Annotated in this window: 59 protein-coding genes (2 of these 59 only partly in view); 18 read left to right on the plus strand and 41 right to left on the minus strand. The window is 62.5% G+C overall.

Going from position 1 to position 54339, the window contains the following annotated elements:
- Positions 1-194 carry the final stretch of a 3-oxoadipate:acetyl-CoA acetyltransferase gene (locus AC0L14_RS12105; protein ID WP_473749595.1) on the plus strand. The gene continues 643 nt to the left of window position 1, outside the view, so only the last 194 of its 837 coding nucleotides appear in the window; the start codon falls outside the window, past its left edge; it ends in the stop codon at positions 192-194.
- A gap of 378 nt (positions 195-572) precedes the next feature.
- Here the strand turns inward: AC0L14_RS12105 and soxR are convergent, their stop codons facing one another.
- Entirely contained in the window at positions 573-1007 is a 435-nt protein-coding gene (soxR, locus tag AC0L14_RS12110; RefSeq protein ID WP_473749596.1) for a redox-sensitive transcriptional activator SoxR, read from the minus strand.
- An 85-nt stretch (positions 1008-1092) separates the two neighbouring features.
- On the opposite strand from soxR, the gene AC0L14_RS12115 reads away from it, so the two are divergent.
- Together AC0L14_RS12115 and AC0L14_RS12120 are read left to right on the plus strand one after the other, a co-directional pair.
- Positions 1093-1815, plus strand: a complete 723-nt coding sequence (locus AC0L14_RS12115; protein WP_473749597.1) for an SDR family NAD(P)-dependent oxidoreductase — start codon at positions 1093-1095, stop codon at positions 1813-1815.
- Positions 1812-2846 carry an S-adenosylmethionine:tRNA ribosyltransferase-isomerase gene (locus tag AC0L14_RS12120; protein WP_473749598.1) on the plus strand — a complete coding sequence of 345 codons (1035 nt, stop codon included), beginning with the start codon at positions 1812-1814 and terminating at the stop codon, positions 2844-2846. Before AC0L14_RS12115 ends, AC0L14_RS12120 begins: the two co-directional genes overlap by 4 nt.
- Before the next feature lie 209 nt (positions 2847-3055).
- On the opposite strand, the gene AC0L14_RS12125 is transcribed toward AC0L14_RS12120, so the two are convergent.
- A complete protein-coding gene (locus AC0L14_RS12125) occupies positions 3056-3619 on the minus strand; it encodes a hypothetical protein (RefSeq protein ID WP_473749599.1) in 564 nt (187 codons plus the stop codon).
- A 193-nt stretch (positions 3620-3812) separates the two neighbouring features.
- Positions 3813-4397: a GNAT family N-acetyltransferase gene (locus AC0L14_RS12130; RefSeq protein ID WP_473749601.1), complete on the minus strand. Its 585-nt coding sequence runs from the start codon at positions 4395-4397 to the stop codon at positions 3813-3815.
- 227 nt (positions 4398-4624) lie between these two features.
- On the opposite strand from AC0L14_RS12130, the gene AC0L14_RS12135 reads away from it, so the two are divergent.
- Positions 4625-5344 carry a DUF899 domain-containing protein gene (locus tag AC0L14_RS12135; RefSeq protein ID WP_473749603.1) on the plus strand — a complete coding sequence of 240 codons (720 nt, stop codon included), beginning with the start codon at positions 4625-4627 and terminating at the stop codon, positions 5342-5344.
- Between the two features lie 224 nt (positions 5345-5568).
- On the opposite strand, the gene AC0L14_RS12140 is transcribed toward AC0L14_RS12135, so the two are convergent.
- Positions 5569-5985, minus strand: coding sequence for a GFA family protein (locus AC0L14_RS12140; protein ID WP_473749604.1), 417 nt, complete (start codon positions 5983-5985; stop codon positions 5569-5571).
- Between the two features lie 23 nt (positions 5986-6008).
- The gene (locus AC0L14_RS12145) at positions 6009-6479 is read right to left on the minus strand and encodes an SRPBCC family protein (RefSeq protein ID WP_473749605.1); all 471 of its coding nucleotides are present in this window, start codon (positions 6477-6479) and stop codon (positions 6009-6011) included.
- Positions 6480-6584: 105 nt separating this feature from the next.
- On the opposite strand from AC0L14_RS12145, the gene folP reads away from it, so the two are divergent.
- Complete coding sequence (gene folP / locus AC0L14_RS12150) at positions 6585-7418, plus strand: dihydropteroate synthase (RefSeq protein ID WP_473749606.1); 834 nt, start codon at positions 6585-6587, stop codon at positions 7416-7418.
- A 127-nt stretch (positions 7419-7545) separates the two neighbouring features.
- Here the strand turns inward: folP and pqqE are convergent, their stop codons facing one another.
- From pqqE to pqqB, 4 genes are read right to left on the minus strand one after another with little or no spacing between them, the layout of a single operon-like run.
- Positions 7546-8667, minus strand: a complete 1122-nt coding sequence (gene pqqE, locus AC0L14_RS12155) for a pyrroloquinoline quinone biosynthesis protein PqqE (protein ID WP_473749608.1) — start codon at positions 8665-8667, stop codon at positions 7546-7548.
- Positions 8664-8960 carry a pyrroloquinoline quinone biosynthesis peptide chaperone PqqD gene (gene pqqD, locus AC0L14_RS12160; protein WP_473749610.1) on the minus strand — a complete coding sequence of 99 codons (297 nt, stop codon included), beginning with the start codon at positions 8958-8960 and terminating at the stop codon, positions 8664-8666. The genes pqqE and pqqD overlap by 4 nt, the downstream gene beginning before the upstream one ends.
- Positions 8957-9715 carry a pyrroloquinoline-quinone synthase PqqC gene (gene pqqC / locus AC0L14_RS12165; RefSeq protein WP_473749611.1) on the minus strand — a complete coding sequence of 253 codons (759 nt, stop codon included), beginning with the start codon at positions 9713-9715 and terminating at the stop codon, positions 8957-8959. Before pqqC ends, pqqD begins: the two co-directional genes overlap by 4 nt.
- Complete coding sequence (gene pqqB, locus AC0L14_RS12170) at positions 9712-10650, minus strand: pyrroloquinoline quinone biosynthesis protein PqqB (RefSeq protein ID WP_473749723.1); 939 nt, start codon at positions 10648-10650, stop codon at positions 9712-9714. The genes pqqC and pqqB overlap by 4 nt, the downstream gene beginning before the upstream one ends.
- A 201-nt stretch (positions 10651-10851) precedes the next feature.
- On the opposite strand from pqqB, the gene AC0L14_RS12175 reads away from it, so the two are divergent.
- Positions 10852-10989, plus strand: a complete 138-nt coding sequence (locus AC0L14_RS12175; RefSeq protein ID WP_165848570.1) for a hypothetical protein — start codon at positions 10852-10854, stop codon at positions 10987-10989.
- 57 nt (positions 10990-11046) lie between these two features.
- On the opposite strand, the gene AC0L14_RS12180 is transcribed toward AC0L14_RS12175, so the two are convergent.
- From AC0L14_RS12180 to AC0L14_RS12195, 4 genes are all read right to left on the minus strand, one after another.
- Complete coding sequence (locus AC0L14_RS12180; protein ID WP_473749612.1) at positions 11047-11604, minus strand: PQQ-dependent catabolism-associated CXXCW motif protein; 558 nt, start codon at positions 11602-11604, stop codon at positions 11047-11049.
- A 10-nt stretch (positions 11605-11614) separates the two neighbouring features.
- Positions 11615-12478, minus strand: coding sequence for a quinoprotein dehydrogenase-associated putative ABC transporter substrate-binding protein (locus tag AC0L14_RS12185; RefSeq protein ID WP_473749613.1), 864 nt, complete (start codon positions 12476-12478; stop codon positions 11615-11617).
- Position 12479: 1 nt separating this feature from the next.
- Positions 12480-13004, minus strand: coding sequence for a c-type cytochrome, methanol metabolism-related (locus tag AC0L14_RS12190; RefSeq protein ID WP_473485471.1), 525 nt, complete (start codon positions 13002-13004; stop codon positions 12480-12482).
- A 180-nt stretch (positions 13005-13184) separates the two neighbouring features.
- On the minus strand, positions 13185-15086 hold the full coding sequence (locus AC0L14_RS12195) for a methanol/ethanol family PQQ-dependent dehydrogenase (protein WP_473485472.1): 1902 nt from the start codon (positions 15084-15086) through the stop codon (positions 13185-13187).
- Positions 15087-15760: 674 nt separating this feature from the next.
- Between AC0L14_RS12195 and AC0L14_RS12200 the strand changes: the two genes are divergently transcribed.
- Positions 15761-16114 carry a hypothetical protein gene (locus AC0L14_RS12200; RefSeq protein ID WP_473749615.1) on the plus strand — a complete coding sequence of 118 codons (354 nt, stop codon included), beginning with the start codon at positions 15761-15763 and terminating at the stop codon, positions 16112-16114.
- Between the two features lie 189 nt (positions 16115-16303).
- Here AC0L14_RS12200 and AC0L14_RS12205 read toward each other — a convergent pair whose 3' ends face one another.
- The 6 genes from AC0L14_RS12205 to AC0L14_RS12230 form a co-directional block, all read right to left on the minus strand.
- Entirely contained in the window at positions 16304-17167 is an 864-nt protein-coding gene (locus AC0L14_RS12205; RefSeq protein WP_473749616.1) for a quinoprotein dehydrogenase-associated SoxYZ-like carrier, read from the minus strand.
- A 115-nt stretch (positions 17168-17282) separates the two neighbouring features.
- Positions 17283-18254, minus strand: coding sequence for a quinoprotein relay system zinc metallohydrolase 2 (locus tag AC0L14_RS12210; RefSeq protein ID WP_473749617.1), 972 nt, complete (start codon positions 18252-18254; stop codon positions 17283-17285).
- 34 nt (positions 18255-18288) lie between these two features.
- The gene (locus tag AC0L14_RS12215) at positions 18289-19029 is read right to left on the minus strand and encodes an ABC transporter ATP-binding protein (RefSeq protein WP_473749724.1); all 741 of its coding nucleotides are present in this window, start codon (positions 19027-19029) and stop codon (positions 18289-18291) included.
- A complete protein-coding gene (locus AC0L14_RS12220; RefSeq protein WP_473749618.1) occupies positions 18998-19825 on the minus strand; it encodes an ABC transporter permease in 828 nt (275 codons plus the stop codon). Before AC0L14_RS12220 ends, AC0L14_RS12215 begins: the two co-directional genes overlap by 32 nt.
- Positions 19822-20805 (minus strand): ABC transporter substrate-binding protein, encoded by a 984-nt coding sequence (locus tag AC0L14_RS12225; protein WP_473749619.1) that lies wholly within the window; start codon positions 20803-20805, stop codon positions 19822-19824. Before AC0L14_RS12225 ends, AC0L14_RS12220 begins: the two co-directional genes overlap by 4 nt.
- A 41-nt stretch (positions 20806-20846) precedes the next feature.
- A complete protein-coding gene (locus AC0L14_RS12230; protein ID WP_473637918.1) occupies positions 20847-21056 on the minus strand; it encodes a hypothetical protein in 210 nt (69 codons plus the stop codon).
- Between the two features lie 661 nt (positions 21057-21717).
- On the opposite strand from AC0L14_RS12230, the gene AC0L14_RS12235 reads away from it, so the two are divergent.
- Positions 21718-22098, plus strand: a complete 381-nt coding sequence (locus AC0L14_RS12235) for a c-type cytochrome (protein WP_473749620.1) — start codon at positions 21718-21720, stop codon at positions 22096-22098.
- Positions 22099-22208: 110 nt separating this feature from the next.
- Here AC0L14_RS12235 and gph read toward each other — a convergent pair whose 3' ends face one another.
- The 10 genes from gph to AC0L14_RS12285 all read right to left on the minus strand — a co-directional run bounded on the left by gph (position 22209) and on the right by AC0L14_RS12285 (position 32202).
- Entirely contained in the window at positions 22209-22910 is a 702-nt protein-coding gene (gene gph / locus AC0L14_RS12240) for a phosphoglycolate phosphatase (RefSeq protein WP_473749621.1), read from the minus strand.
- Complete coding sequence (locus tag AC0L14_RS12245; protein ID WP_123148281.1) at positions 22907-23464, minus strand: thioredoxin family protein; 558 nt, start codon at positions 23462-23464, stop codon at positions 22907-22909. Before AC0L14_RS12245 ends, gph begins: the two co-directional genes overlap by 4 nt.
- Before the next feature lie 40 nt (positions 23465-23504).
- Positions 23505-24191 carry a ribulose-phosphate 3-epimerase gene (rpe, locus tag AC0L14_RS12250; protein ID WP_473749623.1) on the minus strand — a complete coding sequence of 229 codons (687 nt, stop codon included), beginning with the start codon at positions 24189-24191 and terminating at the stop codon, positions 23505-23507.
- Between the two features lie 62 nt (positions 24192-24253).
- Positions 24254-25192 carry a CbbX protein gene (gene cbbX / locus AC0L14_RS12255; protein ID WP_473749624.1) on the minus strand — a complete coding sequence of 313 codons (939 nt, stop codon included), beginning with the start codon at positions 25190-25192 and terminating at the stop codon, positions 24254-24256.
- A gap of 8 nt (positions 25193-25200) precedes the next feature.
- Positions 25201-25635 (minus strand): ribulose bisphosphate carboxylase small subunit, encoded by a 435-nt coding sequence (locus tag AC0L14_RS12260; RefSeq protein WP_473749625.1) that lies wholly within the window; start codon positions 25633-25635, stop codon positions 25201-25203.
- 18 nt (positions 25636-25653) lie between these two features.
- Positions 25654-27147 (minus strand): ribulose-bisphosphate carboxylase large subunit, encoded by a 1494-nt coding sequence (locus AC0L14_RS12265; protein ID WP_095496323.1) that lies wholly within the window; start codon positions 27145-27147, stop codon positions 25654-25656.
- 21 nt (positions 27148-27168) lie between these two features.
- Positions 27169-28248: a class II fructose-bisphosphate aldolase gene (gene fba / locus AC0L14_RS12270; protein WP_473749626.1), complete on the minus strand. Its 1080-nt coding sequence runs from the start codon at positions 28246-28248 to the stop codon at positions 27169-27171.
- Positions 28249-28260: 12 nt separating this feature from the next.
- A complete protein-coding gene (tkt, locus tag AC0L14_RS12275) occupies positions 28261-30267 on the minus strand; it encodes a transketolase (protein ID WP_473749627.1) in 2007 nt (668 codons plus the stop codon).
- Between the two features lie 10 nt (positions 30268-30277).
- Positions 30278-31150: a phosphoribulokinase gene (locus tag AC0L14_RS12280; RefSeq protein ID WP_473485486.1), complete on the minus strand. Its 873-nt coding sequence runs from the start codon at positions 31148-31150 to the stop codon at positions 30278-30280.
- Between the two features lie 5 nt (positions 31151-31155).
- A complete protein-coding gene (locus tag AC0L14_RS12285) occupies positions 31156-32202 on the minus strand; it encodes a class 1 fructose-bisphosphatase (protein WP_258122936.1) in 1047 nt (348 codons plus the stop codon).
- A 123-nt stretch (positions 32203-32325) separates the two neighbouring features.
- On the opposite strand from AC0L14_RS12285, the gene AC0L14_RS12290 reads away from it, so the two are divergent.
- On the plus strand, positions 32326-33282 hold the full coding sequence (locus AC0L14_RS12290) for a LysR family transcriptional regulator (protein WP_473526825.1): 957 nt from the start codon (positions 32326-32328) through the stop codon (positions 33280-33282).
- Positions 33283-33323: 41 nt separating this feature from the next.
- Here AC0L14_RS12290 and AC0L14_RS12295 read toward each other — a convergent pair whose 3' ends face one another.
- The 5 genes from AC0L14_RS12295 to AC0L14_RS12315 form a co-directional block, all read right to left on the minus strand.
- The gene (locus AC0L14_RS12295) at positions 33324-33938 is read right to left on the minus strand and encodes a TetR/AcrR family transcriptional regulator (protein WP_473485488.1); all 615 of its coding nucleotides are present in this window, start codon (positions 33936-33938) and stop codon (positions 33324-33326) included.
- Between the two features lie 142 nt (positions 33939-34080).
- Positions 34081-37191 (minus strand): efflux RND transporter permease subunit, encoded by a 3111-nt coding sequence (locus AC0L14_RS12300; protein ID WP_473485615.1) that lies wholly within the window; start codon positions 37189-37191, stop codon positions 34081-34083.
- Positions 37192-37193: 2 nt separating this feature from the next.
- Entirely contained in the window at positions 37194-38258 is a 1065-nt protein-coding gene (locus AC0L14_RS12305) for an efflux RND transporter periplasmic adaptor subunit (RefSeq protein ID WP_473749725.1), read from the minus strand.
- A 79-nt stretch (positions 38259-38337) separates the two neighbouring features.
- On the minus strand, positions 38338-38757 hold the full coding sequence (locus AC0L14_RS12310) for a hypothetical protein (RefSeq protein ID WP_473749629.1): 420 nt from the start codon (positions 38755-38757) through the stop codon (positions 38338-38340).
- A 445-nt stretch (positions 38758-39202) separates the two neighbouring features.
- Positions 39203-39661: a nuclear transport factor 2 family protein gene (locus tag AC0L14_RS12315; protein WP_473485490.1), complete on the minus strand. Its 459-nt coding sequence runs from the start codon at positions 39659-39661 to the stop codon at positions 39203-39205.
- Positions 39662-39785: 124 nt separating this feature from the next.
- Here AC0L14_RS12315 and AC0L14_RS12320 point away from each other — a divergent pair, with 124 nt between their 5' ends.
- From AC0L14_RS12320 to AC0L14_RS12335, 4 genes are all read left to right on the plus strand, one after another.
- Positions 39786-40364: a TetR/AcrR family transcriptional regulator gene (locus tag AC0L14_RS12320; RefSeq protein WP_473749630.1), complete on the plus strand. Its 579-nt coding sequence runs from the start codon at positions 39786-39788 to the stop codon at positions 40362-40364.
- A 47-nt stretch (positions 40365-40411) separates the two neighbouring features.
- The gene (gene fabF, locus AC0L14_RS12325; RefSeq protein WP_473485492.1) at positions 40412-41716 is read left to right on the plus strand and encodes a beta-ketoacyl-ACP synthase II; all 1305 of its coding nucleotides are present in this window, start codon (positions 40412-40414) and stop codon (positions 41714-41716) included.
- Between the two features lie 69 nt (positions 41717-41785).
- Positions 41786-42598 carry an oxidoreductase gene (locus AC0L14_RS12330; RefSeq protein ID WP_473485493.1) on the plus strand — a complete coding sequence of 271 codons (813 nt, stop codon included), beginning with the start codon at positions 41786-41788 and terminating at the stop codon, positions 42596-42598.
- A gap of 269 nt (positions 42599-42867) precedes the next feature.
- Entirely contained in the window at positions 42868-43068 is a 201-nt protein-coding gene (locus AC0L14_RS12335) for a hypothetical protein (protein WP_095518885.1), read from the plus strand.
- Between the two features lie 27 nt (positions 43069-43095).
- On the opposite strand, the gene AC0L14_RS12340 is transcribed toward AC0L14_RS12335, so the two are convergent.
- From AC0L14_RS12340 to AC0L14_RS12365, 6 genes are all read right to left on the minus strand, one after another.
- Positions 43096-43725, minus strand: coding sequence for a hypothetical protein (locus AC0L14_RS12340; RefSeq protein ID WP_473485494.1), 630 nt, complete (start codon positions 43723-43725; stop codon positions 43096-43098).
- Entirely contained in the window at positions 43725-44555 is an 831-nt protein-coding gene (locus tag AC0L14_RS12345) for an ABC transporter permease (protein ID WP_292185303.1), read from the minus strand. The genes AC0L14_RS12340 and AC0L14_RS12345 overlap by 1 nt, the downstream gene beginning before the upstream one ends.
- 41 nt (positions 44556-44596) lie before the next feature.
- Positions 44597-45385 carry an ATP-binding cassette domain-containing protein gene (locus tag AC0L14_RS12350; RefSeq protein WP_473485495.1) on the minus strand — a complete coding sequence of 263 codons (789 nt, stop codon included), beginning with the start codon at positions 45383-45385 and terminating at the stop codon, positions 44597-44599.
- A 100-nt stretch (positions 45386-45485) separates the two neighbouring features.
- Positions 45486-45941, minus strand: coding sequence for a cupredoxin domain-containing protein (locus tag AC0L14_RS12355; protein ID WP_473526829.1), 456 nt, complete (start codon positions 45939-45941; stop codon positions 45486-45488).
- Between the two features lie 95 nt (positions 45942-46036).
- Positions 46037-46963: a YVTN family beta-propeller repeat protein gene (locus tag AC0L14_RS12360; protein WP_473526999.1), complete on the minus strand. Its 927-nt coding sequence runs from the start codon at positions 46961-46963 to the stop codon at positions 46037-46039.
- A 66-nt stretch (positions 46964-47029) separates the two neighbouring features.
- Positions 47030-48280, minus strand: a complete 1251-nt coding sequence (locus AC0L14_RS12365; RefSeq protein ID WP_473526830.1) for an ABC transporter substrate-binding protein — start codon at positions 48278-48280, stop codon at positions 47030-47032.
- A 222-nt stretch (positions 48281-48502) separates the two neighbouring features.
- Between AC0L14_RS12365 and AC0L14_RS12370 the strand changes: the two genes are divergently transcribed.
- The 4 genes from AC0L14_RS12370 to AC0L14_RS12385 are packed head-to-tail and all read left to right on the plus strand — an operon-like array spanning position 48503 to position 52880.
- The gene (locus tag AC0L14_RS12370; RefSeq protein WP_473749632.1) at positions 48503-50344 is read left to right on the plus strand and encodes a (5-formylfuran-3-yl)methyl phosphate synthase; all 1842 of its coding nucleotides are present in this window, start codon (positions 48503-48505) and stop codon (positions 50342-50344) included.
- Between the two features lie 3 nt (positions 50345-50347).
- Positions 50348-50899 (plus strand): flavoprotein, encoded by a 552-nt coding sequence (locus tag AC0L14_RS12375; RefSeq protein WP_473485499.1) that lies wholly within the window; start codon positions 50348-50350, stop codon positions 50897-50899.
- Positions 50892-52286: a DUF6513 domain-containing protein gene (locus AC0L14_RS12380; protein WP_473526832.1), complete on the plus strand. Its 1395-nt coding sequence runs from the start codon at positions 50892-50894 to the stop codon at positions 52284-52286. The genes AC0L14_RS12375 and AC0L14_RS12380 overlap by 8 nt, the downstream gene beginning before the upstream one ends.
- Positions 52287-52289: 3 nt before the next feature.
- Positions 52290-52880: a DUF447 domain-containing protein gene (locus AC0L14_RS12385; protein WP_473485501.1), complete on the plus strand. Its 591-nt coding sequence runs from the start codon at positions 52290-52292 to the stop codon at positions 52878-52880.
- A 14-nt stretch (positions 52881-52894) separates the two neighbouring features.
- On the opposite strand, the gene AC0L14_RS12390 is transcribed toward AC0L14_RS12385, so the two are convergent.
- Positions 52895-53944: a hydantoinase/oxoprolinase family protein gene (locus AC0L14_RS12390; protein WP_473526833.1), complete on the minus strand. Its 1050-nt coding sequence runs from the start codon at positions 53942-53944 to the stop codon at positions 52895-52897.
- Positions 53945-54000: 56 nt separating this feature from the next.
- Between AC0L14_RS12390 and AC0L14_RS12395 the strand changes: the two genes are divergently transcribed.
- Positions 54001-54339 carry the start of a HisA/HisF-related TIM barrel protein gene (locus AC0L14_RS12395; RefSeq protein WP_473526834.1) on the plus strand. The gene runs 360 nt beyond the window's last position, so the window shows 339 of its 699 coding nt (coding positions 1-339); the start codon lies at positions 54001-54003; its stop codon lies beyond the right edge, outside the window.

Below are 54339 nucleotides of genomic sequence, written 5' to 3' on the forward strand. Positions count from 1 at the left end.
AATGGGCGTTGGCGCGCGGAGCAGACGCAGTGCGTACCGGACTTGAGGATAATATCAGGATCACTAGGGAACGCCTGGCGCGCAGCAACGCGGAACTCGTCGAAATCGCGGCGGCCTCAGTCGAGAGGCTTGGCCGGCGTGTGGCCACCGTCAACGAGGCGCGCCAAATGCTTGGTCTGGCGTCAGGATCGTAAGGCCGCAACTGCGCCGCGCTGTCGGACCTGTTGCGCCTTGGCAACGTCCTCGTCGATCCTTCAGACGTCGCTATCCGCGACAAGGAGGGAGCTCGACATCCTGGCGCACCCTGACATCAATAAGGTCGGCTTTTGCCACCGAGCATGACAAAGTGCACTGTCAAACGCATCCGCGAACTGCCCATCACACCGGACAAGCGGCTCTGAACCCGCGCGTCAGTAACAAACCTGCCCGAGCGTGATCATCAGGCGCCGAGATGTGCTCGCCGCGACGAGTGCGTTCGCCGCTCGCGGGAGCCGTTACCGGGCCACAGCGTCTCGCACTCGGCGAAGTCTTGCGGTGCCGAGCCTGGCAATGGTGACAGGCACGCCGCCAACTTATCCCAGCCAATACCTCGGTCCCGGCCCCTTGCGACCTGCCATATCGGCAGGGTTCGCAAGGCTACAGCGGTCGATCGACAGGCAGCCGCAACCGATGCACTCGGTAAGCCCGGACCTCAGACGCTGCAACTCGGCGATCCGCTGGTCGATGCGCTTGGTCCACCGGCCCGACAAACGCGACCAATCCCGACGTGACGGCACGCGATCGGCTGGCAACTTGGCGAGTTCGGTGCCAATCTCCTCAAGCGTCAGCCCAATTCGCTGCGCGAAGACGATGAAGGCGATCCGGCGCAGCACCGAGCGCGGATAGCGCCTATGCCCCGAGCCGGCCCGCTCGGAAGCGATCAGCCCACGCTCCTCGTAGAAACGCAATGCCGATGAGGCGACGCCGCTGCGCCGCGACACGTCGGTGATGGTCAGCATGGAATCCATGCATGAACGAAAGCACAATTCCCGCTTGACTTCAAGTTAACTTGAACTTGTAGCAACAGGCGTGTAGATTGAAGGAGCACCGGCAATGCAGACGAATATCGATCTTCAGGGACTTCGCGTGGCGGTCACGGGCGGCACGTCGGGCCTCGGACTGGCGCTTGTGCGGCAGCTTGCCGAGCAGGGTTCGTCCGTCGCCTTCGTCGCCCGCACCACCGCGGACGTCGAACGCATCGCCGACGAGACCGGCGCGCACGGCATTGTCGGCGACGTCGGCAAGAAGGAAGACATCTACCCGATCGCGTTACAAGTCACCGCCAGCCTCGGCGGGCTCGACGTCCTGATCAACAATGCGTCGAGCCTCGGCCCTGTCCCACTGGCGCTCCTTGCCGATACCGAGTGCGAGGAGCTGGAAAAAGCGCTCGCGGTCAATCTCGTCGGCGCGTTCCGGCTAACGAAAGCCCTGTTCGGTGCGCTTGCCGCGTCCGCAGGCGAGGGCCGTGGCGCGCTGGTGATCAACATCTCCAGCGACGCGGCGGTGAACGCCTATCCCGGCTGGGGCGCGTATGGCGCGAGCAAGGCCGCTCTTGCCCATCTCACGGCGATCTGGGACGAGGAGGCGAAAGCCGACGGCATCCGGCTCCTCGCGCTCGATCCCGGCGATATGGACACCCCGCTGCACGCGCTGGCACTTCCTGACGCCGACCCGTCGACATTGAAGCGCCCCGAACTGGCTGCCGCCGAGATCATCGAAAAGATGCTGGACGCGTTGCCGGGCCGCGCAACTGCTCTCGCCGAGACACGCGGATGATTGCCGCCGACCGTCCCGATCGGCGCTCCGCCAGGCTGTTCGTCGTCGAGGCAGACGGCACGATGCGCGACCTGCCGCGCGCTGGACTCGCGACGCTATTCGATCCCGGCGATCTGGTCGTCGGCAATGACGCCGCGACCTTGCCTGCCAGCTTGCACGGAACGCATGTCCCCAGCGACGAGGCGATCGAGATTCGCCTGGCGGGTTGGCTGTCACTTCCCGATCCAACCCGCTTCGTGGCTATTGCCTTCGGCGCGGGCGATCACCGCACGCGCACGGAAGACCGGCTGCCTCCGCCGCCGCTGTCACCAGGTGACCGCCTCCGGCTCGGACCGCTGGAAGCCGTCGTAGAGCGCCTTCTCGACCATCCTCGCCTTCTCGAGCTGCGCTTCCCAGGCAACCGCACACCGGTGCTTGCAGGCCTGGCGCGGCACGGCCGGCCGATCCAATACGCGCATGTTCCCGAACCGCTGCCCCTTTGGGATGTTTGGACGAAGATTGCCGCCGGTCCGGTCGCGTTCGAGGCGCCATCGGCAGGCTTTGCACTCGACTGGCGCACGCTCCAAGCCTGGCGTCGGCGCGGCGTCGGCTTCGCAACAGTCACGCATGCCGCGGGCGTTTCCTCCACCGGCGATCCCGCGCTCGACCTGCGCCTCCCTTTCGACGAGCCGTACCGCATCCCTGAGCGCACCGCGGCGCAGGTTGCGCGGGCGAAGCTCCGCGGCGGCCGCATCATCGCGATCGGCACGAGTGTAGTGCGCGCGCTTGAGGCGGCCGCCAATCCCGCCGGGAATGTGCGTGCCGGAAATGCCATTGCGACAGGGCGCATCGCGCGGGACACGCGGCTTCACGTGGTCGATGCTATTCTCACAGGCGTCCACCAGCCCGGCGAAAGCCATTTTGAGCTCCTGCGTGCCTTTGCCGACGATGCTCTGCTCGCCAAGGCCTCCGCAGCCTTCGCCGCGCACCGATACCGCACGCATGAATTCGGCGATTCCATGCTGCTCAATCGGCAACCGCTGCATCTATAGCGCGAACAGGACCGGGCCGCCTCCTCCCTCACATGCGTCCATCACGGTCATGGAAGATTGGGCCCATCGCCTCCACGGTGGCACGCCTGGACGCTGCATTCGGCGAGGCGCACTTCGATCTGGAGATGAGCGGTTGCCTGCTGGCTAGGTTCGGACACACAACGACGGCTTGCAACTTTCACCCGTATCAGCCTGACGACTGCTGGGTTTCAGCGACGAATGATGTTTGCTTTGCGCCGAGCGAGTATGTCCAATGCGGATTGCACATCCCGGTCGATCTGCTCCCGCCGCGCCATGAACCAATTCTTAGCGCCTGGATAGTCAGCCGCCGATTCCCTGGAGTATGAAAAACCTAGCGTATTTTGGGACAGGGCAAGGATACCTTGCTGCCCCAATACAACGAAAAGAGTGACACGTGTTTCGGCGGAATTGTTCTCAAGCCATTTGGCGACCCCGATACCGACCATATTGTTCTGTAGGTCCTTCATGATTTCCAAAGTCGTGTCAGGCTTTCCGCGTTTCACATAGAGTTCAGCAAATTCATTGACCATTCCACACCGGACGACCATCGCTTCGGCTATTGCCTCCGAAAGCCCGAGAAGCCTCAGTCCGGAATAGAGATAGGAAGACGCCGAAGCATGCTTGAGGGCGTTGCGATAGCTCCCGTCAAGGCCTTGCTCAGTCACGATCCGGCGGACGCTCACTTCGAACCAGCCGTAAAAAGCGAGCGGCGGCAAAACGATCAGGAGAGCTAGCGCTAAGAGCTTCCTCATCTTACGATGCCGTCAAAACTCATCTTTCGTCTTTCTGGTAAGGGATCATCAGCGCCATCCGCGCTTCCACCGCATTACGGTGACAGTGCACCATTTCTTTTTCCCCGCCTGGCCGCGTTTTCCCGATTCACCGGTACACACAGCGACGGCCGAGCAAACATTGCAAAAAGTGCCTGTCACGGTAATGACAGGCTCAACGCGGTCGCCGCAGCATCGGGACGAGCGTCGGCGATGAACCGACCTGGATCGCGCCGAGCGGGTCGAAGCCGTGGCGCCGGTAGAACGGAATGTTGCGCGGGTTGGAGGATTCCAGATAGGCGGGCGCGTGATCGCGATCGCACTGCGCGAGCGCGTACGACATCAAGGCGTCGCCGAGACCTTCGCCCTGATGCGCCGGGTCGACGCCGATCACGGGCAAGTACCAATGCGGTTCGGCCGGATGGTACTTCGCCATCTGCTCGAATATAGCGGCGACTTCAGCGGCAAGAGAGGGCGCAACCGTGCTCTCTACAAGCGCACCAAGCGCTTCCTCGTCGGGATGCACACCGGGCGACAGCCACAGCGCCGTCCCGACATAGCCATCGGTGCAAAAGCCGCTTCCGTTTGAGAATGCCTTGGCCCCGAAGGCGCGGACCAGTCGCGGCATGGCCGCAAGGTACTGGTGTGCATGCGGCCAGGTCCATCGCGCCATGGGATCCGCTGCAAACGCAAGAACGATTGTTCCGATCGCCGGATCTTCATCGGCCGCGGCCATTACTCTCACTGTCGGCGATTTCATGCTGCCCTCCAAGCGACGCAGGTGGTTCGACGAGGCGCCCGCGCCCTCAACGGGCGCCGCAACAAGCGGGCTGGAGTCCGTGATCAGGCAGTCCGTGATCAGGCAGTCCATCGGAAACCGGCCCACATCTGGCTAGCATGTTTCGCCTCCGGCGTTAAGTTTATCTGCTGACGCAACAAGTTGTTTCAAGAAACGGAAAGGAAACCCGGAGGAAGGAGACAGGAGCGATGACGAAACACAAGACCGGAACACGCGAGGAATGGCTCGGAGCGCGGCTCGCACTGCTCGAGGCGGAGAAACGGCTCATGCGGCAGAGCGACGAGCTGGCGCGACAGCGACAGGAGCTGCCGTGGGTTCGGATCGATAAGGAGTATCTATTGGAGACCGAGGAGGGAAGCGCCTCGCTCGCCGACCTTTTCCAAGGGCGCTCGCAACTCTTCGTCTATCATTTCATGTTCGGCTACGGATACCGGCTCACCGATGAGCGCCAAGGATGCACCGGATGCTCCTTGATCGCCGATCACTTCGACTGCGTCATCCCCCACTTGAACGGCCGCGACATTACCCTCGTTTGCGAGTCGATCGCCCCGTTGCAGGAGATCCAGTATTACAAGCAGCAAATGGGCTGGCGCTTCCCGTGGGTTTCGTCGCTCGGGAGCGATTTCAAATACGACTTCGGCGCCGCCTTCACCGAAGATCAGCAGAGAGACGGCGCCGACTACAACTATCAGCATGTCGACAGGGCCGAGCCGCAGAAGGAGGGAATGAGCGTGTTCGCGCTCCAGGACGGTGCCGTCTACCACACCTACTCGACCTACGCCCGTGGCACCGAGGTGTTTATGGGGGTCTACCGCTTCCTCGACCTGGCTCCGTGGGGAAGGAACGAGAACGGGCTCGAGTTCCCCCAGGCGTGGTGGCGCCGCCATGACGAGTACGCCAATCGCTGAACGGTGAGTGTCCTGGGCACAACCGCGAATTATGGTGGCAGCGCACTATTTTCCTTTCTGCGCCGTGCCTTCCCGATTTCCCACATAGCGACAGCCAAGCACGGCAAAAAGTGCACTGTCACCATAATGCACGCGAAACCACGTCAGCCGACCCACGCCCGCGGTGGGCGCAGGTGATCCGCTTCCTGAAGATAGGGAGCGCGTCGGCTATGCCGCCGGGCCGGTTAGCCTGATGGCATCTTCTCGAACGTGGTCAGCCCGGTTTCCATCTTGTCCCAGGGGAGGGCTCGGGTACCGTAGGTCACCACGGTCGGATTGAACCGGCCTGGATCGTCAAGGCTTGCGGCATGGACCGTGATCACGTCCGGCATGGCGGCGTATGTCAGGTAGACCGGCGTTCCGCAGACCGGGCAGAAGGAATGGATTTTGACATTTCCGTTGTCCGCCGTGACAGGCCAGTCCGTCGTCGTGCCGGTGATGGCCACGTCCGCTCGCGACGGAAACGTCAGATAGGATCCATGACCGGTGCCGCTTCTTTTCTGGCAATCGCGGCATTGGCAGTGGTTTTCGAAGATCGGGGCTGCCTTTGCCTCGTAGCGGACCGCGCCGCACGCGCATCCGCCGGTGTAGAGAGTGGTCATCTGCTCGGTCCTTTTGTCCTGGGTCAGGCCGCCCGTTCGGACGCGCGCGGCTTGGCGAAGACATCGATCGCCTGACCGGTTTCGAGGAAGGATTTCAGGCTGGAGAGGACGATCGGCCAACCCTTTTTGATGCCGTTCGCCATGCCGCTGCCGGCTTCGAGTTCGTCATGAGTGACAGTCAGCCGGACCATGGCCTCGTATTCCTCGACCTCGAAGGTCACCCGGCTGTAGCTCGCCGGATCGGACGCCTGCGAAGCGTTTGCCCAGGTGATGACAAGACGGGTCGGCAGGGAGACCTCGACGACCTTGCCGACGAGCTCGACGCTCCGTTCATCATTGGCGCGGATATGCTGCCAGCTCGAACCGGGCTTCCAGTCGGAGACGTTCTCGTGGCCCCAGTAGCGCCGCGCGAGGTCCGGTTTGGTGATCGCCTCGAACACCTTTCCCGGTGTCGAGACAATGTAGGTCGTGTAGATAAAGCTTTCCTTGGTCATTGCTACGCTCCTTTTGTTTCGCGAGCATAGGTAGATGGGGAAACCGGGTTCGTGTGAGTGACAATCTTGTCGCGAATTGCATCTGATATGAAAAAAGGTTGACGCATGAGGCGCTGGCAGCTTGCTCATGGACGGCATCTCGATCTTGGCGCGAAATCGTTGCTGATGGGGATTTTGAACGTCACGCCTGACAGTTTTTCCGACGGCGGAGAATTCAACCGGCCGGAGCGGGCGCTGCAGCAGGCGCGGAGAATGATCGGCGAGGGCGCGGCGATCATCGATGTCGGCGGCGAATCCACCCGGCCCGGCGCCGGCGCCGTTTCGGCGCGCGAGGAACAATCGCGCATCCTGCCGGTCATCGAGGCGCTGTCGTCCGAAGGCGGCAGCCTGGTTTCGGTCGACACCTACAGGGCCGAGACGGCGCGGCTGGCGGTCGCGGCGGGCGCGCATATCGTCAACGACGTGCATGGCCTGCAGCGCGAACCCGACATCGCGAAGGTTGCGGCGGAAACCGGCGCCGGCCTCGTCATCATGCACACTGGGCGCGGCCGCGAAAAACTGGCGGATGTGATCGCCGACCAGTTCCTGTTCCTGAACAGATCGCTGGAGATCGCGCGCAGCGCCGGCATCCCGGACGATCGGATCGTGCTCGACCCCGGCTTCGCTTTCGCCAAGGACGGAGAGGAAAACCTTGAGCTTATGGCTCGCTTCGGTGAATTGCACGCGCTCGGTTTTCCATTGCTGGTCGGCACGTCACGCAAGCGTCTTGCCCGTCACCTGGTCGGCGGAACTGACGATGGGCGGGACGTCGGCACAGCAGCGACCAGCGTCATCCTGCGGTTGAAGGGCGCTTCGATCTTCCGCGTGCACAACGTCGCAGTCAATCGCGATGCACTGGCTTTCGCCGACGCGGTGCGCGAGCGCGAGACGGTGGAATAATGCATGTCGCCCAAAAGTGCGCAGCGGTTTTGGGATAACGACATGCATAAAAACAAGAACTTAAAGCGTGTCGCATGAATCCTTGAATCCGTTCAAGCGATTCGTGCGACGCGCTTTAGAAGGCGCGTCAGGCGGGCTCGGTGACGACGCCGATCCGCCGGTAGACGAATGGTTCGTCGTGCGAGGGAACTGCCGCAGCACGCTGGGCTTCATCGATCAGCATGGCCATGCGCGCATGGATCGGCGATTTCGCGCAAGCCGGGTCCGTGGCGGCGGCATCGCCGGCAATCGCCATCGCCTGGCAGCGGCAGCCGCCCCAGTCGATCTCACGCCGTTCGCAACTGCGACAGGGCTGCTGCATCCAGTCGGAGCCGCGAAAGGCGTTGAATGCCGGCGAATCCGTCCAGATCTCGGCCAGGCTGCGCGATCCGAAACGCTCAAAGCTGAGCGACGGGATGGTCTGTGCGGCATGGCATGGCAGGACGGTGCCGTCCGGCGTCACCATGAACGCGTCGCGCGCCCAGCCGCCCATGCACGGCTTGGGATAGATAGCGAAATAATCCGGCGGGACGAAATCGATGTTCATGATGCCGGTGAGCCGTTCGCGCGCCGCCGCGACGATCTCCGCCTGCCGGTCGACCGCAGCACGCTCGGGCATCAGTTGATCGCGATTGGTCAGCGCCCAGCCGGCGTACTGCACGTTGGCGATCTCGAGCCGCTCCGCGCCCAGCGAGAGGGCCAGATCGATGAATTCCGGCACCTCCTCGATGTTGTGGCGATGGATCGGCGCGTTGATGGTGAGCGGCAGGCCGGCCGCGCGGGCGCGGCGTGCCGTCTCCAGCTTCTTTTCGTGGCCGCCTTTGTGGTTGCCGATGCGGTCGGTGGTCGCCGGCCGTGCGCCTTGGAAGCTCAGCTGCAGATGGTCGAGCCCGGCTTCGGCAAACGCCTCGATGCGGCCTTCGGCAATGCCGACGCCGGCGGTGATCAGGTTGGTGTAGACGCCGCGCGCCGAAAGCCCGGCGATCAATTGCTCGAGGTCGCGGCGCAGCGTCGGTTCACCGCCCGACAGATGCACCTGGAGAACGCCGAGATCGGCCGCCTGCGAGAACAGATCAAGCCAGGTCTGTGTATCGAGTTCGCGATTGGCCTTCAGCAATTCGAGCGGATTGGAGCAATAAGGGCATTGCAGCGGGCAGCGATGCGTCAGTTCCGCCAGCATGCCGATCGGAGGGAGAAGGGGCTCGCTCATAGTTTTACCAGCAGCTTGTCCGACCATTCCTGCAGGAAGGCGACGACGTCGGCCGCCACGGCCTCCTGTTCCGCGTCATAATCCGCTGCAAGGTCGGCAACGATGTGGCCGACCGTGGACCGTCCATCGCAGCGGCGCAATATATCGAGGCTGATATCGTTCGGCCAAAATACCTTTTCGGGCGAAAGCACGGCGAACGCCTGCCGCACGGGGTCGTATTGTATGCGCACGTGCTTCGGCAGCGATGGCACCGACTGCGGCGACACCAAGGCTCTTTCGCGCAGCGCCATCATCGGGCTGGCTCCGGACGGAAGGCGCCAGGCGGTATATTTCCCGGCTCGGCATAAGCGTGTTGAAGCGCGTCGAGCATGGCCCACAGTATATCGCATTTGAACACCAGCGCATCGATCGCCTGCTGCTGGCGTTCCGCCGTGTCGGCATGGCCGAGCACGTAGGCGAGGGCGAAGTCGGCGTCGCGCGAGGCCTGCTCTGGCCGTCGGCTGAAATAGGCCAGCGTATCTTCGGTGATATATTCGTATCTGGCCAGCATCGCCGGCACCCGCTCGCCGATGATGAGCGGCGAGAACATCTCGGTCAGCGACGACGCGACCGCCTCGAACAGCGTCCGGTTCGTGCAAAAGGAGAGGTAAGCGCCGACCGCGAAACGTGTCGCCGGCAGCGCCAGCCTTTCGCTCTTCACCGCATCGGCATCGAGGCCGAGCGAGGTCGCCAGATGCAGCCAGCGCGCGATACCGCCGCTCCAGCCGTCCTCGCCGTCATGATCCTCGATGCGTTTGCGCCAGGCGGCGCGAAACGCCGGGTCCTCGGCATGTGCGAGGATCATGGCATCCTTGCGCGGGATGACAGCCTGGTAGCAATAGCGGTTCAGCGCCCAGGCCTGCATCTCGGTCCGCGACAGCGCACCGCTGGTCATCCTGTGATGGAAAGGATGGCGGTTGTGATAGCGCTCGGCACCGACCTGACGCAGCACGGCTTCGAGCTCGCTGGAGGACAGTCCGTTCCTGGCCGCGTCGTGGAAATCACTCAAAATTCCATCTCCATCCCGTCGCGGGCGACTTCCCAGCCGGCGGCCTTCACCGCTGCGTGTTCGGCGGAATTCTCGTCCAGAACAGGGTTGGTGTTGTTGATGTGGACGAAGACACGGCGGCCGATCCTCACATCGGCCAGGCCGGCGATCGAACCTGTGTCTCCCGACATTGCCAGATGCCCCATGCGCGCCCCGGTTTTTTGGCCGACGCCGGCAGCAATCATCTCGTCGTCGGCATAGACCGTGCCGTCGAACAGAAGGCAGGCGGCATCGGCCAGGCGCGTGCGCAGGGTCGCATCGATGCGCGCGCAGCCCGGGATGTAGAAGACGGAGCCGCGACTGCCGGCACCAGTGATACGGACGCCGACCGTGTCGCCGGACTCGGAGCTGAAATTGGCATCCGGCTGGCCTCTTTCCTCGAGATAGAGCGCTATCTTGCCGGGCACGGGAAAGCTCTCGACAGTCACGCCGGTGTCGTGGCCGTCTGCATCGCAGATCGCCAGTTCTTCAGCCGGCGGCAAGATGCGCCGCGGCACGAGCGCCGGATCGAGAACATTGAAAATCGAATTCGCCTCCAGCGTCGCCAGAACCTGTGTCGTTGCATAGATGGCGAAGGGTTGCCGCTCACGCAGGCTGAGCAGGCCGGCGACATGATCGACATCGGCATTGGTCAGCACCACCGCACGGATAGGCGTCGAACGCAGCGGCGCATCACGCGCGGGCTGCAATTCAGGCGTTTGCGCAATCTGCTGGCGAATATCGGGCGAGGCGTTGAAGAGCACCCAGCCGGCCCCATCCACCGACGCGGCGACGCTTGATTGGGTTCGCGAATACACGCCAGCCATCCCGATGCGAGCCGCGCGGCTCAGGCGATAGTTGCAATTCCATTGCGGAAAGCCGCCGCCTGCCGCCGAGCCGATGATTTTCAAGCGCATTGCCATGCCCGCTCTGCGGCTCATTCAACCAACAGCAAGTTTTGGACCGCGAATGGCTTCCCAAAGCCTTCCCGAAAACCTCGCGCGGCAAGGCAGTGCGTGCCCCCGTTGCCAGGGACACGCACCTCTGCGGCCTACTTCTTGGGAGGAATTTCAGCAGGCAGATACCGCGAAATTTCGAAGCCCGCAGCAACCTGGCACATGGTCGGTTTCGTCCAGCTCTTCTTCATGGCATTTCTCCTCTTCTACCAGCCCGAAGGGGCCGATCTTTTTCTCAGTCAACCATTGCTGGGCACCATTGCAATGGCTCGTCCATCAGCTCTCAAAATGGACAAATGAAACGGTAGGTTCTGAAAACTCGAAAACAAGACGATCGAAAATAACAATGCTCATGCTTCAATTGCTGATCACGTAAGGCTTCTTCTCCTCCAGGGGAAGGTTTTCACGCTCCCATCCATCGGCGCCGGGCGGATACCAGATCACCGCGCTGTAGCCCCATTCGACGGCCCGTTTCGCGGCATTCCAGGACATCCAGCAATTCGTCATGCAATAGAACAGAATAGCGCGCGATTTGTCGGGACCGGCTTCCGCCGCGAGGCCTTGGCGAAAATAGCTGGCGGTCTCCTCGGAGATAGCGCCGTAACCGACATTGGCGAGCCAGGTGCTGCCTGGGATATCCTTTCTGATCGTGTCTCTCCAAATCGTTCCTGCCGGCAAATTGGCCGGCTTCGGCGTGTTCGGCATGACGTCGAAGAACACCGCCTTCTTCTCCCGCCACAGCGCCTCCGCCTCTGCCGTCGTCACCACGCTTGCGCCCCGCAGCGTCTGCGGCACCGGCGCCCGATATTCGTCCATCCGGTAGCCGCCGGGCTCGGCGACATAGCCAGCCCACATCGGTTGGGTCAGACCCAGAAGGCCCGCAGCGACCAGCAAAATCGTCTCCTTTCCCGTCATAACGGTTTCGTCATTGCGTGATCGGATTATCGTGTTCGTCGATCAGCGGCACATTGTAGTCCAGCAGGATTCTGTTGATCTCCGCCTGGTTTTCCCTGATCACCCGGTTGAGTGTCCGCTTCCATTCCTGGTCGGATGGACGCACGCCCATGGTGATGCGGTAGGACATGCGCGAGCCGGTTTTTTCCTTCACCAGCGGAACGATCGTGAGATCGGCGCCGAGTTCCTTGGCATAGTAGCCTGCCATCGGTCCCCACATGACAGCCGCATCGATCTTGCCGGCGAGCATGTCCTTGATCATGACCTCCCCCATGGAAGCGGTGAGGCGCGTATCCACCGCCAGCGGATAGATCTTTGCCGTTCGCAAGAGCTTGTTGGCGGCCATGTTGGCAGTCGGCGGCGTGCTTTCGACGACACCGATCCTCTTGCCGGTGAGTTTCGGATCCTCGATCGTCTCGACGCCTTCCATGCCTTTGCCCTTCGGGTGCACCAGCACATAGGAGGAGCGATAGTAGGCGTTGGTGTTCTGCACCAGTTTATCGCCCTGAGCGTAACCCATGATGATGTCGCATCGGTTGGCCGCCAGCGTGTTGCGCACGAAGCCAGCGACAACAGGAAACCATGTATAGGCGACGGACTTCCGGCCGGTTTTCGCGGCAACCAGTTCGGCCAGCCTGTTTTCGAAGCCTTCGCCGCTCTCGTCGGTGAAGGGCATGTTCGAAGGATCGGCGCAGACGCGCAGAATGTCGGGGTCGACCAGTTCTCCCGCGGCACCAAGGCCGGCGTCCTGCGCCTGAACGTTCGAAGGCAGCAAGGCGAGTGCGCCGAGCATCGGCAGGACAAAACGCAGCTTCAACGCATCACGGCCAAACATATCATCCACCCATACAGGATGCTTCGGCATCCTTCGCTGCCTGTGGCTTGTTTGATTTCTTCGGCGGCCTGCCGCGGGGCGCCGCACCGTCGGCGCGGGCACGCAGATAGACGTAGAGATCATCCATGTAGCAATAGACGTTCTTGTTGTCGCCAAAAGCGGGCATGACATTCTCCTTGCCGCCGCCGACATTCTTGCGGCCTTCGGCGACGATCGAGAGGAACGTGGCGTAATCCATGGTTTTCAGGCTGTTGACCAAGGCCGGCGCATAGCTCGAACCTGTGCCGTCCGGTCCGTGACAGACATGGCAATCGGAGTGGTACCGGCGGTAACCGCTGAACGTATACCAATCGACGGTCCCTTTTTCGATCTTGTAGGTCGGATTACCCTCCGCATCCAAATGCTTGCCGTCCTCTTCCGTCACCGCCTTGGCTTTTTCCGCGCTGTCCGAGGCCTGCGCGAGACTTGAGCTTGCCAGAGGCAGCAGAGCCAGAGCGAGAGCGGCAATTACAATGCGAACGGACATTCAGACTCTTCCTTCATTTGCCACGGACACGGGTTTGCAGTCGTGAAGCGGCATTGATCGATGTTTTGGGTGCGCGGCGAAATCGAGAGCCCGGTCCTGGCTTCCCGGTGATCCGGGCTCTCGCTTTTCAAGCCTTGGTCTTTTTCACAAGACCCGAGGCGTGCCTAAGGTTCCCGAGTATCAGTCCGGGAGACCGAAGACGGTGAGCTGGCCGCCCAGCGTCGTGTAGTCGGCAAGTGCTGCGTAGCCACCGACCGCTCCCAGACCAGCAGTCCCAACGACCGCGGTCTCGTCGCCTTGCTCACGACCCTGATCGACGGCGCCATGCCAGGCAGCGGCGTTATCGGGCGAAAGCAGTCCACCTGCCAGACCGATACCGGCCCATCCGCCGACGCCGGACAGAACGGCGATGTACTGCTTGCCGCCATGCTCGTAGGCCGTGATGTTGCCGATGATGCCGGACGGGGTCTTGAACTTGTAGAGTTCATTCCCGTCATGATCGACCGCCTTGATGTAGCCCTCGAGCGTGCCGTAGAAGACGACGTCGCCGTCGGTTGCCAGCGCGCCCGACCACACCGAGAACTTCTCGGGCTTCGACCAGACGATCTCGCCCTTGGCAGCATCCCAGGCAATGAAGTTGCCCATGTTGCCGTCACCACCAGGGGGAGGATACATCGACACGGTGGCGCCCACATAAGGCTGGCCGGCAGTGTAGCTCACCTTGTAAGGCTCATAGTCCATGCAGACATGGTTTGTCGGCACGTAGAACAGCCCGGTCTTCGGCGAATAGGCCGCCGGTTGCTGGTCCTTGGTTCCAAGCGCTGCCGGGCAGATGCCCGTCGAGTTGGTGTCTTCGCCGTTCGCCTGGGTCGAATATTTGGCCACGACCTGCGGGCGGCCATACTGGTCGCTGTTGGGGTCCATGTTGACTTCCGTCGCCCAGTTCACTGCCGGATCGTATTTCTTGGCGACGAGAAGTTCGCCACTGGCGCGATCCATGGTGTAGGCAAAGCCATTGCGGTCGAAATGCACCAGCACGTCGTGCTTGGCGCCGTTGACCTCCATGCCGTCGACGAGAATCATCTCGTTGACGCCGTCAAAGTCCCACTCGTCATGCGGGGTCATCTGGTAGAGCCATTTGGCAACACCGGTATCCGCATCGCGAGCCATGATCGTCATCGACCAGCGATTGTCGCCTGGGCGCTGGACCGGGTTCCATGTCGAGGGATTGCCGGTACCATAATAAACCAGGTTCAGCTTGGGATCATAGGAATACCATCCCCATGTCGTGCCGCCGCCTGTCTTCCACTGCTCGCCTTCCCAGGTGTTCGTGCCGGAATCCTTTCCGACAGGCTTGCCGAGATGGGTGGTCTTCTCGGGATCGATCAGGGTTTCTGCGTCCGGACCTTCCGAATAGGCTTTCCAGGCGAGCTTGCCATCTGCCAGATTGTAGGCGGCCAGCCAGCCGCGAACGCCGAATTCAGCGCCGGAGACGCCGACGAGCACCTTGTCCTTGACGACTACGGGTGCTGACGTACCGGATTCGCCCTTTCCGCCGTCGGTCTGGTCGCCGTTCTTGACTGACCAAACGACCTTGCCGGTCTTGGCGTCGAGTGCGACGACGGTGGTGTCGGCCTGGTTGAGAATGATCTTGCCATCACCATAGGCGACGCCACGATTGACCGTGTCGCAGCACATGATTCCAATGACATTCGGGTCTTGCTTGGGCTCGTATTTCCAGAGGATCTTTCCGTCATTGTTGAGATCGAGAGCATAGACGGTGTTCGGGAACGGCGCGTGGACGTACATCACATCGCCGATGATCAGCGGCCCGCCTTCATGGCCGCGCAGCACGCCAGTGGAGAAGCTCCACTTGGCCTGCAGGTTCTTCACATTGTCCTTGGTGATCTGGTTTAGCTTGGAAAAGCGGGTGTTGGCGTAGTCACCCGTCTGCATCACCCAGTCCTTGGGGTTTTCGGCCATTTTCATCAGTTCTTCATTGGCCGACGTCATGTGGACCGCGCCGAACGACATGAGCGCCGCGGTCGTTAGTAGGTAGGCAGTTTTCGCAAGTACACGCATCAAAGTCCTCCCAGGGTTCACAATGACGAATCGTCCGTCGAGCCCACGAGGGCTTGCCCAAGCGATTCATGTGGGGGAAGTATTTCCGGCAGCGTGTCACGACCTAAGCCGAATGAGCAGAGGGCACCGTTACTGCCCATCCCACTTGGCCTACGAAAGACTGTCGCCGCTCCCTAATGACGGTGACGCCCTTGAAGCCGGAAACAGGATGAAGCTATGTCATCCCCAGGCGGAAGGCAAGAAAAATCACTTCCGTCTATGTTGCACTGCAATATAGAGAAATAGATATGAAAAAACCCATACAGAAAGCTATTGATCGACTGTGAACCAGGCCGGATTTATATAAGTTCCCCAATTTTGCGTATTTTTTGGGCGGAATGTATTGATTTTTATTTAATAATATTCATTGGATCGAGTGACATTAAGTATGCGCGCGTCGCTCCGGGTGCCGATAGTGAAGGAGACATGAAATGAAGGTCAGCACCGGGATTCGGAAGGGATAATCGTGCTGTCTGGGAGGCTTTTTGCCGGCCGGTGCGGCCCTGCTCCTTTGGTACTATACGGTGAGCATGAGAACTTGACGGGCGTGGTGGCACGAGGCCAACTGGTGCGGTGATCCTGTCTCGATCCATCGGGCTCGATCTATCGCGTCCAGGCCAATCGGAGGGTTCCCCATGATCAGATATGTCGGGTTTTCGGCCTTGCCGCTGTTGCTCACATCGGCCCTGGCATTCGCAAATCCGGCCGGCGCCGCCGGAGATTATCCGACGGCGACGGTTGTCGACTATGTGCTCGGCTGCATGCAGACGAACGGCCGGACACGTCAGGCGCTGGAGAGCTGTTCCTGCTCGATCGACGTCATCGCCTCGATCATTCCATTCGAGGATTATGAAAGGGCCGAGACCTTCAAGAGCATGTCCCTGACGACAGGGGAGCGTTCGGGACTGTTTCGCGAAAGCGCGCCGGCAAAAGCCGCAAGCACGGAACTGAAGCGCGCGCAGGCGGAAGCCGACGTGCGCTGCTTTTAATGCATTTCGCGCAAAAGCATGCCCTCGGGCTTGAACCGAGGGTGTGCAGCGGTTTTGCGATAACGACATGCATAAAACAACAACCTAAAGCGCGTCGCATGAGGCCGGTCAAACGCGACGCGCTTTAGAGCGTGCCCTGGTAAGAGCGCAGACGGCGGCGGGACAACCGCTGCATGTGGTTTCGAGGCTTCAGAGTCCCGTAGCCTCCAGTGGCCATTGATTGTGAAATATCTTGCCATCCGTATCGATCGCTTCGACCTGGATATCGCCAGTGCCGTGCGCGGTGAAATCGAACCGGAAATTGGGGTCTTCCGAAATCGATATTCCACCTTCCATCGAGAGGATCGGCCGGTCTGCCTGCGAGATCGACAGTTTCTGAACAAAATGCGCGGGGATGAAATACTGGGTCAGCGGATTGCGCTGCAGGCCCGAATTGTTCGGGTGCCGGATCATCAGCTGCAATTCCTGCGCCTTTGTCATCGTCTCTTGAGGCGGGAACTGGCGCAGCTTCATCTGCCCCATCGTCGCCATCGCCTCGTCCTGGTTCTTGACTGCCGGGGCGGAGCATCCGCCTGACGCCTTGACGAAGGTCTGAGCCATGTGAAGTTCGCCGCTCTGCGTTTCTGCTATGGCACGCAAATAGGAATAGTCGTTGACGCGCACGCGCGTCGACAGATGTGTCACGCCGGCGTCCTCGCCGATCTGGAACGTCGCCGCCACCGGTGCCGGATTGACGTCGATGATCAATGTGACGGATTTGATGCCGTCGGGCGCCTTGGCGGGGTCGATATAGATGTCGACGGGCACGATGGCGGCATCCTGCGCCCGCTTCGGCGCCTCGACCCTGACGACGCCGCTATCGATCAGAATTGCCCGATCGCCGAACACGTCGCCTTTCAAATCCTGCCAGATCCTGTCCGAAGATGCGGTTGTCTGCTGCGCGTTGGCGGCTCCGGACGAGCCAAAGAGCGTGCCGACGGCCAGGATGATCGCGACAAGGATGGCTGCGAGCGGCAAGACGAGCTGCCGGCTCCGGTAAGCGTGATCTTGCATTCGATGCCTCCACCAATATCAGAGAGGTGGTGCCCAGGCGATGTCCAGGATACGCCTTTGACGATGCGTTTGGCAAATCGATCCACCTGATAGCGTCCAACGCTGTCGGTTTGATCTATTCCCATTCGAGTTCGGCAAAGGCGGCCGTGGCATTGCGCTCATTGTAGTCGTCGAACAGATGCCAATTGCCCCGTTCGCTTCCGCCGGCGGTTTTGACTGCCTCGCTGAGCGGCACCCCGTCGGCGATCGCCTTGCGAATATCGCGCGCCAGAACTTCGAAATAGCGCCGCTCCGCCGTCAGCGCCTCAGGCCAGCCGGCCGGCACCGGGCCATGACCCGGCACGGCGCGCGCGGCGCCGATCGCGGCCAGCGCATTCATCTGGCGGAGCCAGCCGAGCAGCGACCCGTCGAGCGTCGGCAAGGAACCTATGAAAACGAGATCGCCGGCAAACAGCGTGCGGGTCGCGCTGTCGAAGACGGTCAGGTCGTTGTCGGTGTGAGCCGCCTTCCATGCCTGCAATTCGAGCACGCGCCCGCCGAGGTCGAGCTGCAGGCGGTCGTCGACCAGCATCGTCGGCGGTATGATCTCGATCCCTTCCATCAGCGCGTCGCCGATCTGTTCGCGAAAGCTTTGCAGGTAGAACGCGCCGCGTGCCTCGAGCGCGCGCGGCAGATTGCGATGGCCGACAATGGTGGCGCCGATCTCCCGGAACGCCGCGTTGCCGAAGATGTGGTCGGGGTGCATGTGGGTGTTGATCAGGTAGCGAACCGGCTTGGCGCTCATCTTGCCGATCGCGGCGATGAGGGCGTTCGCCTCGACCAGGCTGCCGCCGCTGTCGATGACGGCAACGGCGTCGCTGCCGACGACGACGCCCAGGTTCGAGATCGCGCCCTGGTTGGCGGGGCTCATCAATTCATCGACGCCCTGGAAGGCGAAGACGCCGTCGGCGACGTTCCTGAGCTTGAATTCAAGCCCGCCGGCAGCGGCGAGAGCGGCCCGCCCGAGGCAACAGGGCAGCATCGCGGCACTGACCGCGGTGCAGGCGAAGCCATTCACAAGCTTGCGTCTTGTCCGATCGATCGGCATGGCTTCCCCGATATGAATTCGAGCCGTAAGGCGATCAGGCCACGCCCGGAAATTTTTGGTGGAACGACCGTAAAAGGTCGCTCATCACCTGTGGATTGCGATAGTGCCGCGGCAGCCTTACGTCGAACATGCCGAGCACATGGGCCGGCCGCTGTGCGAGAACGATGATGCGATCCGACAGCATCAGCGCCTCGCGCAGATTGTGCGTTACCATCAGGGCGGTGGTAGGCCGCGCCGACCACACGGTCAAAAGCAGGTGCCGAAGCCGCTCGGCGGTTCGTTCGTCGAGCGAGGCAAAGGGTTCGTCCAGGAAAAGCACCGCCGGTTCGGTGGCGAAGGCCCTGGCAAGTGCTGCCCTGCGCGCAAGGCCGAGCGAAAGCTCCGCCGGGTAGAGCGAGCGCATGCCAGCGAGGCCGAGTGTGTCGAACAGCCCGTCGAGGTTCTTCGTTCTCAGGCTTTTCGGCAGCGCCAGCCTGACATTCTGCTCCACCGTCCGCCACGGCAGCAAGATCGGCTCCTGGAACACGGCGGCGATCCGGTTGGAGCCGCCTTCAGGCAGTTGAAACGAGCCGGAAAAGTCTTTGTCCAATCCAAGCAGGATGCGCAGCGTCGTGGTCTTGCCGCAGCCCGACGGGCCCAGCAAGCAGGCGAATTCGCCTTGCCGGACCTCGAAGGAAAGGTCCTGGAGCGCCGTGATCGAGACGCCCTGCGCGGACCTGAAGGTCTTTTCGGCGATGTCGACCCTAAGCGGGACGACGGCGCCAACGGGTTGCATGTCGTTCAACGGGCTGCACCAGAAGGAGTTCGATGACAAGCATCACCGTCACGAAAGCCAGCGTGTAGGCAAGAATGGCGGCGACGTCGAAGAGCTGGAAATAAAGATAGATCTGAAAGCCGACGCCGTTGGAGCGGCCGAGCAGTTCGACCACAAGGACGATCTTCCAGATGAGGGCGATGCCGGATCGTGAGGCGGCGGCAAGATAGGGCTGCAATTGCGGCAGCAGGACGTGGCGGATGCGTTCGAGGGGACCGAAGCGGTAGACGGCGGCCATTTCGGCGTAATTCGGATCAAGCGCCCTGGCGCCTTCGCGCATCGTCACCACGACATTCGGGATCTTGTTGACGGCAACTGCGCCAATCGCCGCCGCTTCGTTGAGGCCGAACCAGATGTAGGCGAGCACGATGACGACCAGCGCGGGAATGTTGAGAAACAGGACCAGCCAGGGACTGAAGAACCGGTCTGCGCTGCGGTGGCTGCCGAGGAGAACGCCGATCACTGAGCCAACGACCATCGCGACGACATATGCCGCGGCAACCCGGCCGAGTGTCGCGCCGAGATGGTAGAAAAGGTCGCCGTTTGCCGCCTCTGGGAGCAGCACCTGCCAGACCTGTCCCGGCCCAGGAAAGACACGGCTCGGCCAGGCATTTGCCGCAAGACCCCACAGCAGGCAAAGCCCGAGCAGAGACACCGCGACCGTCAGCACGGGTGTCAGCGCCGCTGCAAGGCCGGATTGGCTGGAGATGTCGGCCGCAGCGCCAGGCGGGCGATCGCCGGTGTCCGGTGCGGTCATTTCGGCAGCTCCTGCCAGAACGTGCCGGGCGCCATCTCGGGCGCGCGGCCGACCAGCTTGTCGCCGCCGATCTCGGCCAGCACGCGGTAGAGCCTGCCCGCGTCGGCCGCATCCTCGGCGACGGGGCGTCTGGGAATGCCCTCGCGATAGCGGTCACGCAGTTTGGCCAATTCCTTGCCTTGCGCGCGGATAATCGGTGCCAGGCGCAGCCACTCGTCGTCGGATCTGGCCAGCAAGCCCTTGGCCTGCGCCGAAGCCTTGATGAAGCCCCTGACGGCGTCCGGATTTTCGTTCGCCCATTTGTCATGAAAGACATAGCCGAGCGCCGATACGGCGCCCGAGGCCCCGAGCGCTTTCGCCGCATCATCGGCGCCGATCAGCCGACGAAAGCCGTTGGCCTCGAGCCGGGCGCAAAAATGCCAGAAATTGAGCACCGCATCGAGTTCGCCTTGCATCGCCTTTTCCGAAATCAGCGGCGGCGCGCCAAAGACGATGTCGCTGGTTGCCGGCAGGTCGAGGCCGTGATCGCGTCTGGCCAGCGCCTGGATCAGCAGCCAGCTTTTGTCGAGAGGCCCGCCGGCGACGCCGATCTTTTTTCCCTTGAGATCGATGATCGTGCGGATCGGCGCCCCCTCCTTCACCATGATCGCCCCGACGGCGGTCGAATAGGGGACCAATGTGAGGTCGACGCCTTCCGAGCGCTGGCGCGAGACCCACAGCCAGTCGGAGACGATGATGTCGATCGCGCCGGCCAGCATGGCGACGTTGGTCGCATCCTCGCCGGCGAAATCGAGAATCTCCAGATCGATGCCGTTGGCTGCGTCGAACTTGTGTTGTTTCATGGTGTCAAGCGCCCAACTCACGGTGCCGAACTTCAGCACACCAATGCGAACATTGGTCGTGGCGAAGGAGGGCCTTGAGACAAGCGCCGCGGCTGTTCCGAGAGCTGCCAGACGGAGCGTTCCTCGACGCGAAATCATGATGATGCCTCCTCCCGGGGCCGTAATAGACCGGGGCGCGATCAGATCGCATGGTCTTTGTTCGGGAAAGCGCATTTCCAGCGCTTGACCTTGAGGGTCGGGTGTTCCTGCGACCATTTCGCGATTTCGCTGGGCGCCAGCATCATACATTGGAACAGAGAGCCACGGCTCTCGAAATAGAGATGCTCGTCTCGGCAATTGCCCGGATTGGCAATCAGGCAAACCGTCAATATGAGGTCGACCATATCCATTCAGCACCTCTTGCGCGCTTGAAGACGCCCGCTTCGGCGAGATCCGGCCCGATCTGCGAGCCTGGACAAAATCGCCAACTGCCGGAGTCCCGAGGTGCCCATGGAAAACCGGAATGGTTTGAGGCTACGCGTTCGCCCGATGGCCGTCAACAAAGGCGAATGGATGGGGCGCCGGAACCGAGCGCGCTCTGAACTTCGGGGGACGTCGCCGATACCTGAAACAAAAAACCCGCCTCGGGGCGGGTCGTTGGCGCAATCATCATTCCAATTAAATTCCTAGCGTAACTGCCGTCATCTGTCAAGTTGGAACTACCCCTGGTTGCAAGACAATCGCTTCCGTTTGCGCAGCCCCTCATCGCCCTCCGTTGCGGCCAGCCCCCTTCGCCCCGTCACTACACGGGGAGAAGGTGCCGGCAGGCGGATGAGGGGCAGCGCCGACGTCGCCAATACGACTTGGACCGTCCCTTTTTTCTGAAGCGATTGCGTGTGCGAACCGCTGCATGGTTGACATCGCTCATCTGCCGGGTAGCTTCCAGGATGCAGGCGCCGCAACTCCACTGGGGAGAAGCTTTCGCTCTGCCATAAACGACGCATGCCGATGATCAAAACAACGGCGTGCGCAAATCGTCCAGGGCACCTTGACGATCAATGAGGAAATGCCATGCGTGCAATCGCATTTTTCGCCGTCGTGTCCGTTGCGACCTTTGTCACAAACCAATCGCAGGCACAGGATGCCGCCGCGGGTGAGAAGGTCTTCGCCAAATGCAAGGCCTGCCACGTCGTCGACAAGGACCAGAACAAGATCGGTCCATCGTTGAGCGGCGTTATCGGCCGGACGGCCGGCACGCATCCGGGGTTCAAATATTCCAAGCCCATGACCGAGGCGGGTAAATCCGGCGTCAAATGGGACGAAGCCACGCTGACGACCTATCTTCGCGACCCGAAGGCCATGGTCAAGGGCACGAAGATGGCGTTTCCCGGTCTCAAGAAAGACGAGGATCTCGCCAACGTCATCGCCTATCTGAAGCAATACTCCAAGTAACCCGGTTCTTCCGCAGGAAGTAACCCGGTTCTTCCGCAGGAAGTAGCGTTACTTCGCCGGCCGTTCTAACTGCGTTCGGCCGGCGCCGCGCTGATGGCCGGCGCCGCCGGTCAAGCGGCGTCTTGCAGCCTCCGCATGGCGGAAGGCAGGTCGAGCAGGCCGTCGCAAACGAGGTCGGCGCCAAGCTCTTCAACGGCAATTTGGGTGTAGCCGCCGCGCAGCAGAATGACGGGCATGCCGGCGGAGCGGGCGGCGACCACGTCGGCGCTGCTGTCTCCGACCATCAGCGTGTCGCAAGGCTCGACCTGAAGCTGGTCGAGCGCCAGCAGCAGAGCGTCGGGCGCCGGTTTCAGGCATGTCACCGCGTCTCCGCCGACGATCGCGCCGAGATGTTCCGTCAGCCCAAAATGCAGCAGGATTTCGCGAGCCGCCAACTGCGGCTTGTTGGTCACCACGCCCATGGCTATTCCGCTCAAGTGGAAGTGGGTGAGAACCTCCCTGACGCCAGGCATCAGCGTCGTCAGGCCGGTCAGATGTTTGCGGTAGATCGGCGCCATGGCGCGGTTGGCCTCGTCAAGCGCGCTGCCGAGGAGCGGCATACCGGAAGCGGCGAAGACTCGCTCGACCAGTTTCCTGACGCCGCCGCCGATCATCGCCTTGACCTGTAGCAGGCGCAGCGGCGGCAGATCGCGGCCGGCCAGCAACTCGTTGACGGCGGCCGTTATATCAGGCGCCGAATCGACCAGCGTGCCGTCGAGATCGAACAGGATCGCTTTCGACGATCGAAACGGCCTACTCATGCCGACGTTCATGCGGCGTCCTTCCACTTGATCGAGCAGCCGATCGAAGCGATCTGGTCCAGCGGTCCGTCGCCGGTTCTGGCAATTTGCTTCATCGCCTCGAACAGGTCGCGCCTCAGCCCGGGCGGTCCGGCGTCGCGTCGCGCCGCGTCCAGCCGGCCGCGATATTGCAGCGTCAAGTCGCTGTTGAGCCCGAAGAAATCCGGAGTGCAAACGGCTCCATAGGCACGCGCCACCGTCTGGCGCTCGTCGTGGAGGTAGGGGAAAGTGAAGCCGTTCGTCCTGGCGAAGAGCTTCATGTTGTCGAAGGAATCATCCGGATAGGCGTCGGCATCGTTGGAATTGATCGCGACAAAGCCGATGCCTTCGGGCTTGAGGTCGTTGGCATCGCGGACGATGCGGGAAATCGCCGCCTTCACATAAGGGCAATGGTTGCAGATGAAGGCCACGACCAGCCCGTTCGGGCCGGCGTGGCTGAAGATCGAATGCGATTTGCCGTCGACGCCGGGCAAAACGGCATCGATGGCTTGCCAGCCGAAATCGCAGACAGGTGGGATTGCCGCCAAGGTTTCCTCCGATGAAATGTTTGGCCTCCGATGAGACGGTTTACGCGGCTTTCCGGATCGCCCCGTCGGCTGCCTGTCTGATGGCGCCGATATTGGCGCGATAGGCAGCTTCGGTGCCGCCCTTGAAGATGGCCGAGCCGGCGACCAGCACATTCGCGCCGGCCGCGGTGACCAGCGGAGCGGTCTCGGGCGTGACGCCGCCGTCGATCTCGATGTCGATCGGGCGGTTGCCGATCAGTGCCTTGACCCGCCTGACCTTGTCGACCACAGCCGGAATGAACGCCTGACCGCCGAAACCCGGATTGACGGTCATCAGAAGCACCAGATCGAGCCGGTCGAGCACATACTCGATGACGCTTTCCGGCGTCGACGGATTCAGCGACACGCCGGCCTTCCTGCCGAGATTCCTGATCGCCTGAAGCGAACGGTCGAGATGCGGCCCGGCCTCGGCATGCACCGTGATGATGTCGCAGCCGGCATCGGCGAAGGCGGCGAGATAGGCGTCGGCCGGCGCGATCATCAGGTGGCAGTCGAAGATCTTGTCCGTTCGATCACGGATCGCCTTGATCACCGGCGGACCGAAGGTGATGTTGGGCACGAAATGGCCGTCCATCACGTCGAGATGGATCCAGTCGGCGCCCGCCCGGACGACCGCTTCGACCTCGTCGCCGAGCCGCGAGAAGTCCGCAGAAAGCACCGAGGGCGCGATGATTGTCTTGGTACCCATGGTCGTCGGCTCCCATTCTGTCTTCCGTATCCGGTCGCTGCACACCAACCGGCGTCATCTTGTCAGCGCGCCTTCGTCTCCGGTTCGCCTTCGAGCTTGCCTTCCGCGAACACGCGGCTGCCGCGAATATCGGATTCTTCAATGGTGATAAGGTCGGTCTTCGTCAACACCCGGTCGCGCGACGCGAAAAGCCGGTTGGCCTGGCGAAGCCGCGCCCGATCGAGCCCATTGCGGACCGAGCGGGCGTTGGAGAAATGCGGCAGCCGCATGCGGATCGGGAGATACTCTTCGAGCGCCTTGGCCGCCGCCTCGCTGAGACGGTAATTCTGTTCCGCCAGCATGATCTCGGCGATCGATTTGAGTTCGCTGACGCCGTAGTCGGGAAAATCGAGGTGGTGGGCGATGCGCGAGCGCATGCCGGGATTGCTGTCGAAGAAGCGGTCCATCTTGTTCTTGTAGCCGGCAAGAATCACAACCAGATCGTCACGGTTGTTTTCCATGCATTGCAGCAGGATTTCGATCGATTCCTGGCCGTAGTCGCGTTCGTTCTCGGGCTTGTAGAGATAGTAGGCCTCGTCGATGAAAAGCACCCCGCCCATGGCGCGCTTGATCACTTCGCGGGTTTTGGGCGCGGTGTGACCGACATACTGGCCGACGAGATCGTCTCGCGTCACCGCGACCATGTGGCCTTCGCGGACATAGCCGAGACGATGAAGGATTTCGGCCATCCTCAGCGCCACGGTGGTCTTTCCGGTGCCGGGATTTCCGGTAAAGTTCATGTGCAGCGTCGGCGCGCCCGAGGTCAGGCCGAACTTGCGGCGAAGCCGGTCGACCAGGAGCAGCGCCGCGATCTCGCGGATGCGGGTCTTGATGGGCTTCAGGCCAACGAGTTCGCGGTCCAGCTTGTCCATCACCTCGTCGATGTTGGACGCCTCGAACTCGGCCTGCAGATCGACCGGTTCGTCCTGCGCGGCAGTGCCCTTTGCTATCGCGTCCAGCATGGTTTCGGCTAGCTCCGCTCGCCTTCGGGCCTGTCGGTCGCATAAGGCACGATCGAATAGCCCTGGCTGCGGCCGTCGCGCTCCTGGCGCAGCAGCCGGAACCCGGGTTCGTTGGGCGGCCGGTTGACGATGAACGACATGCGCGGCGCTTCCCAGCCCTTGGTCGAATCGAAGGCGGTGACCCGGACATACATGTTGGGCATGGCTTTCCGGCAGCTGTTGATTTCAAGCAGGATGCCCGCCGGGTCCTTCAGGTCGAACATCGGGTTGCCGTACATTTCCCAATAGGTGTTTCGCGGATGCGGATCGTCCGTGTACTCGACGCTGACCGCCCAGTGGTTTTTCAGCGCGTATTTGATCTGCGCCGAAATCTGCTCATCGGTCAGGTCGGGGAGGAACGAAAACTGTCCCTGCGTGACCTTGTTTCCCGGATTGGTCATCATGGCGACGGTTCCTTTCGTCTAGAAGCTGGGCGTTGCGGTTGGCACGAAGTCGGCCGTGTCGGTCGATTCGTAGTTGAAGGTGACGTCCTTCCAGGTCTCCAGGGCCGCCTTCAGCGGCGTGCACCATCTGGCCGCCTGTTCGAGGATTTTGGTCCCTTCGCGCAGATAGTCACGGCCCTCGTTGCGGGCGAGGATCATCGCCTCCAACGCGACACGATTGGCCGTCGCGCCGGCCTGGATGCCATCCGGATGGCCGATCGTGCCGCCGCCGAACTGCAGGACGACGTCCTCGCCGAGATAATGGATCAACTGGTGCATCTGGCCGGCATGGATGCCGCCCGAGGCGACGGGCATCACCTTGTTGAGCGAGGCCCAGTCCTGATCGAAGAACAGCCCGGTTTCGAGGTTCTGCGGCGTGCGCTCCTCGCGCAGCGTGTCATAAAAACCCTTGATCATCAGCGGGTCGCCTTCCAGCTTGCCGACCACCGTGCCGGCATGGATGTGATCGACGCCGGCCATCCGCATCCATTTGCAGATGACGCGAAAATTCATGCCGTGGTTCTTCTGGCGCGAATAGGTCGAGTTGCCGGCGCGGTGCAGGTGCAGGATCATGTCGTTGCGGCGTGCCCACTTGGCCATCGACTGGATCGCCGTGTAGCCAATGACGAGGTCGATCATGACGATGCAGGAGCCAAGCTGTTTTGCGAATTCGGCGCGCTCGTACATCTCCTCCATCGTGCCGGCGGTGACGTTGAGATAATGGCCCTTGACTTCGCCGGTGGCGGCCGACGCCTTGTTCACAGCCTCCATGCAGTAGAGGAAGCGGTCGCGCCAGTGCATGAAGGGCTGCGAGTTGATGTTCTCGTCGTCCTTGACGAAGTCGAGGCCACCCTTCAGCGCCTCGTAGACGACGCGGCCGTAGTTGCGGCCTGACAGGCCAAGCTTCGGCTTCGTTGTCGCGCCGAGCAGTGGCCGGCCAAACTTGTCGAGCCGCTCGCGTTCCACCACGATGCCGGTCGCCGGGCCCTGGAAGGTTTTGAGGTAAGCCACCGGGATGCGCATGTCCTCGAGCCGCAAGGCCTTGACTGCCTTGAAGCCGAACACGTTGCCGATGATCGATGCAGTCAGGTTGGCGATTGAGCCCGGCTCGAACAGGTCGAGGTCGTAGGCGATGTAGGCGAAGTACTGCTGCTCGGTCTTGGTGCCTGGACCTGTGTTCGGCACCGGCTCGGATTTGAACGCCTTGGCGCGGTAGAGCTCGCAGGCGGTCAGCCTGTCGGTCCACACCACGGTCCATGTCGCTGTAGAGGATTCACCGGCGATGGCGGCGGCCGCCTCCTCGTGGTCGACGCCGGGCTGCGGCGTGATCCGAAACATGGCGATCAGGTCGGTCTCCTTGGGCCGGTAGTCCGGCTCCCAGTAGCCCATCTTCTTATAGGGAATGACGCCCGACTTGTAGCGTTCCTTGCCTTCCTTGAGCGTGCCTGCTGACGGCATGTCGATCTTGTTCATGACAGGTCTCCTGTTTGCCGCTCAGGCGGCTTTCGCGGTTGCGATTTGCGGGTCGAGTTTTCCCGCGGCGTAACGTTTCGCCATCTCGTCCATGGCGATGACCCTGATCTTCGAGGCGTTGCCCGCCGTGCCGAAGCGTTCGAAGCGATCGCGGAAAAGATCGCGCAGGGCGTCCATGGCGGGTTTCAAGAATTTGCGCGGGTCGAATTCGCGCGGATCCTCCGTCGCGACGCGGCGGAACTGCCCGGCCATGGCCATGCGGCAATCGGTGTCGATGTTGACCTTGCGCACGCCGTAGCGGATGCCGCGCTCGATCTCCTCGACCGGAACGCCAAAGGTCTGGGGCATCTCGCCGCCATATCGGTTGATGACGTCCTGCAGTTCCTGCGGCACCGAGGAAGAGCCATGCATGACCAGATGCGTGTTGGGCAGCTTTTCGTGGATCGCCTCGATCACCTGCATGGCCAGGATGCCGCCGTCGGGCTTGCGGCTGAATTTGTAGGCGCCGTGCGAAGTGCCGCAGGCGATCGCCAGCGCGTCGACCTGGGTGGCGGTGACGAAGTCGACCGCCTGATCGGGATCGGTCAAAAGCTGGTCGTGGGAAAGCGCGCCTTCGGCGCCGTGGCCGTCCTCGGCCTCGCCCTGGCCGGTCTCCAGCGAGCCGAGCACGCCGAGCTCGCCTTCGACGGAAGCGCCGACCCAATGCGCCATGCGTGCGACACGTTCGGTGATGGCGACGTTGTAGTCGTAGCTCGCCGGCGTCTTGGCGTCCGCCATCAGCGACCCGTCCATCATCACCGAGGTGAAGCCGTGGCGGATCGCCGAAAGGCAGGTGGCTTCGTTGTTGCCGTGGTCCTGATGGATGCAGAGCGGAATGGCCGGATGCATTTCGGTCAGCGCCTCCATCATCTTGGCCAGCATGATGTCGTTGGCATAGGAGCGAGCGCCGCGCGAGGCCTGGATGATGACTGGCGCGTCGCAGGCCCTGGCTGCCTCCATGATGGCAAGGCCCTGTTCCATGTTGTTGATGTTGAATGCCGGAACGCCGTAGCCATGCTCGGCGGCATGGTCGAGAAGCTGGCGAAGGGTGATGCGGGCCATTGTCGGGTCCTCCTAGATGATGAGCTTCAGCGCCGCTGCGGCGACGGCTTCGGGCGTGATGTCGAAATGCCGGTAGAGATCCGGGGCAGGGGCGCTGGCGCCGAAACCGGCCATGCCGACGAACACGCCGGTGTCGCCGATCCAGCGATCCCAGCCCAGCCGTGCCGCGGCTTCGACCGCAATGCGTGGCGCCGAGCCGAGAACGGCCTTGCGGGTGTCGGTATCCTGTTCCTCAAAAAGCTCCCAACACGGCATCGAGACGACCGCGGCGGCAATGCCGTGCCCGGCCTCCAGCCGTTCGGCGGCGGCAACGGCGATCTCGACCTCCGAGCCGGTGGCGATCAGCGTCACGGCGCGGTGCTCGGTCGGCTCGCGCAGGACGTAGGCGCCCTGGCTCGACCGGTTCTCGTCGCTACATGCTTGGCGCAGCATCGGCAGGTTCTGCCGCGAGAGCACCAGCACGCTCGGCCGGGTCTTGCACTTCAGCGCCAATTCCCAGCATTCCGCCGTTTCGATGATGTCGGCCGGACGGAAGACGTTGAGGTTCGGCGTCGCCCGCAGCATCGCAAGGTGCTCGATCGGCTGGTGGGTCGGGCCGTCCTCGCCGAGGCCGATGGAATCATGGGTCATCACATAGATGACGCGCTGGCCCATGAGCGCCGAGAGCCGCATCGCGCCGCGCGCATAGTCGGCGAAACACAGGAAGGTGCCGCCATAAGGCACGAAGCCGCCATGCAGTGCGATGCCGTTCATGGCCGCGGCCATGCCGTGTTCACGGATGCCGTAGTGGATGTAACGGCCGGCATAGTCATCCGGCGCTATGCGATCCATGCCCTTGGTGATCGTCAGGTTCGAGTGCGTCAGATCGGCGGAGCCGCCGACGGTCAGGTCGGTTGCGGCGTTGATCGCAGCGAGCGCCATTTCGGAGGCTTTTCGCGTTGCAACCTTGGTCGCCTTTTCGACATGCTCGTTGCGGAAGGCGTGGAGCGCTTCGAAGACCGCGTCGGGCAGGGTGCCGGCGACCGCGCTCTCGAAGGCCTGGCGCTGCGGCGAGGCGGCAAGCCGCTGCTCCCAGGCGCGGCGTGCCGCTTGCCCGCGCTCGGCAATTTCGCGCCAGGCGAACAGGATGTCGTCCGGCACCTCGAACGGCGCGTAGGCCCAGCAGATGTTTTCGCGCGTCGCGGCGATCTCCGCGTCGCCCAACGGCGCGCCATGCGTCTTTTCCGAACCGCCCAGATTGGGCGCGCCCTTGCCGATCACCGTGCGGCAGGCAATCAGCGACGGCCGGTCAGACTGCTGCGCCGCTTCGATTGCCGCTGCAACGGCTTCCGTGTCGTGGCCGTCCACCGATTGGACATGCCATCCGGCGGCTTTGAACCGTGCCGGCTGGTCCATCGATGTCGACAGCGAAGTCGGTCCGTCGATCGAGATCGCATTGTCGTCCCAGAAGACGATCAGCCGGGACAGCTTCAGATGGCCAGCAAGGTCGATCGCCTCGTGGCTGATGCCTTCCTGCAGGCAGCCGTCGCCGGCGATCGCGTAGGTGAAATGGTCGACGAGATCGGCGCCGTGGCGGGCAGCAAGCATGCGCTCGGCCAGCGCCATGCCGACGGCGTTCGAAATGCCTTGTCCAAGCGGACCGGTCGTCGTCTCGATGCCAAGCGCATGGCCATATTCGGGATGTCCGGCGGTGCGGCTGCCCAGCTGGCGAAACCGCTGCAATTCCTCGATCGGCATGTCTTCGTAGCCGAGCAGGTAATGCAGCGCATATTGCAGCATCGAGCCGTGCCCGGCCGAAAGCACGAAGCGGTCGCGATCGGGCCAGTTGGGCGCCGACGGATCGATATTGATGAAGCGGCTGAACAGCACCGTCGCGACATCGGCCATGCCCATCGGCATGCCCGGATGACCGGAATTGGCCTTTTGGACGCTGTCCATCGCCAGTGCGCGAATGGCGTTCGCCATGTCGCGTTCCGAGACGGCGGCGACGGGCTTCAGGGCTGCTGCTTGGCTGTTCATGGCGTCCTCCTCACGACACACGGTTCTTGCGTTCGATCAATTGCAGGATGAGCGGCGTCAGGATCAGCTGCATGGCAAGATCGAGCTTGTTGCCTGGCACCACTATGGAATTCGGCCGCGACATGAAGGAGTCGTGGATCATCGAAAGCAGGTAGGGGAAATCGATGCCGCGGGGATTGGCGAAGCGGATGACCAGCATCGATTCGTCGGGCGTCGGAATCCAGCGCGCGATGAACGGGTTGGACGTGTCAACGATCGGCACGCGCTGGAAGTTGATGGCGGTCTGCGAGAACTGCGGGACGATGTAGCGGACATAGTCCGGCATACGGCGCAGGATCACGTCCATCACCGCCTCGGTGGAATAGCCGCGGGTTGCGCGGTCGCGATGGATCTTCTGGATCCATTCGAGATTGATGACCGGCACCACGCCGATCCTGAGGTCAGCGTGCCGGGCCAGGTTGATCTTGTCGGTGACGACGCAGCCATGCAGGCCCTCGTAGAACAGCAGGTCGCTCGGCGGGAATTCGCGCCATTCGGTAAATTGTCCCGGCGGCGTGCCGTACTGCTTCTCCTCGTCCTCGTCATGGATGTAGGTGCGGGTCTTCCCGGTTCCGCGGCGGCCATATTCCTCAAAAACCTCTTCGAGGATTGCGAGTTCGTTGGCCTCGGCATGGAAGTGGGTGAAGTTCGGATTGCCCGCCTTCTCCTCCTCGGCCACCTTTGTCTTCATCGTGGCGCGGTCGTAGCGGTGAAAGGCATCGCCCTCGATGAAGGCGGCGTCGATGTTCTCGCGCCGGAAGATCAGCTCGAAGATGCGCTTGACCGAGGTGGTGCCTGCGCCCGACGACCCGGTGATGGTGATGATGGGGTGCTTCGCCGACATGGTGCTCAGGCCCTGAACAGGCCGCGGCGGCTGAACAGCGGCGCACGCTCGCCGATCGCGCTGGGCTCGATGTGGTAGCGGGTGATGCGCGCGACTTCCCGCGCCGATCCGAACACCATGGGCACGCGCTGGTGCAGGCTCTCGGGTTCGATTTCGAGGATGCGGGTGATCGTGTCGGTAGCGGCGCCGGCGGCCTGTTCGATGAGAAAGGCGATCGGGTTGGCCTCGTAGACGAGGCGCAGCCGACCCTGGCGGTAACCCTTGCGCTTGTCGCCTGGATACAGGAATACACCGCCGCGCATCAGTATACGATAGCAGTCGGCGACCAGAGAGGCGATCCAGCGCATGTTGAAGTCCTTTCCGCGTGGGCCTTCGGTGCCTTCGAGGCAGTCGTCGATGTAGAGCCGCACCGCCTCGTCCCAATGCCGGTAGTTGGCGGCGTTGATGGCGAACTCCTGGGTACGCTGCGGGATGATCCGGCTTTCATAGGCCTGGACGAAGGTGCCGAGCCTGGTCGAGAGAACGAAGACATGCGTGCCGCTGCCGAGCGACAGAACCAGCGCCAGCTGCGGCCCATAGATGAAGAAACCGGCGCCCAACTGGTTCACCCCTGGCTGCAAAAAAGAGGCGGCCGGATTTTCGTCCGGCGCGCCAGTTGCAGGGAGGAGCGAGAAAATCGTTCCGATCGACACGTTGGTGTCGATGTTGGAAGAGCCGTCGAGCGGGTCGATGGCGATGGCGAGAGGCGCCTGCCTGTCGAGCAGGACCGGCTGCTCCAGTTCCTCGGAGGCGTAGAGCGCGACCGGAGCGTGGCGCATGGCGTCGAGGAAGATGTCGTCGGCGAAGATGTCGAGATCCTTCTGGATGTCGCCGTCGGCATTGGCGCCGCGGGTTCCGGCAAAGGCGGTGCCGAGCACCCCTTGATTGATGGTGTTGCGGATCTTGGTGGCGGCCTGCGTCAGCTGACGGACAGTCGCTACGACCGCAGAGCGCAGTTCGTCCGGCGGGCCGAGATAGGAATTCAGAAAAGCGTCGAGCGTTGCCGCTGGCATCGTAACCTCCCGATCCAGCCGCCTCTCCTCGGATCGGCCGGATAGGGGAATGAGAACAAACGAAGCGGGATAAGTAAAATTCAATAACTTTACTTTCGCACTAAAAAAAATTTAATATGACGCATGAGGAATCTCACGCTCAGGCAATTCAAGACCGTTCAGGCAATCGTCAGCCACGGAAAAATCGTCAGCGCGGCCAAAGTGTTGGGCCTGTCTCCTCCAGCGGTGACGATCCAGTTGCGGCAGGTCGAGGAGGAGTTTCAACTGGCCTTGTTCGACCGGACGTCGGACGGCATGCGTCCGACTGCCGCAGGGTTGGCCTTCGTCGAGACGGCGCAAGCCATCGAGGAGCGGCTTCGCCTGCTCGAAGACAAGATGGATGCGATCAAGGGCGTGCGTATCGGCAGCTTGCGGCTCGGCGTCGTTTCCACCGCCAAATATTTCGCGCCGCGGCTCATGGCCGGCTTCATGAAAGAACATCCCGACATCGACATGCGGCTCGCCATCGGCAACCGCGCCGAAACGATCGACAGTCTGAAGAACCACGACATCGACATCGCGCTGATGGGGCGCCCGGCGAAGGAAGTCCCGGTGCGTGCCTCGGTGTTCGGCGATCACCCGCTGGTCATCATCGCGCCGCCCGACCACCCGCTGGCGTCAGCGCGCGAGATATCCAAGGAGCGGATCGCCGAAGAGCATTTCCTCATCCGCGAGCCCGGCTCCGGTACACGCATCTCGCTGGAGATATTCCTGAGCGACGTGCCCGGGCGCATCGACGACCTCGGCGTCGAGATGGGCTCGAACGAGACGATCAAGCAGGCGGTGATGGCCGGGCTCGGCATCGCCTTCATCTCTGCCCACACCATCGCTGCAGAAACCGAAGCCGGCCGGCTGGTCATCCTCGACGTCGTCGGCATGCCGATCCGCCGGCAATGGTTTTCGGTGATGCGCAGCGATCACGCGATCTCGCCGGCGATGGCGACGTTCCACGATTTCCTGATGCGCAAGGGCGCGATGTATCTGCCGCTGTTCGGCAAGCTCTATCCGCACGAAGGACCGGACACTAGAGGTCGCGCCTGAATTGAGGGCGGAATGCCGCTGGCAGCCACCTACCAGGACGCCTAGTCCGATTTGCCGAGAGCTTTCAGGATAAAGCGAATCTGCGCGCGCAGGCCCTCTTCGGTGTCTTCGCCGTGTTGAACGCAGTGCTCGATCAGAATTGGGTGGAAGAACGGCGTGAACGCGGTGTTGACCGCACGCGCCGCTTCTGCCGGGTCCTCGACCTTGAGTTCGCCCGCCTCGGTCCCCTCGCGAATGATCGCCTCAAGGATTTTCAGCATTTGCTCGACATGCGCCTTAATGACCGCCCGATTCTCGTGCATGGCGGCGACGATCAAGTCGTGCATGCTTCTTTCCTTGATCAATTTCGTCTTGTTGTGCTGGTGAACGGCGGTCAGGAGCCGGTCGAGTTTCTCCAAGGCCGGCGCGTTGGTGCGTGCGATCGCAACGGCGATGTCCGCGACCTCGTTCACGACCAGCCTGCAGATGGACTCGTTGATTGCATCCCTGGAGGAAAAGAAACGGTAGACGTTCGCCCGGCTCATGCCGAGTTCGGAGGCGATGTCGGCTATCGACGTCTTATGGTAGCCGATGCGGCGAAAATGCTCCTCCGCCACCTCCAGGATGCGAGCGCGCACCTCGTCGGGATCCGTTTGCGTTCCGACCGGATGATTCATGGGTGTCTCCAGAACTGATGATGGATCTGCTGGGCTCGCCCTGAACGATCATTTGCAAGCGGTAAGGTCGTGCGACTGGCCCTGCGTATGTTCAGGCAAAGCCAGCGGCGAAATCTTGATCCGCCTGCTCGACAACAGGGCCCTATTCAGCAGCAATTGCCGTGTGCATTTCCAGTTCCTCCGCCGCGCCCTCACGGACCTCGTCAGCAGTCGGCCTGATGCCGAACCACGCGGCATAGAGCGCGGGAAGGAAGAGCAGGATCAGCACCGTGCCGACCGCCGTGCCGCCGATCAGCGTATAGGCCATCGATCCCCAGAAGACGGAGTGCGTGAGCGGGATGAAGGCCAGCACGGCGGCGAGTGCCGTCAGGATCACGGGCCTCGTGCGTTGCACCGTGGCCTCGATCACGGCGTGATAGTCGTCAAGGCCGGCAGCACGGTTCTCCTTGATCTGTTCGGTCAGGATCAGCGTGTTGCGCATCAGGATGCCGGCCAGTCCTATCATGCCCAGAATGGCATTGAATCCGAAGGGCTGGTTGAAGGTGAGCAGCATCGGCACGACGCCGACGAGGCCAAGTGGCGCCGTCAGCATCACCATGGCCATCGTCGAGAAGGATCGCACCTGCAGCATGATAACAATCAGCATGGCGGCTATCATTGCCGGAAAGACTTTAGCCAGCGCGGTGTTGGCCTTTTCGGCCTCCTCGATCGATCCGCCCAATTCGATGCGATAGCTGGCCGGAAGGGATGCAATCAGCGGCTGAAGGGCCTTCACGATCTCCTTGGAAACCTCTGGAGGCTGAGTCGCTTCGTTGACATCCGAGCGGATCGTGATGACAGGCGTGCGATCGCGGCGCTTCAGGATCGGCTCTTCCAGACGGATTTCCGAATGGCCGATCTGGTCGAGCGGAATCGGGCGACCGTCCCGGCTCATCAGTGAGAAATCCGCCAAACGTGTCGGATCCAGCCGCTCGCCGCCGGCGCTGCGTGCGACGATGGGGACGTTGCGGATGTCCTCGCGAACCTGCGTAACGGGGATGCCGGTGAGCAAGAACTGGAGTTGCTGGCCCACCTCCGCCGGCGACAGGCCGATCAGGTTCAGTCGATCCTGATCCGGGACGAAGCGGAGCACGGGTGTGCGATTGCCCCAATCGCGGTTGGCCTGACGCACGTCCGGGACGCCCCGCATGATGTCGAGCGCCTTCTCGGATATGCTGTAGAGTTGCACGGGATCGGGTCCGATAATCCGGAACTCGACCGGGAATGGCGTGTAGGGGCCGAACACGAGTTGCGTGACGCGGACATTGGCCTCGGGTGCAAGCCCCTCTGCCACCGCCTCGCGGAGGCGGTGCTTCAACACCTCACGCGCCTCGGCGTCCTGGGTCAGCACGACGATCTTGGCGAAGGCAGGATCAGGCAGTTCCGGCGCCATTGCGAAAAAGAAGCGGGGTGCGCCCTGACCGACATAGCTCGTGACGATCTTAGCCTCGGCTTGGTCGTCCAGCCAGCCTTCGAGCTTCTCGACCGTAGCGGTCGTCGTCTCGATGCTGGTGCCTTCAGGCAGGCGAACCTCCACCAGCACTTCGGGGCGGTCGGATGTCGGGAAGAACTGCTGTTTGAGAGAGCCCATGCCGACAACGGAAAGCACAAAGGCGATGCCCACGACACCGCTGATTATGAACTTGTGGCGCACGGCGAAGGTGATGAGCCGCCGCAAGCGCCGATAATTGGGTGTGTCGTAGATCGCGTGGTGACCGCCTTCGACCGGTTTGATCGCGGGCAGCATCTTGACGCCGAGGTAAGGTGTGAAGACCACCGCTACGATCCAGGAGACGATGAGGGCGAACCCTACGACCCAAAAGATGTTGCCGGCGTATTCGCCGGCCGTCGAGCGCGCGAAGCCCACCGGCAGGAAGCCGGCGATCGTCACCAGCGTTCCGGACAGCATCGGCGCCGCAGTGTGGCTCCACGCATAGGCCGCCGCCTTGGTGCGGTCCATGCCTTCTTCCATCTTCACCACCATCACCTCGATGGCAATGATGGCGTCGTCCACGAGAAGACCGAGCGCCAGGATGAGGGCGCCGAGCGTGATGCGGTCGAAGAACCGGCCGGTCTCCAGCATGATGAGGAACACGACGGCAAGCGTCAGAGGGACGGCAGCCGCCACGACGATGCCGACGCGCCAGCCGAGGCTCAACAGGCTCACCAAGAGCACCACACCGAGCGCCATCGCAAACTTCATCATGAATTCGTCGACCGCAGAGGTGATGTTGACGGCCTGGTCAGTGACCTTGTCGAGCGTCATCCCAAGTGGCAGTGTCTGTGCGATAGCTGCTGTCCTGTCCTCCAGCGCCTTGCCGAGCGCGAGACCATCCCAGCCCTCCTGCATGACAGCCGCGAGCATGATGGTGGGCTCACCCTGACGTCGGATGAGGTAGGTAGGAGGATCTTCATAGCCGCGCCGGACTTCGGCGATATCGGAGAGCTTTAGCGTCCGCCCCGCAGCGGCAATCGGCGTGTCGGCGATCGCCTGAACGCTGTCATAAGCGCCGTCGACCCGGATGAAGACCCGCGGCCCCTGGGTGTCGATCGAGCCTGCCGGCGTGAGGGTGTTCTGCCGCTGCAAGGCGGCGACGATGTCCTGTGCCGACACGCCGAGGGTAGCCAGCTTGGCGTAGGAAAATTCGACGAATATCTGTTCGGGACGTTCACCAAGGATGTTGATCTTCTTGACGCCGGGCACGTGCAGGAGGTCCTGGCGGATCGCCTCGGCCTGTCTCGCCAACTCACGCATCGGCATGCCCTTCGCCTTCAGCGCGTAAAGGGCGAAGCTTACATCCGAATATTCGTCGTTGACGAAGGGGCCGAAGACGCCGGACGGCAGGTTGCGGGCTTCATCCCAGAGCTTCTTACGAGCCTGGTAGAACTCCTCCTGCACGACAGATGGCGGTGTGCTGTCCTTCAGCGTGACCGTCATATACGCGTAACCCGGCCGTGTGGTCGTTTCGACCCGGTCGTACCAGGTCATCTCCTGAAGCCGCTTCTCCAACGGTTCGGCGACGAGGTCCTGCATCTCGCGCGCCGTTGCGCCCGGCCATGCCGTCGTGACCGTCAGGGTCTTGATGGTGAAGTTGGGGTCTTCCGCCCGCCCGAGCATGACGAAAGCGTAGGCGCCGGCGGCCACCAGCAGGAGGATGAAGAACAGGGTAACGGCGCGTTCGCGAACGGCGATCGCGGAGAGATTTAGGTTCATCATCAGTTGCCCCCGCTTTCGGACGCAGCCCTGACGCGAGCGCCCTCCTGCAGGAGATGAGCGCCGAGCGAAACAATCGGATCGCTGGAGTTCAGTCCGGAGACCACAGCGGTTTCGCTGGTCACACGAACAAGCTTGACGGGCTGAAACTGTACGGTCGAGGTGGCGTTGTCCAGGACCCAAACGCCAGTCTTCTCGCCGTCATCGAGCACGGCTCCCAGCGGCACCTGGACCTCCCGCTGGCGTGCCTGGCTTGCAAGCCGAATGGTTACCGTCGCGCCAAGCGGTGCTGCCGCGGCCTCACCGTCGAGCACATAACGGGCTTCATAGGTACGGGTCTGGGCATCGGCGGAGTTCGATAATTGCCGGAGATGTGCCGTATAACGACGCCCATCGCCGCCATACACGCTGGCCTCGGCCGCCGACCCAATCGCCGGCCGGATCGTTTCGGGAAGCGCGACCACTGCTTCGCGGGAGCCGGCCTTGGCGATCCGGACCACTTTCTGGCCGGCGGAGACGACCTGCCCCGGCTCGCCAAGCGTTTCGACTACCGTTCCATCCGCGTCCGCCAGCAGGACCGCGTAGATCGCTTCGTTCTCGGCGACCCGTGCATCGGCTTCGGCGGCGGCGAGTTGCGCCTCGGCCGTATCCACCGCGGCCTTCGCCTGCTCGTAGCGCTGTCGGGGGACCCATCCATCCCTAAGCAAACTGGCGTATCGCCGTTCATCCGGTTCCGTCTGAACGACTGTTGCGCGCGCTGCGGCAACGGCGTTGCGCTTCGCCGTGAGCGCGAGGCGAAGGTCGGTGTCGTCGATGCGCATCAGTGGCTGACCAGCTTTGACCTCCTGACCCACATCCACGAGTCGCTCCACGATCTTGCCGGGGACCCGAAAGCCGAGATCGCTCTGCACCCTCGCGCCGATAATACCGGTGAACCCGCGTTCGGATCCTTTCACCGGCGCTGCCGTCACCAGTCTGACGATCGGCGGTTCCTGCCTCGGGTCGCCTACGGCGGAGGCTCCCTGCGTAGGAATGGCAAATGTGGCGAATGCCGCCGCTCCTGACATCGCGATCAGCACGCCCCCCAGCACAACAGCGGGTCTCTTTTTCACGTTCGTCGCCTCTCAAAAAGATTGCGTTTGACCTTTACATCGGCCCGACGGACGCGAGTTCTCGGCCAGCAGCACGCAGGCTGCCGTCTGCAAGGCGGGTCAGTGCATTGGCATCGGCGCGCATGTCGGTCTCGGACGACACCGTCACCTGCTCGCCGGACCGCGCGAACGCGTAGAGCGGGCCGCGGTAGCCCGGCATCGAAAAGGCGACGGTGTCGCCGTCGGCGAGGCCCATGACGACGCGCTGCGGATCGCCGCCGATCTTCGGCGCGAAGGTGGCGGTGACCTCCAGGAGGTCGCCGTCGACCGGGACGTAATAGACGACCAGGTCGAGGTGTCCCTCATGCAGGCTGCCGGCTTCGATCGGGCGTCCTATGGTGGCTTCCTCGGCAAATGCCGGGGCGGCAAGAAACAGCGCGGCCAAAACCGAGGCGCTCAGGGCTTTGCGGATCATCTCGTATCTCCTTCTTTTTAGATTGCGTTCGAACTCTATATCGAAGATAGATTACGAATGCAATCTAAAAAAAGAGAAAAAGTGATGATGCGTGTGAGTCGCTTGCAGAAAACCGCGAAACGGCGATCAATGCGGCAGGCCGGCTTTTTCGGTAGCGCGGCTTGGACGGCATCGGCCTTAAAGGACTTTGATGGTGGCTGCCCGAACTCACCCAGGGCGCGTTTTCAACCAGTTCGCATCCGATCTGGCGGCGCAGGCGTCCAGGCGGGCGATGGAGAACGCCACCCGCCGGCGGTCTCGCGGGCCGTCAACGACGAGCGGCTGTCGAACGGTTCCTGCAAGCGGCGGCCGGGAGCGCGCTGATGGGGTCGTCTGCGGGCGATGCCCGGCATGGCCACGGGTAGCGTACCCGCGGTTACGCTGCGGGCCGCTGACTGCGCTTCTGCTAGCCTACAATTGGTTCGGCGGCAGCTTCTTCGAGGCCAGTTGCGGCCTGGGCGGCAAGACCGCGGGCCGCAGCTTGTGAATCGTAGAATTCCTCAAGGGCATAGACCTTGCCCCACCGCAGGGTGAACACGTGGAGACCACTGTTGACGTAGGAGGCGTCGCCGTTGAGCAGCGTTGCGGTGCCGTCCCACTGGGCAAACACGGTGGTATGCCACGGCCAGCCCTTCACCCAGACGTGATTGACCGTGAGATGGAGATTGGGCAGGACGCGGCCGAGGCGCTCAAACCAGCGGCGCACGGCTTGCTTGTCGTGGCGCTCACCACCAAGCGCGTGGGAGCCGGAAACGCGGTGATGGACATGCGGCACGAGTGCTTTCACCGCCTCATCCCAGCGATGGTTGTTGACGTGGTCGAAGCTCTGCCGGATCGATTTCTCGACAACATAACTGTATAGCATTTGACCTCTCCTCCAAATTTGTTCGATGGCTTGACCAAGGGACCGGCGCGTAACCAAATTGGATTGCGTTCGAACTCTATACCTGCTATAGATGTCGAACGCAAGCTAATTCAAGGAGGTCGACATGCGTGTGAGTCGCATTCAGGCGGCGGAAAACCGCGAAACAGTGATCAATGTGGCAAGCCGGCTTTTTCGGGAGCGCGGCTTTGACGGCATCGGCCTAAAGGACCTGATGCAGGCTGCCGGGCTGACCCAAGGCGCGTTTTACAAGCAGTTCGCATCCAAAGACGATCTGGCGGCGCAGGCATCCAGGCGGGCGATGGAGAGCGCCACGCTGCGGTGGTCGGCCGCGACTGCGGCAAAATCCGAGGATCCGCTTGGCGCGGTGATCGCATTCTACCTCAGTATGGACCATCGCGGAGAAAAGATGCACGGCTGCCCGATTGTCGCGCTCGGTTCGGATGCCGCCAGACAGGGCAGCGACGTGAAAGCGTCGTTCGAAGCCGGGATCAAGGAGCATCTCGAAATCCTCGGCCGTTTCATTGCCGAGGCCAATGGTGAGGAGCCCGATAGAAAGGCCATGGCCATTCTCTCGACGATGGTCGGTGCACTGACGCTATCGCGCGTCGTCAACGACCCGGACCTCGCCCAGGCCTTTCTGGACGCGGCGACCGAACAGGTCCGCGAAGCAGCCGCCGCTTGAACGGCGTGCGCAGCGCTGGCGGCGCACCCAAATTGATAGGAAAATAGATGCGACGGATTGTTGTTACAGGCATGGGAGCAGTCACGCCGCTTGCAGCCGATGTCGACGCGTCGTGGTCGCGGCTCCTGGCCGGTCGCTCCGGCATCCGCAGGCTTCCGGACGATGTGGTGGGAGAGCTGCCGGCGAAGATCGGCGGGGTGGTTCCCTCGCTGGAAGACGATCCGGATGCTGGTTTCGATCCGGATGCCGTTCTGGCGCCAAAAGACCAGCGCAAGGTAGACCGGTTCATCCTCTTCGGGCTCGCCGCTGCACAAGAGGCCCTCGCGCAAGCAGGGTGGGCGCCCGTCTCTGAAGCGGATCGCCTGCGCACGGCCACGATCATCGCGTCCGGCATCGGCGGGTTCCCCGCCATAACCGAGGCGGTGCGCACGGTCGACCAGCGCGGCGTCCGCCGCCTGTCGCCGTTTACGGTGCCGTCCTTCCTGGTAAACCTCGCGGCGGGCCACATCTCGATCCGCCATGGCTTCAAGGGGCCACTCGGCGCGCCGGTGACGGCGTGCGCGGCCGGCATCCAGGCGATCGGCGATGCGGCCCGCCTCATCCGCGCCAACGAGGCCGATATCGCCGTGTGCGGCGGAACCGAAGCCTGCATGAACATCGTCAGTCTCGGTGGTTTTGCTGCCGCACGCTCTCTTTCAACCGGCTTCAATTGGGCGCCGGCTCAGGCGTCACGGCCTTTCGACGTGTCGCGGGACGGCTTCGTCATGGGCGAAGGAGCCGGCGTGCTGGTCATCGAGGCGTTGAGCCACGCGCTGGCGCGCGGCGCGAAACCGCTCGCCGAGCTCGTCGGCTACGGCACGACGGCAGATGCGCATCACGTCACCTCCGGTCCCGAGGATGGCGACGGGGCGCGCCGAGCCATGCAGATCGCAATTGCCCAAGCCGGTATTTCGCCGCGTGAGGTTGGCCACCTCAATGCGCACGCGACCTCCACGCCGGTCGGTGATCTCGGGGAAATCGCGGCGATCAAAACACTCTTCGGCGCAGATTCCACCATCGCCGTCAGCGCAACGAAATCGGCGACCGGACACCTGCTCGGAGCCGCCGGCGGGCTTGGAGCCATCTTCGCCATGCTGGCGCTCAGGGATCAGGTGGCGCCGCCAACTCTCAATCTGAGCGCGCCGGATCCGGCCGGTGACGGCATCGACTTCGTCGCAAACCAAGCCCGGCCGATGGCAATGGACTACGCGATCGCCAACGGCTTCGGCTTTGGCGGCGTCAACGCCAGCGCGCTGTTCAGGCGCTGGACGGACGAGTTGGCCGGTGCGAACGCCAGAGGCGCTCATAACTGACTCCGACCTTTTCGTGCTTCTTCCATGCCAATCCAAAATCAGTCCAACCCAAAGAAAGAAATGATTTCCATGAACAAGACCAATCCTGGCGTCGCCCTGGTGACGGGGGCGTCTTCCGGCATCGGACGCGCGACGGCCATAGCTTTGCAAAGCGCCGGTTTCCGCGTGTTCGGCACCAGCCGTCGCGCAGCCAAAAACTCCGACGGCCTAACCATGCTGGCCAGTGACGTGACCGATGACGCGTCCGTGGCGAAACTGGTCGATGACGTGCTGGCCGAGACCGGGCGCATCGACCTGCTCGTCAACAATGCCGGTATGGGTCTGTTTGGTGGCGCGGAAGAGTCCTCAATGGTCCAGGCTCAGGCACTGTTCGATGTGAACGTCTTCGGCGTGCTCCGCGTGACCAACGCGGTCCTGCCGATAATGCGCCGTCAAGGCAAGGGTAGAATTGTCAATTTGAGTTCGGTGCAGGGGTTCATTCCAGCTCCCTATTTCGCGCTTTATGCGTCGACCAAACATGCCATCGAAGGCTATTCCGAATCGCTCGACCATGAACTGCGCCCGTTCGGGATTCGCGTTGCCTTGGTCGAACCCGCCTATACCCGCACGTCCTTCGAGGATAATCTCGCCAAGCCGGACCAGTTGCTTGATATCTATGACGCTGCGCGCGCTGGCATGAACGCAGTCGTGCGGAAAGCAATGGAAAAAGGCGATTCGCCCGAAGTGGTAGCCAAGACGGTTTTGGCGGCTGCGACCGATCGCGCTCCGAAGAGGCGCTATGCGGCGGGAAAAATGGCGCGCCAGGTCAGTTTCCTGCGCCGTTTCGTCCCCGCATCGGCATTCGACAAAAGCCTGCGAAAGCAGAACGGGTTGCCGGTCTGACGACATCGACGACACCCCGTGATGATCGGAATGATCGGGGCTGGAAACATTGGCGCCACGTTGGCGCGGCGCAGCCTGACGCGATTGCTCTGGAAAACGCCCGGCGGTCGTTGGAGTTAGATAAGCGACATGTTATGTTGCAGTGCGAAAGAGCGGGGGCACGTGCTTTCACACCCGTAAGCGATCTGTATGTGCGACCCCTGCAGACTGGTCGGTATCACTGAAACCTCCCGGGCATGGGGTTCGGGATTCGATGGGGACAAGGGGTAATGCTTTACACGCTGGTTATGATGGTCTGCCTGACGGATGTGCCGCAGACCTGTGAACAACGCGAACAGATGGTGGACGGCCTGGCAATGAATCCCGGGACCGCCTTCATGCAGGCGCAGCCGCTGGTAGCCCAGTGGATCGAGACGCATCCCGGTTATTTCGTGCAGCGCTGGCGCGTGCTGCCCGGCCGGGGATCGTGAGATCCGCCGCGAAGAGCAAATGAGGTTTTACTTCTTCGCGGCGAGCGTTTCCGAGACGACTTTGGACAATTGATAAAGCCGCTGCTCGATGATCGTCGGCACGTCACAGACGTAAGTCAGTGATTGGACGCGTTCGTTGAAAATTCGCGTTGCGAATTTCAGCTGTTCGGTTCGCCGTTCGATCTCGTCTGGATCTGCATCGGGCTTTGCTCGCAACGCATCGACGTCGGACGCTTCCTTGCGCAACGCGGCGGCCATTTCGAGCTGCTTGTGAGCGTAACGGGAAATGCCTGAGATCACGTGAGAACGCTCGGCGTCCATGTGATCGAACATGCCCTGCACCAGCATCGCCATCTTCGGCGCAAGCTGCTCGGCCGGCAGCGAGGCGGCGAAATCCTTGATCTTCTTTTGGGCTTCGGCAATCGGTATCCGCCGGGCTGCCACCTCCTCGACCAGGGCGGAGATACCGGGGTCTTTCGACAAGTCCTTCGCCGCTGGCGGCAGCTCCGGCCCGTTCCAGATCTGGCCGAGCGAGAGTTGCGGCACCTTGCGCTGTATGCAAGGCCAGTCCGGATCGGTGTTCGCCGCCATGGCGTTCACGCCCGGCGCGAGCATGGCAACCACAGCCAGGCTGCGAACAAGGCTCATTCGTGCCATCAGGCATTTCCTCCCGTGTCCTGTTTGCGGGTCATCAGGCCGCGCGAAGGGTCATAGGCGATGATTGCGGCGGCAAGGAACAGCAGCGTGCAGCCGGCGACGACGCCCAGCGACAGCCAGTTAATCTGGCCGTAGAAGGCGAAGCGGATCAGTTCGACGGCATAGGTGAACGGGTTGGCGAGGCAGATTTTGTAAAGCAGCGGGCTCGCCTCCTGGATGCGCCACAAAGGATAGAGCGCCGGCGAAGCGAAATAGCCGGGAAAGATGACGAAGTTCATGATGCCGGCGAAATTTTCGAGCTGCTTGATCATCGACGACAAAAGCATGCCGAGCGCGCAAAGCATCATGCCCGACAGGAACAGCGCCGGCAGAACCATGAGATAGCCGATCGGCGGCGCCTTGACGCCCCAGAACCAGGCAACGATCAGGAACGCGTAGACTTGCGCGATCGATACGGAGACGCCGGCGAGCATCTTCGACACCAGCAGGAACCAGCGCGGGAAGGGGCTGACCAAAAGGGTGCGCATGTTGCCCATCTCGCGGTCATAAACCATCGACAACGAAGACTGCATGCCCGAGAACAGCAGGATCATGCCGCACAAACCCGGCGTGATGTAGACCTCGTAGAGGACATAGGTCTTGTAGGGCGGGATGATCGACACGCCGAGCACCTGCCGGAATCCGGCGGCAAAAATGAACAGCCAGATGAGCGGCCGAACCAGCGAGGATATGAAGCGCTCGCGCTGGTGCAGGAAGCGCAGGCACTCCCGCAGGACGACGCCCTTGAGGCAAATGAGATAGTGGCGCAGGCCGAATTTTTCGAACTTCATCGGCACGATGCCGGCGACTTTTTCGGGGATTGCGGGAGCGCTCATGGCGATATCTCCGCGATGCCGGCGGCCTCGATGCGGCTGAGCCTCGAAAAGGCGTCGCGGATCGAACCGGCGCCGCTCGTCCTGACGACGTCGGCCACCTTGCCGTTGGCGACCAGTTCGCCCTGCCGCAGCACGACGACATGGTCGCCGTCTTCAACCTCATCGATCAGATGCGTCGCCCACAGCACGCCGATGCCCTCGGTTTCGACGAGCTTGCGGATGGTGGCGAGAATGCCGGCGCGCGACTGGATGTCGAGACCGACCGTCGCCTCGTCGAGCAGCAGCAGGGACGGGCGGTGGAGCAGCGCCCTGGCGATCTCGATGCGCCGCATCTGGCCGCCGGAAAGGCTGCGTGCCTTGTCATGCTGCCGGTCCTGCATGTCGACCATATCGAGCAGCGCGGCAATGCGCTGCCGGGCCTCACGTCCTCCGATGCCATGCAGCGCGGCGTGGTAGGAGAGGTTCTGGTGGACGCTGAGATCGAGGTCGAGCGTGCGTGCCTGGAACACGATACCGACACGCCTGAGCGCTTCGCCCGAAGCGCGGCTGACGTCATGGCCGAAGATGCGGATCGACCCGCGGCGCGTGTCGTAAAGATGGCTGATCAGCGAGAACAGGGTTGTCTTGCCAGCGCCGTTGAGGCCGAGAAGAACGGTGAAGGTCGCCGGCGCGATCGAGAATGAGACGTCGTTGAGCGCCCGCTTCGAACCATAGGAATGGCTGACGCCGGCGACATCGAGCGCCGCCACCTCATCTCCTGGTCCGCTTGTCCTCACATGCTGCACGCCGGCTGGCTCCTTGTCGTCGACGATAATCTAGCGCACCTGGCGCACCAGGAGTCTAGCGCACCGGGCCCGATCGCGAAGGTCTCGCTTTCCGGTGATCCTACTTGATCGTGATCGTGCCCTTCATGCCCCTGTCGGCGAGGTCGGGCACCGACCATGTGTAGATGCCGGGCCTCACGGTGGTGAACTGTACCTGGATGGTGCCGTCGGCGTCGAATTCGAGCCATGCAGGTGCGCCGTTCATGTGCACCTCGAGGTCGTTGACGACGATCTGGTTGTTCCACACATTGCGGAACAGGTCGGTATGGAATTTGTACTCCAGCCCGCCCGCCGCGGTGATCTTCCAGCGATAGCCCTGGCCGGCGATCAGCTGAAAATCCTTCTGGTTGGCGGTGAACTGGTCTTGCTTTGTGCCGAGGATAAGTTCCGGCACGTCCTTGCTGGCCCGGGTTGCCTTCTCGGCTTCGGGGCTGGCATCGTTTTTGGTGGCCGCACCGGCGGCTGCGTCATCGTCATCGCCGTCCTGCGCCCAGACCTGGCCCTGCGTGAGTGCCATACCCACTAATGCAGCGAATGCGACTACCCGAAATTTCCGCATGATTTCCTGCCCTTCTGCTGTTTTTCTGGCTGTGTTGATTCAATTGGGCTGGTTCAATTGGGCGAGACGACGACGCCCCACGGCAACGCGCCGACGGTCACCGACTGCACCGGCTCGTCGGTCTCCACGTCGATGAAGGTGATGTCGTTCGACACGCCGTTGGTCGAGATGATGGTTTTCTGGTCCGGGGTGAAGGCGAGCTGCCAGACGCGTTGGCCGACCAGCACGTATTTCTCGACCTCGTATGTCTGCGTGTTGATTACCGCGACGCGGTTGGCCGGTCCGAGCGCCACATAGGCTTTCTTGCCGTCGGCGGTGATGCGCACGCCGACCGGCTGGATGGATTCGGCCCTCAGGCCTGATATCTCGAAGGTGATCTTCTGGACAACTTCGCGCGTTTGATTGTCGATCACCGAAACAGTGCCGCCGATCTCGGCACTCACCCAGGCCTGCTTGCCGTCGGGGGTGAACTCGACGAAGCGCGGACGCGTATCCACCAGCACGTTGTCGGTGATCTCGTGGGTCGTCGTATCGATGAAATGCGCCATGTTTGTCGTTTCCGACGTATTGACCATGGTCTTTCCGTCCGGGCTGACGCCCATGCCTTCCGGTTCGACGCCGACCGGAATCTCAGACAGCACCTTCTTACTCTCTATGTCGATGACGGTGACTAGATTGTCGTCCTCATTGGCGACATAGAGTGTCTTGCCGTCAGGCGAGAGCACGAAGAGCTCCGGGTCAGGCCCGGAGGGCAAGGTATCGACGATCTCCAGGGTTGCCGTGTCGATCACCTCGATCGAATCGTCGTCGCTGGCGCAGAGATAAATGTGCTTGCCGTCATGCGAGATGGTGATGCCGCGCGGACGCTGCCCGACGTTGACGGTCTTCACCACCTGCATCGTCGCGGTGTCGACGACGCTCATCGTGTTGTCCTTTTCGTTGGAAACATAAGCCATGTAGGCCGACGCCGGGCCGGCCATGAAGCCGGTCGCGAGAATGGCGAGTGCGCAAGCTCGTCTCTGCACCGAAATTCCTCCCAATTGGTTCTACTCAAGCACGCATTTTGTTTCCGGCTCATCGACCCCGAGCGTATCGAGCTCCGACACCTGGTGCAAAAAACCTTCCTGCGGCGATGTCGAGACGACCGACCTGTTGTCGCCGATGAAGATCGGCTGCCGCAACTGCTGGTTCCACTTGCGGAAAGTCAGTTTCTGCCCCTTGAAGGCGGCGATCGAAAAATCGTCTGAGCGGATGAAGTCGGCCATCTTGCGCGGGTCGGCGCCCTGCGTGCGGGTCGCCGCCTCGCCGAGAATGCGCACCGCGGTCCACGCCGCCATGTCCTTCGACATCATGCGGCGGCCGTTTGCCTTGGCGAAGCGGTTCTGGATCTGGGTGCCGCCCCATTGCTCGCTGGCCGGATGCCAGGCCGACGGGGTGAGGCCGGCGGTGCCGGCGACCGGCCGCGGAGTCCAGGTGCGGAACGGAACATAGGTGCCGAACACCTCGCTTTCATCGGCGACCAGCAACACATCGTGCTCCGGCAGGTCCTGGGTGAAGACAGGCATCTGCCGCTGGATCTGGACGACGCCGGAATCGGTCCGCCGTGCCGTGCCGGTATCCTCGAACAGCTTTTCGCCGACGATCTCGCCGCCGAAGCGCGTCGCCGCCCGGCGCAGCGCCTCGGCAAAAAGCTGGTCGCGCTCGTGCGAGCCGTAGATCAGCACCCAGCGCCGCCATTGCTTCCAGATGAGATATTGCGCCAGCCCGTCGGCCAGCATGCTGCGCGTCGGGATGGTGTGGAAGATGTTGGCGCGGCATTCCTCTTCGCGGAGACTGTCGTCGGTGGCGCCGGCATTGAAGATCAAAACGCCGTTGTCGCGGGCAAGATCGGCGATCGACAGCAATTGCCTGGCCGAGACGTCTGCGACCACATAGCGGTCGCCTCTGGCGATCATTTCCTGGAAGGCCGCAACGACATCCGCGTCCGGCTTTACCTCGGTCACGTCGAGGCTGAATTTCTGGCCGAGGAAGCTGCCGGTCGTGTTGTTGTCGGCAATCGCCACATTGCCGCCGGCAACGCCTTCATCGCGCGGCGGGACGTCGAGCACCGACAAGGCCAGCTGCGGCGCATAAGCGCGCAAATAGCCTATCTTGATTTCGGTCAGCTTTTTTTCAAGCTTGGCCGTTGCAGCCGGTTGCCCGCCCGTCGCCTCCTGGGCTGGCGCGCGCGGAACGTTGACGGTCAGGGAAAAAAAGCACAAAAAGGCCGCGAGAGTGCCCGGCACCGCGCTTGTCATCGATAAAAATTACCCATCTTGCGCTAAAGTCCGATTGTTGTCGGAGCGGCGCGAAGTCAAGGTGCCCGTGATGAGCTTAGCTGACCCGCAAACTTTATCAAACCCTGAAAGTGGACGTCTCGCGTCTGCTTTAGTGCCATGCCTGCTCGCCGGAACGGCAACCGAGCGGATTTCGGTATTCGGGCCCGAGAGCGTCCTGTCCCTCATGCCGGAGAAAGTCCAATGACCAGAATGCTGGCCAGTGTCACCGGCGTCGACGAGGCGGAGATCGCGCTTTCGGGCGGCGTCGACATCGTCGACCTGAAGGAGCCGAAGGCGGGAGCGCTGGGCGCGGTATCCACGCAAACCATCCGCCGCACGATTTCATTCATCGCCGGCCGGGCGCCGGTCAGCGCGGTCTGCGGCGACCTGCCGATGGAACCGGAGACGATCCGCGCCAAGGCCGAAGAGATCGCTGCGACCGGTGTCGATTACGTCAAGATAGGCTTTTTTCCGTCGGCAAATGCCGCCGCCTGCGCGGCAGCGCTCGAACCGCTCGCCGCGCGAACGAAGCTGATCGCCGTGCTTTTCGCCGATCTGGCGCCGGATTTCGAGCTTCTGCCGAACTTTGCCAAACATCGCTTCTACGGCGCCATGGTCGACACTGCGAACAAGGCAAACGGGCGGCTGCTCGACCATCTGCCGCCCGAGCGTATCCCGGGATTCATCGATCGAACGAAATCGCTTGGTCTCATGGTTGGGCTGAGCGGATCGCTGGAAGCCCCAGACATTCCGCGCCTGCTGCCCTTCGCTCCCGATTTTCTCGGCTTTCGCGGGGCACTGTGCGGCAACTCCGGCCGCGTGGGTTCGATCAGAGCCGAGGCGGTTTCGCAGATCCGCGAGCTGGTCCCGGAAGCATCCCGGGCGGGCGGCGCGTCGAGCGTCGACTACCGCCTGCTGGCGGCGAGGGGCTATTCGCCGGGCACCGACCCGACACTGGGCACCGACAAGATCTTCGTGCGGGACTTTGTCCTGCCGGTTCAGATCGGCGCTTACAGTTTCGAGCACGGCCATACACAGAAGGTGCGCTTCGACGTGACCGCCGACGTGCTGCAAGTCACCGACCATCCCGAAGACATGCGCCATGTGTTCTCCTACGACATCATCATGGACGGCATTCGCACCATCGTCGCGCGGGGCCACATCCAGCTTAGCGAGGCCTTGGCCGAGCAGGTGGCGACGTACATTCTGGAGAACCCGCGTGTCGTGCGCGTCACGGTAAGGGTGGAAAAACTCGAACTCGGCCCAGGCGGCGTCGGCGTCGAGATCGAACGCAAGCGCCAAGCGGCGGGCCGCGGCGTCGCCTCCGGCCCTGCCGGCCGAAAAGAGCAAAGCGCTGCTTCCCAGCCGCGACAGGAAAGGCCTGAGGTCGTGAGGCGAGCCGCCGTCAAGCCAGCCGTCGTCAAGCTTGGCGGCAGCACGGTCCATGCGGCGGAAATGGAAAGCTGGATCGCGGCGCTGGCGGGTTCCAAGCTGCCGATCGTCATCGTGCCCGGCGGCGGCCTCTTTGCCGACCAGGTGCGCGAGATGCAGTTCCGCATGGACTTTTCCGAGACCGCCGCCCACGCCATGGCGATCCTCGCCATGGAGCAGTTCGGCCAGGTCATCCTCGACCGTGACGAAAGGCTGGCGCCGGCACGGTCGCTGGAAGAAATGCTGCGAGCCCTGGACGCGGGGAAGGTGCCGGTGTGGCTGCCGTCGTCATTGGCGCTGGCGGCGCCGGACATTCCGGCGTCCTGGGATGTTACCTCCGATTCCCTTGCCGCCTGGCTTGCCGGCAAGCTCGGCGCGAATGCGCTGCTGCTGATCAAGCAGACCGGGGCCTTCCTCGGCAGCGACACGATCGACAGCCTGGCAGTCAGAGGAATCATCGACGCCGGCTTCGCCGCCATGCTGCCCGACGGTGTCGATTTCCATCTCGCCGGTCCGAAAGATGCAGCCGAAGCCGGGGCGCTACTCGCGTCGGGCAATCTGCCCGGCATCGCGATCGCGGCTCCGATCCGGCCGGCAAGAAAAGCAGGGTAGGCGATGGCGGAGCTGCATACGCCGCGCTGGGCATGGGTTTTGACCGGTTCCGGTCATTTTTTTACGGAGAGCTTCGCACTCATTCACCAGCTCGAGCATTGTGATGTCTTCGTGTCGAAAGCCGCCAACGAAGTGCTGCGCATGTACAAGCTGAAGCTTGATTTCCCGGAGACGACGCGCGTGCTGCACGACAAGACGGCGAGCGCGATCCCGGTCGGCGAATTCTATCACGGTGTCTATCACACGGTGGTGGTGGCGCCGGCCAGTTCCAACACGGTCGCCAAATGCGTGCACGGCATTTCCGACACGCTCGCCACCAATGTCTTTGCCCAGGCGGGAAAATGCCGGGTGCCGGCCATCGTCTTTGCTTGCGACACCGCGCCGGAACTCGAAACCATGGCGCCGCATGGGCTGGTCAAGGTCTATCCGCGCCGGATCGACCTGGAGAATACCAACCAGCTGAAGAGTTTCGAGCGGACCCAGGTGGTCGAGTCGCTTGCCGATCTCGAAGCCTCGGTCAGACGGCGCCACGCCGAACTTGCAAGCCATGGCTGAGCGGCTGGCCTTTCTTACCGGCCATCTGGCCAAGGTCCGGCTGGAAAGGCTGCTGGCCGGGCTGGGCGAAACTGAATTTGCGTGGGAGATCATCGACATCGGCGTCAAGGTCGCGGCGCTGATGAGCGAAGATATCATCAAGCGGCGGCTCAGCCTGACAGGCGGCGCCGACCGCGTCATCCTGCCCGGCCGCTATCGCGGCGACATCGAGCATCTGTCGAACCATTTCGGCGTGCCCTTCGTCCGCGGTCCCGACGAGATCGCCGATCTGCCGGCCTTTCTCGGCCGGGCGGGCGAGCCGCCTGATCTTTCGCGTCATGACATGCGCATCTTCGCCGAAATCGTCGATGCGCCGATGCTGTCGGTCGAGGCGCTCGTGGCGAGGGCGCAGACGCTGACCGCAGCCGGCGCCGACGTCATCGATCTCGGCTGCCTGCCGGAAACGCCGTTTCCATTGCTCGAACAGGCTGTGGTCGAGCTGAAGGCACAGGGATTTCTGGTCAGTGTCGATTCGGCCAGCACGGACGAACTGTCGATCGGCGCACGCGCCGGTGCGGACTATCTTCTCAGCCTCGATGAGAACACGCTGCCGTTGGCCTTCGATTGCAAGGCCGTACCAGTGCTGATCCCGTCCACCCCCGGCGACCTGGATTCGCTCGGCCGTGCCATCGAAGCGGCGCAAAGGGCCGGCGTCGCCTTCATCGCCGACCCCGTGCTCGACCCAATCCATTTCGGCTTTGCGACGTCACTTGGCCGCTTCATCGAGGCGCGCCGCCGCTGGCCCGAGGTCGAACTGCTGATGGGCACCGGCAATCTCACCGAGTTGACCGACGCCGACAGTTCCGGCGTTACCGCCGTTCTGGCCGGGCTCTGCTCGGAACTTCAGATCCGAAACGTGCTTGCCGTGCATGTCAGCCCGCACACGCTGCGAACGATCGAGGAGCACGATATTGCCCGTCGCATCCTGTTCGCGGCGAAGAACGACGGTGCGCTGCCGCGGAGTTACCATCCAGGGCTCCTGCAGGTTCACGACCGCAAGCCGTTTACGGCCTCGACCGAGGATATCGCAGCACTCGCGGCGGAGGTGCGCGACACCAACTTCCGCATCATGACCGCCGAGGACGGCATCCATGTTTTCAACGGCAAAGGGCATGCGGTTGCCACGGATGCATTCGAACTCTTTGCCGGGCTTGGCGTTGAGGCGGATGGCGCACACGCGTTCTATCTCGGCGCGGAACTGATGAAAGCCGAGATCGCGTGGCGCCTCGGCAAGCGCTATGTGCAGGACGAGCCGCTCGCATGGGGCGTTGCCGCGCCGGGTCCCGAAACCGACCGCACCCGCCTTGCGGAAGCAGGTCACACGCTCCGCGCGAAGAAAGAGCGCTAAACCATGCCCTACATTCGCGAATCGATCATCACCACCGTCAACAAGGCCGGCGATGTCCACATCGCCCCGATCGGCATCATCGCCGAGAAGGACGGCTGGGTCATCGCGCCGTTCCGGCCGTCGATCACGCTCGACAATCTCGCCGAAGTGCCGTTCGCCATCGCCAATTACACCGATGACGTGCGTATCTTTGCCGGCTGCCTGACCGGGCGCAAGCATTGGCCAACCGTTGCCGTCGATGGATCTCCGGTGCCGCGGCTCGAGGCGGCGCTCGCGCATTCGGTCCTCGAAGTCGAAAGTGTCGACGGCGATGCTATGCGACCTCGCCATTTCTGCCGCGTGGTGCAGGAGGAGACGCATGCGCCGTTCACCGGCTTCAACCGCGCCAAGGCGGCGGTGCTGGAATTGGCCATCCTGGTCAGCCGGCTCGGCATGCTGCCGCGCGACAAGATCGAGGCGGAAATCGCCTACCTTTCAATCGCCATCGAAAAGACCGCGGGCGAGGGCGAAAAGGAAGCCTGGGACTGGCTGATGCAGCGTGTCGGCGATCACCTGTCGGTCAAGGGGTCTCCCGGCGAGGAGGCGCGGGGCTGAACCAGGTAGAGCGCCTATGATGGAGATCCCGCCAACAGCGCCACCGCGGACGCAGGCGCCACGCTGCTCGCTTCGCCGCGAATGGCGTCATCTGCGGGGACGATCTCGGCGAAATCGACGAAGCGGCGTTCCATGCGTTCGGCCAGCCGCCTGATCTGCCAGCGGCCGGTTCCGGCGCCGACGATCGGCGCATCCCGGGCCAGGGACCCGGCGACCAGGGACCCGGCAACCAGGGACGCAGCGTCGTGGATCTTGCGCAATTGCCGTTCGCTGAACCAGCGTGCGACTTCATGCCATTCCGGCAGGGTCAGCTCGGCGGCGTCGCGCCCGATCATGCGCGCCAGCCGCGCTATCGAACCATCGACGGTCTTTTCCTTGCCGTCGGCGGACGCGTGCCTGTCGTCCTTCTCGTCGAGCACCCCCAGGATACGGTGCGCATCGGCGATCGAGGCGAAATACTCGTTCATCAGCGGTGTCAGCCTGCCGCGGACGGGGGCCGACGAGGCGACGCCGAACAGGAACGTCCTGGTGAAGCCGGTATAGACCAGTTCGCCGCTCAGAAGCCGTCCGGCATCGGTGTAGCCGTCATTGGCGACGGAGCCATTTTTGATGGCGATAATGTCGGTGGTGGTCGAGCCCATGTCGACGAACAGAGCATCGCCAGCGAGCTTCGCCACCAACGACGCTGTCGCGTGCCAGTTGGCGGAGGCGACATCGCTGCTCAGCCGCGCTGCCTGCTCGACCCCGACAAAGCCGGACGGCCCGGCATAGATCAAGTTTTCGCCTGCGACACGGGTTGAAATCTCATCCAGCAGAGCCGCGACGCCTGCATCGCGGGACGGAAAGACATCCACCAGTTCGCCGGTCATGGTGAATGCGTTGAGGTCGGCGCCGGCATAGATAGGAGCCGTTTCCTCGAATGCCGAGGTCAGGGAATGGAGCCCTTGCCAGAGCGGCGTGGCGATCGTTACTGCCTCGACGATGCGGCCGTCTTGCGCACGCGTCACCTTCAGATGGGCTCCGCCAATATCGAAGCCGGCAACGATGCTCTTTCTTTTTTCCACGGTTCAAGCTTTCATCACAGTTGGTCAGGGGCAGTTGGTCAGCGAGAAAAAGAGCGTTGCGTATCATTCCGGTTCTTGACCTGAAAGGCGGCGAGGTGGTCCGCGCCCAGCAAGGAAAACGCGATCGCTACAGGCCGATCGTCACGCCGCTCAGTCAAAGTTCCGATGCCGTCGCGGTCGCCGAAGGGCTGCGCCGGCTTTATCCTTTTCCGGCCTTCTATATCGCCGATCTCGATGCCATCGAAGGCGGAACGCCAAACAGCGGCGCGCTTGCCCGGCTGAAGGCGATGGCGGAGCCGCCGGAGCTTTGGGTCGATGCCGGCTTCGCCGACGAGAAAACCCTTTCGGCAGCACTTGCCCAGCCCTGGCTTTACCCGGTGCTGGGTTCCGAATCG

The organism is Mesorhizobium sp. WSM4841 (assembly GCF_055811515.1).

Excerpts from the sequence above, each read along its gene's own strand:
- soxR (WP_473749596.1), bottom strand. The coding sequence starts at position 1,007 with ATGGATTCCATGCTGACCATCACCGACGTGTCGCGGCGCAGCGGCGTC.
- AC0L14_RS12115 (WP_473749597.1), top strand. The coding sequence starts at position 1,093 with ATGCAGACGAATATCGATCTTCAGGGACTTCGCGTGGCGGTCACGGGC.
- AC0L14_RS12120 (WP_473749598.1), top strand. The coding sequence starts at position 1,812 with ATGATTGCCGCCGACCGTCCCGATCGGCGCTCCGCCAGGCTGTTCGTC.
- AC0L14_RS12125 (WP_473749599.1), bottom strand. The coding sequence starts at position 3,619 with ATGAGGAAGCTCTTAGCGCTAGCTCTCCTGATCGTTTTGCCGCCGCTC.
- AC0L14_RS12130 (WP_473749601.1), bottom strand. The coding sequence starts at position 4,397 with ATGAAATCGCCGACAGTGAGAGTAATGGCCGCGGCCGATGAAGATCCG.
- AC0L14_RS12135 (WP_473749603.1), top strand. The coding sequence starts at position 4,625 with ATGACGAAACACAAGACCGGAACACGCGAGGAATGGCTCGGAGCGCGG.
- AC0L14_RS12140 (WP_473749604.1), bottom strand. The coding sequence starts at position 5,985 with ATGACCACTCTCTACACCGGCGGATGCGCGTGCGGCGCGGTCCGCTAC.
- AC0L14_RS12145 (WP_473749605.1), bottom strand. The coding sequence starts at position 6,479 with ATGACCAAGGAAAGCTTTATCTACACGACCTACATTGTCTCGACACCG.
- folP (WP_473749606.1), top strand. The coding sequence starts at position 6,585 with ATGAGGCGCTGGCAGCTTGCTCATGGACGGCATCTCGATCTTGGCGCG.
- pqqE (WP_473749608.1), bottom strand. The coding sequence starts at position 8,667 with ATGAGCGAGCCCCTTCTCCCTCCGATCGGCATGCTGGCGGAACTGACG.
- pqqD (WP_473749610.1), bottom strand. The coding sequence starts at position 8,960 with ATGATGGCGCTGCGCGAAAGAGCCTTGGTGTCGCCGCAGTCGGTGCCA.
- pqqB (WP_473749723.1), bottom strand. The coding sequence starts at position 10,650 with ATGCGCTTGAAAATCATCGGCTCGGCGGCAGGCGGCGGCTTTCCGCAA.
- AC0L14_RS12175 (WP_165848570.1), top strand. The coding sequence starts at position 10,852 with ATGGTCGGTTTCGTCCAGCTCTTCTTCATGGCATTTCTCCTCTTCTAC.
- AC0L14_RS12180 (WP_473749612.1), bottom strand. The coding sequence starts at position 11,604 with ATGACGGGAAAGGAGACGATTTTGCTGGTCGCTGCGGGCCTTCTGGGT.
- AC0L14_RS12185 (WP_473749613.1), bottom strand. The coding sequence starts at position 12,478 with ATGTTTGGCCGTGATGCGTTGAAGCTGCGTTTTGTCCTGCCGATGCTC.
- AC0L14_RS12190 (WP_473485471.1), bottom strand. The coding sequence starts at position 13,004 with ATGTCCGTTCGCATTGTAATTGCCGCTCTCGCTCTGGCTCTGCTGCCT.
- AC0L14_RS12195 (WP_473485472.1), bottom strand. The coding sequence starts at position 15,086 with ATGCGTGTACTTGCGAAAACTGCCTACCTACTAACGACCGCGGCGCTC.
- AC0L14_RS12200 (WP_473749615.1), top strand. The coding sequence starts at position 15,761 with ATGATCAGATATGTCGGGTTTTCGGCCTTGCCGCTGTTGCTCACATCG.
- AC0L14_RS12205 (WP_473749616.1), bottom strand. The coding sequence starts at position 17,167 with ATGCAAGATCACGCTTACCGGAGCCGGCAGCTCGTCTTGCCGCTCGCA.
- AC0L14_RS12210 (WP_473749617.1), bottom strand. The coding sequence starts at position 18,254 with ATGCCGATCGATCGGACAAGACGCAAGCTTGTGAATGGCTTCGCCTGC.
- AC0L14_RS12215 (WP_473749724.1), bottom strand. The coding sequence starts at position 19,029 with ATGCAACCCGTTGGCGCCGTCGTCCCGCTTAGGGTCGACATCGCCGAA.
- AC0L14_RS12220 (WP_473749618.1), bottom strand. The coding sequence starts at position 19,825 with ATGACCGCACCGGACACCGGCGATCGCCCGCCTGGCGCTGCGGCCGAC.
- AC0L14_RS12225 (WP_473749619.1), bottom strand. The coding sequence starts at position 20,805 with ATGATTTCGCGTCGAGGAACGCTCCGTCTGGCAGCTCTCGGAACAGCC.
- AC0L14_RS12230 (WP_473637918.1), bottom strand. The coding sequence starts at position 21,056 with ATGGATATGGTCGACCTCATATTGACGGTTTGCCTGATTGCCAATCCG.
- AC0L14_RS12235 (WP_473749620.1), top strand. The coding sequence starts at position 21,718 with ATGCGTGCAATCGCATTTTTCGCCGTCGTGTCCGTTGCGACCTTTGTC.
- gph (WP_473749621.1), bottom strand. The coding sequence starts at position 22,910 with ATGAACGTCGGCATGAGTAGGCCGTTTCGATCGTCGAAAGCGATCCTG.
- rpe (WP_473749623.1), bottom strand. The coding sequence starts at position 24,191 with ATGGGTACCAAGACAATCATCGCGCCCTCGGTGCTTTCTGCGGACTTC.
- cbbX (WP_473749624.1), bottom strand. The coding sequence starts at position 25,192 with ATGCTGGACGCGATAGCAAAGGGCACTGCCGCGCAGGACGAACCGGTC.
- AC0L14_RS12260 (WP_473749625.1), bottom strand. The coding sequence starts at position 25,635 with ATGATGACCAATCCGGGAAACAAGGTCACGCAGGGACAGTTTTCGTTC.
- AC0L14_RS12265 (WP_095496323.1), bottom strand. The coding sequence starts at position 27,147 with ATGAACAAGATCGACATGCCGTCAGCAGGCACGCTCAAGGAAGGCAAG.
- fba (WP_473749626.1), bottom strand. The coding sequence starts at position 28,248 with ATGGCCCGCATCACCCTTCGCCAGCTTCTCGACCATGCCGCCGAGCAT.
- tkt (WP_473749627.1), bottom strand. The coding sequence starts at position 30,267 with ATGAACAGCCAAGCAGCAGCCCTGAAGCCCGTCGCCGCCGTCTCGGAA.
- AC0L14_RS12280 (WP_473485486.1), bottom strand. The coding sequence starts at position 31,150 with ATGTCGGCGAAGCACCCCATCATCACCATCACCGGGTCGTCGGGCGCA.
- AC0L14_RS12285 (WP_258122936.1), bottom strand. The coding sequence starts at position 32,202 with ATGCCAGCGGCAACGCTCGACGCTTTTCTGAATTCCTATCTCGGCCCG.
- AC0L14_RS12290 (WP_473526825.1), top strand. The coding sequence starts at position 32,326 with ATGAGGAATCTCACGCTCAGGCAATTCAAGACCGTTCAGGCAATCGTC.
- AC0L14_RS12295 (WP_473485488.1), bottom strand. The coding sequence starts at position 33,938 with ATGAATCATCCGGTCGGAACGCAAACGGATCCCGACGAGGTGCGCGCT.
- AC0L14_RS12300 (WP_473485615.1), bottom strand. The coding sequence starts at position 37,191 with ATGAACCTAAATCTCTCCGCGATCGCCGTTCGCGAACGCGCCGTTACC.
- AC0L14_RS12305 (WP_473749725.1), bottom strand. The coding sequence starts at position 38,258 with ATGTCAGGAGCGGCGGCATTCGCCACATTTGCCATTCCTACGCAGGGA.
- AC0L14_RS12310 (WP_473749629.1), bottom strand. The coding sequence starts at position 38,757 with ATGATCCGCAAAGCCCTGAGCGCCTCGGTTTTGGCCGCGCTGTTTCTT.
- AC0L14_RS12315 (WP_473485490.1), bottom strand. The coding sequence starts at position 39,661 with ATGCTATACAGTTATGTTGTCGAGAAATCGATCCGGCAGAGCTTCGAC.
- AC0L14_RS12320 (WP_473749630.1), top strand. The coding sequence starts at position 39,786 with ATGCGTGTGAGTCGCATTCAGGCGGCGGAAAACCGCGAAACAGTGATC.
- fabF (WP_473485492.1), top strand. The coding sequence starts at position 40,412 with ATGCGACGGATTGTTGTTACAGGCATGGGAGCAGTCACGCCGCTTGCA.
- AC0L14_RS12330 (WP_473485493.1), top strand. The coding sequence starts at position 41,786 with ATGAACAAGACCAATCCTGGCGTCGCCCTGGTGACGGGGGCGTCTTCC.
- AC0L14_RS12335 (WP_095518885.1), top strand. The coding sequence starts at position 42,868 with ATGCTTTACACGCTGGTTATGATGGTCTGCCTGACGGATGTGCCGCAG.
- AC0L14_RS12340 (WP_473485494.1), bottom strand. The coding sequence starts at position 43,725 with ATGGCACGAATGAGCCTTGTTCGCAGCCTGGCTGTGGTTGCCATGCTC.
- AC0L14_RS12345 (WP_292185303.1), bottom strand. The coding sequence starts at position 44,555 with ATGAAGTTCGAAAAATTCGGCCTGCGCCACTATCTCATTTGCCTCAAG.
- AC0L14_RS12355 (WP_473526829.1), bottom strand. The coding sequence starts at position 45,941 with ATGGCACTCACGCAGGGCCAGGTCTGGGCGCAGGACGGCGATGACGAT.
- AC0L14_RS12360 (WP_473526999.1), bottom strand. The coding sequence starts at position 46,963 with ATGGCCGGCCCGGCGTCGGCCTACATGGCTTATGTTTCCAACGAAAAG.
- AC0L14_RS12365 (WP_473526830.1), bottom strand. The coding sequence starts at position 48,280 with ATGACAAGCGCGGTGCCGGGCACTCTCGCGGCCTTTTTGTGCTTTTTT.
- AC0L14_RS12370 (WP_473749632.1), top strand. The coding sequence starts at position 48,503 with ATGACCAGAATGCTGGCCAGTGTCACCGGCGTCGACGAGGCGGAGATC.
- AC0L14_RS12375 (WP_473485499.1), top strand. The coding sequence starts at position 50,348 with ATGGCGGAGCTGCATACGCCGCGCTGGGCATGGGTTTTGACCGGTTCC.
- AC0L14_RS12380 (WP_473526832.1), top strand. The coding sequence starts at position 50,892 with ATGGCTGAGCGGCTGGCCTTTCTTACCGGCCATCTGGCCAAGGTCCGG.
- AC0L14_RS12385 (WP_473485501.1), top strand. The coding sequence starts at position 52,290 with ATGCCCTACATTCGCGAATCGATCATCACCACCGTCAACAAGGCCGGC.